This is a genomic window from Pseudophaeobacter sp. A-200-2, assembly GCF_041008815.1.
GTDB lineage: Bacteria > Pseudomonadota > Alphaproteobacteria > Rhodobacterales > Rhodobacteraceae > Phycobacter > Phycobacter gallaeciensis_A.
On sequence record NZ_JAXGFU010000006.1, the window covers coordinates 1 to 57,330 of the forward strand.

The 57,330-nt window shown below is 60.6% G+C and carries 47 protein-coding genes and 4 pseudogenes (1 of these 51 only partly in view); 27 read left to right on the forward strand and 24 right to left on the reverse strand.

Annotation, left to right across the window (positions count from 1 at the left end):
- The first annotated feature begins 222 nt into the window (after positions 1-222).
- Both SM766_RS10260 and SM766_RS10265 read left to right on the forward strand, forming a co-directional pair.
- Positions 223-855: pseudogene (locus SM766_RS10260) on the forward strand (tyrosine-type recombinase/integrase).
- A gap of 212 nt (positions 856-1,067) precedes the next feature.
- Positions 1,068-1,937, forward strand: a complete 870-nt coding sequence (locus SM766_RS10265; protein ID WP_368947714.1) for an NAD(P)-dependent oxidoreductase — start codon at positions 1,068-1,070, stop codon at positions 1,935-1,937.
- A 96-nt stretch (positions 1,938-2,033) separates the two neighbouring features.
- On the opposite strand, the gene SM766_RS10270 is transcribed toward SM766_RS10265, so the two are convergent.
- The gene (locus tag SM766_RS10270) at positions 2,034-2,831 is read right to left on the reverse strand and encodes a methyltransferase domain-containing protein (protein ID WP_368947715.1); all 798 of its coding nucleotides are present in this window, start codon (positions 2,829-2,831) and stop codon (positions 2,034-2,036) included.
- A gap of 538 nt (positions 2,832-3,369) precedes the next feature.
- Positions 3,370-5,829 carry a GcvT family protein gene (locus SM766_RS10275; protein WP_368947716.1) on the reverse strand — a complete coding sequence of 820 codons (2,460 nt, stop codon included), beginning with the start codon at positions 5,827-5,829 and terminating at the stop codon, positions 3,370-3,372.
- Between the two features lie 102 nt (positions 5,830-5,931).
- On the opposite strand from SM766_RS10275, the gene betI reads away from it, so the two are divergent.
- From betI to SM766_RS10295, 4 genes and pseudogenes are all read left to right on the forward strand, one after another.
- Positions 5,932-6,564 (forward strand): transcriptional regulator BetI, encoded by a 633-nt coding sequence (betI, locus tag SM766_RS10280; RefSeq protein WP_368947717.1) that lies wholly within the window; start codon positions 5,932-5,934, stop codon positions 6,562-6,564.
- An 868-nt stretch (positions 6,565-7,432) separates the two neighbouring features.
- Positions 7,433-7,591 (forward strand): annotated as a pseudogene (locus SM766_RS10285) (DUF6538 domain-containing protein); the annotation flags it as partial.
- A 129-nt stretch (positions 7,592-7,720) separates the two neighbouring features.
- A complete protein-coding gene (locus SM766_RS10290; RefSeq protein ID WP_368947871.1) occupies positions 7,721-8,092 on the forward strand; it encodes a hypothetical protein in 372 nt (123 codons plus the stop codon).
- Between the two features lie 192 nt (positions 8,093-8,284).
- A complete protein-coding gene (locus tag SM766_RS10295) occupies positions 8,285-9,262 on the forward strand; it encodes an NAD(P)-dependent oxidoreductase (protein ID WP_368947718.1) in 978 nt (325 codons plus the stop codon).
- 72 nt (positions 9,263-9,334) lie between these two features.
- Here the strand turns inward: SM766_RS10295 and SM766_RS10300 are convergent, their stop codons facing one another.
- Genes SM766_RS10300 through SM766_RS10310 form a run of 3 tightly spaced genes read right to left on the reverse strand, consistent with a single transcriptional unit; the run spans position 9,335 to position 13,635 of the window.
- Positions 9,335-10,777, reverse strand: coding sequence for an aldehyde dehydrogenase family protein (locus SM766_RS10300; RefSeq protein WP_368947719.1), 1,443 nt, complete (start codon positions 10,775-10,777; stop codon positions 9,335-9,337).
- 14 nt (positions 10,778-10,791) lie between these two features.
- Positions 10,792-12,000 carry a mandelate racemase/muconate lactonizing enzyme family protein gene (locus tag SM766_RS10305; protein ID WP_368947720.1) on the reverse strand — a complete coding sequence of 403 codons (1,209 nt, stop codon included), beginning with the start codon at positions 11,998-12,000 and terminating at the stop codon, positions 10,792-10,794.
- Positions 12,001-12,027: 27 nt separating this feature from the next.
- Positions 12,028-13,635, reverse strand: coding sequence for a GMC family oxidoreductase (locus SM766_RS10310; protein ID WP_368947721.1), 1,608 nt, complete (start codon positions 13,633-13,635; stop codon positions 12,028-12,030).
- 164 nt (positions 13,636-13,799) lie between these two features.
- Here SM766_RS10310 and SM766_RS10315 point away from each other — a divergent pair, with 164 nt between their 5' ends.
- Entirely contained in the window at positions 13,800-14,681 is an 882-nt protein-coding gene (locus tag SM766_RS10315; RefSeq protein ID WP_368947722.1) for a LysR substrate-binding domain-containing protein, read from the forward strand.
- Here the strand turns inward: SM766_RS10315 and SM766_RS10320 are convergent.
- Positions 14,678-15,568 carry a LysR family transcriptional regulator gene (locus SM766_RS10320; RefSeq protein WP_274836401.1) on the reverse strand — a complete coding sequence of 297 codons (891 nt, stop codon included), beginning with the start codon at positions 15,566-15,568 and terminating at the stop codon, positions 14,678-14,680. The two genes, SM766_RS10315 and SM766_RS10320, sit on opposite strands and share 4 nt — an antisense overlap.
- A gap of 113 nt (positions 15,569-15,681) precedes the next feature.
- On the opposite strand from SM766_RS10320, the gene SM766_RS10325 reads away from it, so the two are divergent.
- Both SM766_RS10325 and SM766_RS10330 read left to right on the forward strand, forming a co-directional pair.
- Entirely contained in the window at positions 15,682-16,830 is a 1,149-nt protein-coding gene (locus SM766_RS10325; protein ID WP_368947723.1) for a TauD/TfdA family dioxygenase, read from the forward strand.
- Complete coding sequence (locus SM766_RS10330) at positions 16,827-17,555, forward strand: class II aldolase/adducin family protein (protein ID WP_368947724.1); 729 nt, start codon at positions 16,827-16,829, stop codon at positions 17,553-17,555. Before SM766_RS10325 ends, SM766_RS10330 begins: the two co-directional genes overlap by 4 nt.
- Positions 17,556-17,998: 443 nt before the next feature.
- Here the strand turns inward: SM766_RS10330 and SM766_RS10335 are convergent, their stop codons facing one another.
- From SM766_RS10335 to SM766_RS10350, 4 genes and pseudogenes are all read right to left on the reverse strand, one after another.
- On the reverse strand, positions 17,999-19,576 hold the full coding sequence (locus SM766_RS10335; RefSeq protein WP_368947725.1) for an oleate hydratase: 1,578 nt from the start codon (positions 19,574-19,576) through the stop codon (positions 17,999-18,001).
- A 110-nt stretch (positions 19,577-19,686) separates the two neighbouring features.
- Positions 19,687-20,688, reverse strand: a pseudogene (locus SM766_RS10340) (IS5 family transposase).
- A 78-nt stretch (positions 20,689-20,766) separates the two neighbouring features.
- Positions 20,767-21,693: a carbohydrate kinase family protein gene (locus SM766_RS10345; RefSeq protein ID WP_368947726.1), complete on the reverse strand. Its 927-nt coding sequence runs from the start codon at positions 21,691-21,693 to the stop codon at positions 20,767-20,769.
- Positions 21,694-21,760: 67 nt separating this feature from the next.
- Positions 21,761-22,960: an ROK family transcriptional regulator gene (locus tag SM766_RS10350; protein ID WP_368947727.1), complete on the reverse strand. Its 1,200-nt coding sequence runs from the start codon at positions 22,958-22,960 to the stop codon at positions 21,761-21,763.
- A 193-nt stretch (positions 22,961-23,153) separates the two neighbouring features.
- Between SM766_RS10350 and SM766_RS10355 the strand changes: the two genes are divergently transcribed.
- The 4 genes from SM766_RS10355 (at position 23,154) to SM766_RS10370 (ending at position 26,753) form a co-directional block, all read left to right on the forward strand.
- Positions 23,154-24,164 (forward strand): sugar ABC transporter substrate-binding protein, encoded by a 1,011-nt coding sequence (locus SM766_RS10355; RefSeq protein ID WP_217593298.1) that lies wholly within the window; start codon positions 23,154-23,156, stop codon positions 24,162-24,164.
- 113 nt (positions 24,165-24,277) lie between these two features.
- Entirely contained in the window at positions 24,278-25,360 is a 1,083-nt protein-coding gene (locus SM766_RS10360) for an ABC transporter permease (protein WP_274867663.1), read from the forward strand.
- Entirely contained in the window at positions 25,336-26,130 is a 795-nt protein-coding gene (locus SM766_RS10365; protein ID WP_065272377.1) for an ATP-binding cassette domain-containing protein, read from the forward strand. The genes SM766_RS10360 and SM766_RS10365 overlap by 25 nt, the downstream gene beginning before the upstream one ends.
- Positions 26,127-26,753, forward strand: coding sequence for a nucleoside/nucleotide kinase family protein (locus SM766_RS10370; RefSeq protein ID WP_368947728.1), 627 nt, complete (start codon positions 26,127-26,129; stop codon positions 26,751-26,753). Before SM766_RS10365 ends, SM766_RS10370 begins: the two co-directional genes overlap by 4 nt.
- A gap of 47 nt (positions 26,754-26,800) precedes the next feature.
- On the opposite strand, the gene SM766_RS10375 is transcribed toward SM766_RS10370, so the two are convergent.
- Positions 26,801-27,586 carry a shikimate dehydrogenase family protein gene (locus tag SM766_RS10375; RefSeq protein WP_368947729.1) on the reverse strand — a complete coding sequence of 262 codons (786 nt, stop codon included), beginning with the start codon at positions 27,584-27,586 and terminating at the stop codon, positions 26,801-26,803.
- 84 nt (positions 27,587-27,670) lie between these two features.
- Here SM766_RS10375 and SM766_RS10380 point away from each other — a divergent pair, with 84 nt between their 5' ends.
- The 6 genes from SM766_RS10380 to SM766_RS10405 all read left to right on the forward strand — a co-directional run bounded on the left by SM766_RS10380 (position 27,671) and on the right by SM766_RS10405 (position 34,162).
- Positions 27,671-28,336 (forward strand): GntR family transcriptional regulator, encoded by a 666-nt coding sequence (locus SM766_RS10380; RefSeq protein ID WP_368947730.1) that lies wholly within the window; start codon positions 27,671-27,673, stop codon positions 28,334-28,336.
- A 25-nt stretch (positions 28,337-28,361) separates the two neighbouring features.
- Positions 28,362-29,375 carry an ABC transporter substrate-binding protein gene (locus SM766_RS10385; RefSeq protein ID WP_368947731.1) on the forward strand — a complete coding sequence of 338 codons (1,014 nt, stop codon included), beginning with the start codon at positions 28,362-28,364 and terminating at the stop codon, positions 29,373-29,375.
- Positions 29,376-29,453: 78 nt separating this feature from the next.
- A complete protein-coding gene (locus SM766_RS10390) occupies positions 29,454-30,221 on the forward strand; it encodes an ABC transporter ATP-binding protein (RefSeq protein ID WP_274830611.1) in 768 nt (255 codons plus the stop codon).
- Positions 30,214-31,014, forward strand: a complete 801-nt coding sequence (locus tag SM766_RS10395; RefSeq protein WP_274831510.1) for an ABC transporter permease — start codon at positions 30,214-30,216, stop codon at positions 31,012-31,014. The genes SM766_RS10390 and SM766_RS10395 overlap by 8 nt, the downstream gene beginning before the upstream one ends.
- Complete coding sequence (locus SM766_RS10400; protein WP_368947732.1) at positions 31,011-32,255, forward strand: FAD-dependent oxidoreductase; 1,245 nt, start codon at positions 31,011-31,013, stop codon at positions 32,253-32,255. Before SM766_RS10395 ends, SM766_RS10400 begins: the two co-directional genes overlap by 4 nt.
- A gap of 224 nt (positions 32,256-32,479) precedes the next feature.
- Positions 32,480-34,162 (forward strand): calcium-binding protein, encoded by a 1,683-nt coding sequence (locus SM766_RS10405; protein ID WP_368947733.1) that lies wholly within the window; start codon positions 32,480-32,482, stop codon positions 34,160-34,162.
- A 130-nt stretch (positions 34,163-34,292) separates the two neighbouring features.
- Here the strand turns inward: SM766_RS10405 and SM766_RS10410 are convergent, their stop codons facing one another.
- From SM766_RS10410 to SM766_RS10435, 6 genes are all read right to left on the reverse strand, one after another.
- On the reverse strand, positions 34,293-35,600 hold the full coding sequence (locus SM766_RS10410; RefSeq protein WP_274838020.1) for a TRAP transporter large permease: 1,308 nt from the start codon (positions 35,598-35,600) through the stop codon (positions 34,293-34,295).
- Positions 35,600-36,106, reverse strand: a complete 507-nt coding sequence (locus SM766_RS10415) for a TRAP transporter small permease (RefSeq protein ID WP_065272367.1) — start codon at positions 36,104-36,106, stop codon at positions 35,600-35,602. The genes SM766_RS10410 and SM766_RS10415 overlap by 1 nt, the downstream gene beginning before the upstream one ends.
- Positions 36,107-36,172: 66 nt before the next feature.
- Positions 36,173-37,171 (reverse strand): TRAP transporter substrate-binding protein DctP, encoded by a 999-nt coding sequence (gene dctP / locus SM766_RS10420; RefSeq protein WP_368947734.1) that lies wholly within the window; start codon positions 37,169-37,171, stop codon positions 36,173-36,175.
- 82 nt (positions 37,172-37,253) lie between these two features.
- The gene (gene leuD / locus SM766_RS10425) at positions 37,254-37,844 is read right to left on the reverse strand and encodes a 3-isopropylmalate dehydratase small subunit (RefSeq protein WP_368947735.1); all 591 of its coding nucleotides are present in this window, start codon (positions 37,842-37,844) and stop codon (positions 37,254-37,256) included.
- Complete coding sequence (gene leuC / locus SM766_RS10430) at positions 37,841-39,238, reverse strand: 3-isopropylmalate dehydratase large subunit (RefSeq protein ID WP_368947736.1); 1,398 nt, start codon at positions 39,236-39,238, stop codon at positions 37,841-37,843. The genes leuD and leuC overlap by 4 nt, the downstream gene beginning before the upstream one ends.
- Entirely contained in the window at positions 39,235-40,050 is an 816-nt protein-coding gene (locus SM766_RS10435) for a GntR family transcriptional regulator (RefSeq protein WP_065272363.1), read from the reverse strand. The genes leuC and SM766_RS10435 overlap by 4 nt, the downstream gene beginning before the upstream one ends.
- A 141-nt stretch (positions 40,051-40,191) precedes the next feature.
- Between SM766_RS10435 and SM766_RS10440 the strand changes: the two genes are divergently transcribed.
- Genes SM766_RS10440 through SM766_RS10465 form a run of 6 tightly spaced genes read left to right on the forward strand, consistent with a single transcriptional unit; the run spans position 40,192 to position 47,328 of the window.
- On the forward strand, positions 40,192-40,758 hold the full coding sequence (locus tag SM766_RS10440) for a nuclear transport factor 2 family protein (protein ID WP_065272362.1): 567 nt from the start codon (positions 40,192-40,194) through the stop codon (positions 40,756-40,758).
- Entirely contained in the window at positions 40,755-42,449 is a 1,695-nt protein-coding gene (locus SM766_RS10445; protein WP_274831516.1) for a hydantoinase B/oxoprolinase family protein, read from the forward strand. Before SM766_RS10440 ends, SM766_RS10445 begins: the two co-directional genes overlap by 4 nt.
- Positions 42,446-44,512, forward strand: a complete 2,067-nt coding sequence (locus SM766_RS10450; protein ID WP_368947737.1) for a hydantoinase/oxoprolinase family protein — start codon at positions 42,446-42,448, stop codon at positions 44,510-44,512. The genes SM766_RS10445 and SM766_RS10450 overlap by 4 nt, the downstream gene beginning before the upstream one ends.
- Positions 44,509-45,111, forward strand: coding sequence for a cysteine hydrolase family protein (locus tag SM766_RS10455; RefSeq protein ID WP_274835330.1), 603 nt, complete (start codon positions 44,509-44,511; stop codon positions 45,109-45,111). Before SM766_RS10450 ends, SM766_RS10455 begins: the two co-directional genes overlap by 4 nt.
- Positions 45,108-45,968: an isocitrate lyase/PEP mutase family protein gene (locus SM766_RS10460; RefSeq protein WP_274830598.1), complete on the forward strand. Its 861-nt coding sequence runs from the start codon at positions 45,108-45,110 to the stop codon at positions 45,966-45,968. The genes SM766_RS10455 and SM766_RS10460 overlap by 4 nt, the downstream gene beginning before the upstream one ends.
- Positions 45,955-47,328, forward strand: a complete 1,374-nt coding sequence (locus tag SM766_RS10465; protein WP_368947738.1) for an FAD-dependent oxidoreductase — start codon at positions 45,955-45,957, stop codon at positions 47,326-47,328. The genes SM766_RS10460 and SM766_RS10465 overlap by 14 nt, the downstream gene beginning before the upstream one ends.
- Before the next feature lie 35 nt (positions 47,329-47,363).
- Here SM766_RS10465 and SM766_RS10470 read toward each other — a convergent pair whose 3' ends face one another.
- From SM766_RS10470 to SM766_RS10480, 3 genes are all read right to left on the reverse strand, one after another.
- Positions 47,364-48,857: a 3-hydroxyacyl-CoA dehydrogenase gene (locus SM766_RS10470; RefSeq protein ID WP_368947739.1), complete on the reverse strand. Its 1,494-nt coding sequence runs from the start codon at positions 48,855-48,857 to the stop codon at positions 47,364-47,366.
- A gap of 3 nt (positions 48,858-48,860) precedes the next feature.
- On the reverse strand, positions 48,861-49,631 hold the full coding sequence (locus SM766_RS10475; protein WP_347510699.1) for an enoyl-CoA hydratase-related protein: 771 nt from the start codon (positions 49,629-49,631) through the stop codon (positions 48,861-48,863).
- 260 nt (positions 49,632-49,891) lie between these two features.
- The gene (locus tag SM766_RS10480) at positions 49,892-50,356 is read right to left on the reverse strand and encodes a MarR family winged helix-turn-helix transcriptional regulator (RefSeq protein WP_347510700.1); all 465 of its coding nucleotides are present in this window, start codon (positions 50,354-50,356) and stop codon (positions 49,892-49,894) included.
- A gap of 240 nt (positions 50,357-50,596) precedes the next feature.
- Here SM766_RS10480 and SM766_RS10485 point away from each other — a divergent pair, with 240 nt between their 5' ends.
- Entirely contained in the window at positions 50,597-51,970 is a 1,374-nt protein-coding gene (locus SM766_RS10485) for a hypothetical protein (RefSeq protein WP_368947740.1), read from the forward strand.
- A 197-nt stretch (positions 51,971-52,167) separates the two neighbouring features.
- Positions 52,168-53,259, forward strand: a complete 1,092-nt coding sequence (locus tag SM766_RS10490) for a Zn-dependent alcohol dehydrogenase (RefSeq protein ID WP_368947741.1) — start codon at positions 52,168-52,170, stop codon at positions 53,257-53,259.
- A 138-nt stretch (positions 53,260-53,397) separates the two neighbouring features.
- Here the strand turns inward: SM766_RS10490 and SM766_RS10495 are convergent, their stop codons facing one another.
- The 4 genes and pseudogenes from SM766_RS10495 to SM766_RS10510 all read right to left on the reverse strand — a co-directional run.
- Positions 53,398-54,609 carry an acetyl-CoA C-acetyltransferase gene (locus SM766_RS10495; protein WP_368947742.1) on the reverse strand — a complete coding sequence of 404 codons (1,212 nt, stop codon included), beginning with the start codon at positions 54,607-54,609 and terminating at the stop codon, positions 53,398-53,400.
- A 20-nt stretch (positions 54,610-54,629) separates the two neighbouring features.
- Positions 54,630-54,956 (reverse strand): annotated as a pseudogene (locus SM766_RS10500) (acyl-CoA dehydrogenase family protein); the annotation flags it as partial.
- Positions 54,957-55,511: 555 nt separating this feature from the next.
- Positions 55,512-56,045: an ATP-binding protein gene (locus SM766_RS10505; RefSeq protein WP_368947743.1), complete on the reverse strand. Its 534-nt coding sequence runs from the start codon at positions 56,043-56,045 to the stop codon at positions 55,512-55,514.
- On the reverse strand, positions 56,042-57,330 hold the 3' portion of the coding sequence (locus SM766_RS10510) for a GNAT family N-acetyltransferase (RefSeq protein ID WP_368947744.1). 250 nt of this gene lie beyond the right edge of the window; only the last 1,289 of its 1,539 coding nucleotides appear in the window; the start codon falls outside the window, past its right edge; it ends in the stop codon at positions 56,042-56,044. The genes SM766_RS10505 and SM766_RS10510 overlap by 4 nt, the downstream gene beginning before the upstream one ends.

Consider the following 57,330-nt stretch of genomic DNA (forward strand, 5'->3'; position numbering starts at 1 on the left):
TGTTCTTTGATCATTCCGATGATCTGTGCTTCTGTAAAACGGCTCTTTCGCATCTGTTTGCTCCATCAAGAGGTTGAGCAAACTCTACATTAAAGTGCGGGAGATTTCGGGGGGCAGGTCACTTTCCATACCTCGCAGGCGTTGCAGCCTGCGTATGATATGCTGCCCGCGTCAACGCCGAGTTGTCGTGGTGGGAGGGCATGGCGGATCGGAGGATCAGTCATGGAAACACCAAACTTACCAGCCATTCGCGCGCTGCGTCCTGCTTGGAACAAAGGTCGCATTGTCGGTCAGAAACGACCTCTAAAGCCAAAACATGTCTGGGCGATCAGAGTCCGGCTGGAACTGGCCGAGAATCATCGCGATCTAGCGCTCTTCAATCTGGCCATCGACAGCAAGCTGCGCGGTTGCGATCTGGTCAGAATGAAGGTCGTGGATGTTATGGCATCCGGCGAAATCAAGGAACGTGCGTCGGTTCTGCAAAGCAAGACGCAGAAACCTGTCCGCTTCGAAATCTCCGAAGGCACGCGGGCCTCTCTGGGCAGATGGATGCAAGACCCGCTTATGGTTGGCTCTGAATATCTTTGGCCAGGCCGATTTCACTAGCGCCTTCACATCTCGCCCCGCCAGTACGCTCGGATTGTCCGCGCTTGGATCACTTCGATAGGGTTGGAAGCAAGCGCCTACGGCACCCACTCGATGCGTCGCACCAAGGTGACACAGATCTACAAAAAGACCGGAAATCTGCGTGCCGTCCAGCTGCTGTTGGGGCACACCAAGATGGACAGCACCGTCAGGTATCTGGGCGTTGAACTTGAGGATGCGCTTGCGATCGCGGAGGCGATTGAGATCTAAAAAACTGGGCCGTCTTCACAGACGGCCCAAAGCCGCCTTCCACCCTACAAGCAGGTGCCGCGCCGCAGCTTCACCAAACCGGCCATTCGTCCGTAGTGCAGCATTTTCGGAGGATGAAGGTCGGCAGAGCGGACAAAGCCGACCTTTGTCATTTGGCGGTTAGCGGATACTGTCCCTCTACACGTCATGGATTTGGTTTGGGGAGCGCTACAATGAGTGAAGTGACGATCTTCGGTCTTGGCTTGATGGGATCGGCACTTGCCAAAGCCTGCCAGAAAGATGGGGTTCCTATAACCGTTTGGAACCGCACGATCGAAAAAGCGGAGGCGTTGAAACCTGTGAACGTCTCCATCGCCCAAACGATCTCGGAAGCGCTCGCTGCAAGTCCGGTTTCAATCATCTGTGTGGACGACCCCAGTTCGGTTCTCACCCTCTTTGGGAACAGCGAGATCTGGTCGCACCTGGAGGGTCGGACCGTTGTTCAACTCAGCACCAGCCTGCCGAAACAGGTGAGACAAGACCAAACATGGCTGACGGAAAGAAATGCGGACTTTCTTTATGGGGCCATTCACTGTGGCCCGCAAGACTTGGGAACGAAAGACGGTCATATCCTGTTTTCCGGCCCGTCGTCTGTCTACAAGCCGGTTGAAGGCCTCCTGAGCCATCAGGGCGGGAAGATCGAGTATCTCGGCGAGGACATTGCAGCCGTATCCGTGCTTGACCTGGCATGGTTATCGACCCGCTTCGGTGAATTCATTGGAATGCTGCACGCTGCCAACATATGCCAATCCGAGGGGATCGAACTGCAAAAATTCATTGAGATGTTTCCTGACAATGCACGCATTCAACATCATGTCGGAACGATACGGGATGGCACATACGATCAAAGGACGGCCACGTTATCCGTTTGGCGGGCATCGTTGGAACTGATGAAGCAGCAAGCCATTGACGCAGGCATGGATGCCGGATTTCCGAACCTCGTTGGTGGCCTTTTCGACAGGGCAGTCCAAGCCGACTATAGCGAAGAACATGTGATGGCGTTGTTCAAAGTTCTGAGAGGCGATGCGGGAACGGTGGATTGACAGTTCAGGTGCAGGGCAACCATGAGCCGCAGGTTGCACGAACGCCCGTCGGACGGACGAAAAAGCCTTTCGCGTGTTCCAGTTTTGCTCTTCGCCTCAGCATCTTGCCGAAATCACATGTGCCGCGTGCGGGACGTGCATTCCAGCGCCATCGAAATAGTCTCCGAGCCCCTCCAGAAAGGCCTCAACGGCACGTTCGACCCCATCTTTAGCTAATCCTGAAAGCTTGTCACCAGTATGCATCCCGCCCATTGCACCTGCGGCAAAGGTGCGGGCGTCGGGGTGATGCAGTGTTAGCGTCACCGCCTCTACATCGACATCTTCAAACCCCGCATCTTCAAAAAGCACGCGGAGTTCGACGCCATCCGGCAGGCTGCAAATCGCTCGCACGGCAGCAGCGGCCTCTTCTCCCACATGTGCGTTCAGCGCCGCCGCCTGCGCTTTCAGCATAGGGTTAACGTCCAGTTCCCTTTGGACACTGAAAAAAAGCCGCCCTCCGGGTTTCAGAACACGTCGCAATTCGCGCAACGCAGCGGGCCGGTCGGGAAAAAATTGCAACGCCTGCTGGCAAAAGGCGAGATCGAAACGGTGGTTTTCGAACGGCAATACGGCAGCATCAGCTTCGACCCATTCGGCTTCCAGCCCGGAACGTACCGCCAATGAGCGCGCAACATTCAACATCTCGGGGCTGTGATCGGCTCCTGTCAGGCCAACCGGCGCCGGAGCCAATTCAGCCACCAGTCTTATGACCACGCCGGTGCCGCATCCGAGGTCAAGAATGTGTTCCCCGGCGCGGGGGGCGGCACGTCGGATCACTTCCCGAGCCCAGGGCTCGAAAATCACCGGCACCAGAACGGATTGATAACGGTCTGCAAAACTGGACGAGTTTCCCATGGTAAACTCCTTTTTTTCCCGAGACGCTAAGTGCGGGCCGCCATCGTCCTTTCCCGCAAGCACGATGTATCGGTCGCTTTTGGCAGTATACTTGCGTTACCCCAGTTCTCAAAATGAGCCCGTTTTTTTGGGGGGTAGGTTTAGGACAAATCGTCAACTGTTGATTGGCCAGCAGTTGTGTCCGTGCCAAGAACCGAGTGAGACCGTCTTCGCTCCGGTCTGAACGACTGTCCCCGGTGAAGAACAACGTCGGCTCCGGGTTCAAAGCCGACTTGCGGCACCGCGGCACCAGGGTTGCAGCGACATCACACCTGTTCCCCGCCGCCAGATAACATCAGCCAGCCCAAAGCGGACTTGTACTGTTCTGCCGCAGTATCAGAACCTCCGGGCAATCGGAGCGGAAACCGGCCATTCGCTGCTTGTGCCGTTCAAGCTGGTAAACGAGGAAAAGCGGACATGGCTTGAGCGTTCTGAAAACTGTGCCACTCGCCATTTACAGACAGGACTGCGCGCCTCCCCACTTGGCCAGAATGCCCCTTCATGACTTAATCTTCTTCATGCCCGGATCATATAACGGTTTCAAAGAGGCGATGGCTTTGACACGTTCCCCAGCCACTTCGATTTCCCATTCGCCTTCCTCAACCCGGGCTCCGGTCAAGGGTTCGTTCAATTCGGCAAAACCAATCCCTACCGCGCCGCCCAGGCTGTGGCCATAGCCGCCGACCTGCAGATGGCCAACTTCGGCGCCGTCAAGATATATGCACTCATTCCCGTAAAGGAGCGGCTCGGGGTCCTGCAGCAGGAACTGCAGCATCCGGTTTCTGGGAACACCTTGCGCCTTGATCGCTGCAAGGGCGTCACGGCCGATGAAGCCGCCGGGTTTGTCCAGCTTGACCGCAAAGCCAAGCCCCGCCTCGATCGGGTTGTCGGTATTGTCCACATCAAGCCCGAAATCACGATAAGCCTTTTCCAGCCGCAGGGAGTTGAGGGTCTGCATCCCCGCATCGCGCAGGCCGAATTCCTGGCCTGCCTCCTTCAGCAGATCATAGATCTGCACCGCTGCGTAGGATGGCACCTGAAGTTCCCAGCCGAGTTCACCCACAAAGGTCACGCGGAGGGCTTTTACGATCCAATACCCGACGTCGATATCCTGCCAGGTCATGAAGGGGAAGGCCTCGTTCGACATGTCCGAGGTGGTCACTTTCTCCATCAGCAGGCGCGCCTTGGGACCATGAATGTTGATCTGCGTGATACCCGGAGTGAGGTCGGTGATGACGACGACCTCGCTTTCCTGAATGTGTCGCTGCATCCGCATCAGCGTATGGCCATGGCTGTTTTCCCCGACGACGACCATGAACCGGTCCTCGGCCAGGCGGGTCACGGTCAGATCGGCCTCGAACCCGCCTTTCTCGTTGACCCAAGCAGTGTAGACCAGCCGCCCCGGTTCCACATCAACCTCGTTGCAGGACAGGCGGCTCATCAGGGCAAGTGCATCAGGACCTTCCACCTGAAACTTGGACATGCTGGACATATCCATGATGATGACATCCTCGCGCGCCGCGCGGTGCTCTTCGGCGTGCCAGTCAAACCAGTTCTGGCGGAACCAGCTGTATCTTTCGACCTTCGCCTGATCGGGTGTCGGGGCGAACCAGTCGGGCATCTCCCAGCCGTGTCCTTCGGTGAAATATGCCCCATTGGCGGCCAATCGGTCATGCAGCACCGACCGTTTCAGGTCGCGCGCTGTCTGGTAGCTTTCGTTGTGATAGTGCTGACCGAACATCTTACCCAGCAGCTCTGGGCCGCGGTCCCGGCGGAAGGCAGGCGTGGCCTCGTGGCGGGTGAAACGATTCACGTTGATACCGGTGACGTCGATCGGCGGATGTCCATCCACGATCCAGTGCGCCAACACCTTGCCTGTGCCCGCCCCATTCAGGATGCCCAGAGAGTTCATGCCGCAAGCGACGAAACATTTGCGCAGCTCGGGCGTTTCCCCGACCAGCGGGGCAAGATCCGGCGTGAAGCTTTCCGGTCCGCAGAACAGTTTGCGCACGCCGACGTCGAGCGCATCCGGGACACGGGAATAGGCCTTTTCCAGATGCGGCCCAACACGGTCCCAGTCGGGTTCGATCTCACCAAACGAGAAATTCTCGGGAATACCCTCCAGTTTCCACGGAGCGGCGCCCGGCTCAAACAGGCCCAGCATCAGCCCTCCGACCTCTTCACGGTAATAGGTGTAGGTTGAAGGATCTTCCAGGACTGGCAGATCGCGGCTGAGCCCTTTGATGTTTTCGGTGATCAGATAATAATGCTCGGCGGCCTGCAGCGGCAGATTGATCCCAGCCCTGGCCCCCAGCTGGCGAGACCACATCCCACCACAGATCACGACGTTCTCCGCAGTGATGGTCTGGCCATCGGCGGTGCGTACCCCGGTGGCCGTGCCATTCTTGGCCAAAATTTCGGACACAGTGGTGCCTTCAAAAATCTGCGCACCGCCCATCCGGGCGCCTTTTGCCAGCGACATGGTCACGTCAACCGGATTGGCACGCCCATCTTCCGGGATATAGAAACCTGCCATCACATCGTTCAGATCCCCGATGGGGAACAAATCGGCTGTTTCCTTTGGCGAGATTTCGTGGATGTTGATCCCGTGCCGACGCATGAAGGGGGCCAGGCGGCGCATTTCATGCACACGCTCTTCGTTGTTGGCGATTTGCAGATAGCCGACGTCGCGAAACCCCGTTGGCACCCCGGTTTCCTTCTCCAGATTGGCATAGAGATCCCGCCCATGGGTGTAGATCTCACATTCGGCCTCCGAGGGAAGAAGCCCCGCCACGATCAACCCTGCAGCATGCCATGTAGTGCCTGACGTCAACTGGTCGCGCTCCAGAACGACAACGTCCGACATGCCAAGCTTGGTCAGGTGATAGGCGGTATTACAGCCGATCGACCCACCCCCGACAATCACCGTCTGCGCGTGCGAGGGGAGTTTCTGAGCCATCGGTTTTCCTTCCAGTGCGAATCTTGAATTTGATCAAATCCTACAATTGACCTGTAGCAGCAATCAACATACTGATTGAACAAACATTCAATAGAAAGCATTATGGTTTCGACATTCCCCCAGAAAAAGCCGCGCACCGCAGCGCCAGAGGTACGGCGCAAACAGCTGATCGAGGCAACCATCACCTGCATTGCACGCAAGGGCATATCCGGCACCACGCTCAACGCCATTGCCAAGGAGGCAGGTCTCTCGCTGGGGCTGGCCAATTTCCATTTCAAGAGCAAGGACGCGCTGCTGTCCGAAACGTTGAGACATCTGGCGGCCGAACATCGCGACATGTGGCTGCGCGATGTGCAACGCGGCGATCTGTCGGATGCAGAGAAGCTGCGCTCGATCGTATCATCACAGTTCCACCCGCGCATTTGCAGTCGAAAAAAGCTGTCGGTCTGGTTCGCCTTTTTCGGGGAGGCCAGCCATCGAAAGGCCTATCGGCTGAATTCTTCGCAGATCGACATGGAGAGACAAGACCTATGCGCGGAGCTGTGCGGAAATATCATTTCTAAAGGGGAATACGTCGACACCGACGCAGACCAGGTCGCCCAGACACTGGAAGGCCTTTTCGACGGCCTCTGGCTGAACATGTTGATGTATCCAGCCAAGTTCACGCGGGACACAGCTGAGCGGCAGGTGATGGACTATCTTCGGCTGGTTTTTCCAAAGCATTTTTATGATTGATCGAGGCTCCTCTTTCCAGCTTTTTCGCCAACGCCATCGGTCGCCTCAACTTTGGCGGACTGGACATATCCTGAACTCCAAGGCCGCAAAATTGCGCCCGCAGAGAATGTCTATTCCGGTGGATCGCACCGCAGCGTGCTCGGTGAAGCATCAACGGCCGCTTTTGGCTGGTCGGGCTACTGATCGCGCCATTCTGCGCCGACTTTGCAAAGTCCCCTTTCTGCGCTTCGCTGACCTTGAAGCCGGGCGCAGCATGATCAGCGGTGCAGTTTAGTCTCGGATGGCCGCTTTCTTCAGAACGGGGCGTTTCCTGTGCTGGTGCAGCTAACGGCAGCTGTCCGCCCTCTTTGATTGGCAACTCAGCTCAAGCAGCACCATCGACCGATGTAGCAGCAGATTCGTCCAAACGTTTTTCAGCGTCAGATTGCTCAGGAGCGTTCGTCGTCAAAACGCACCAGGTGCGATGTTCCAGTGTGATATGGTCTGCTGCATCTGCACCAAATGGCTTCGAACTAGCGGGCACAAGTGACGCGCCCAACAATGCCAGTGACTATTCCTCTGACAACGAAAACAAGGTTCGGAAAGTTGTCGCGGAACTCTTCTAAAGGGCGTAGGCTTGCTATATCTCGGCGTGAAGAGTGCTTTGTTGGCATCGCACCAGAGGCAACAACTCGAATTGGGGTATCAATGGGGGTACTCGAGAAAATCGAAATGATTTTCATGATTACTTTCAACAATATAACTATAAGATTAGAAGCCGCCCCCGGCACCATCTCCTTCGTTCAGGACATTGTTTTGCATCAGTTTTTGGACTGACCAAGACGAGGCGTAGAACAAATTGGAGAACAATTCACGCAGCCGTGTCTTCGTGAAGGAAGGCATCTACTACTTCACCCGCCGTATCCCAGTAGACCTGCGACAGCACCACTCGTCGGGCAAATTTTCCTACTCCCTAAGGACCAGATCCCGTTCCATCGCTCTTTCGCGGGCGAACAGGGCTGTAGGTAAGCTGGACGAGTCCTGGTACCATCTTCGCACACAGGATGCGGAACTCCCTGACAAAAACCTTCTCCGGCATGGTCTGACCCGGCAGGCTCATCTCTCTGGAGAGGATACTACTGTCACATCTGATGTTTTGACGCTGTCGGAGGCTGTATTGACGTATCTGCGTCTCAAAGGTCAGGGACGCCCTGAGACCTTCCACCGCGCGGCCCACCGTTCTTGCCGCTACGTGATCGACGTCTGCGGAGACAAACCACTGACAGACTGCACCAAGGCAGACGCGAACAAGTTCCGTGATGACCTGATCAAGCGTGGGCTGGCTGGCAGCAGCATTACCCGGATCTTCGGCACCGTCCATGCGGTCTTCAACTTCGCCGTTGCAGAGGTAGGGCTGTCCACCGCAGCGCCGTTTGCCAACGTCTACTATGATCGCAACGCCGGGGTTTCCGGCCTTAGCTCCATCCCTGTGCAGGACATTCGCACCGTTCAAGGTAAATGCGAGAGCGCTGGAGAGAGCAAGAGATGAGCCTTGAAACACCAAACCTACCCACCAGCCCAGCGCTTTGTCCCGCCTGAAACCAGGGGTCGCCGCCCAGCGATCCGCGAAACTATGTGCTGCAATCCGAACCACCCCTTTGGGCCAAGAGCGGTTGCTTTACCGCTGTGCAATCGCCGGTCAGGATTGTCACGATAGCACTCGGATAAAGGAACACCCGCTATGAAGATCGGCTTTATTGGCCTCGGCAATGTAGGAGGCAAGCTCGCGGGCAGCCTGCTGCGCAATGGTTTCGATGTCACGGTGCATGATCTCAACCCCGACCTTGTGGCCGAATTCATCGCGCGCGGTGCCAAGCCCACCAGTGGCCCCCTGGCGCTGATGCAGGACTGTGACGCTGTCATCACCTGCCTGCCCTCCCCGGCCGCCTCTGCGGCAGTCGTCGAGGAAATGCTGCCAGCCGTCGACAGCTCCAAGATCTGGATGGAAATGTCGACCACCGATGCAGGCGAGGTGAAACGCCTGGCGGCCCTGGTCGCCGAGCGCGGCGGCGCCACCATGGAATGCCCGGTCTCCGGCGGTTGTCACCGGGCTGACACCGGCAATATCTCGATCTTCGCCGGCTGCGACCGGGACACCTTTGAGCGGATGTTGCCAACACTGACCACCCTGGGCCGACGGGTCCTGCACACCGGCGATATCGGCAGTGCCTCGATCCTCAAGGTGATGACCAACTACCTTGCGACGGCCAATCTGCTGACCTGCTGCGAGGCGCTGGTAACGATGAAGGCCGCCGGTATGGACATGAACACCACCTACGAGGCGATGAAGATCTCCTCCGGCACCTCCTTCGTGCATGAGACCGAAAGCCAGGTCATCCTGAACGGATCGCGCGACATTTCCTTCACAATGGATCTGGTGAAGAAGGACATCGGTCTGTTCCAGAGCATCGCGGAGGCCCATGACGTTCCACTGGAGATCAGCCCCCTGATGGTTGGAATTCTGAACGACGGGATCGCGCGGTTCGGTGAACGAGAACTCTCGCCCAACATCATCCGCAGGCTGGAAGAGGCCACCGGCCTGTCGATCACCGCGCCCGGCTTCCCCGCCGAGATGACCGACGACGAGCCGGAAGAACCGGGGTACGAAGTCATTCCCACCGGCCTTTCGGCGCCGCTGGCAAAGCTATTGGACCAGTAAGGCCGGACCGTATGAAAAACGAGGCGCGATATCCTTTCGCGTCCCGTGTCTTTGGTGTCATTGACGCGCTGCTCAGGCAGAAAAGGGCGGCCTGACCTTCACTTCCAGAAAGTCCTCAAGTCCAAACCGCCCGCCCTCGCGGCCATTGCCCGATTGTTTGAACCCGCCAAACGGCGAACCGTAATCCGTGGCCCGCCCGTTGATGTGAATACCGCCTGCACGCAGGGCCCGCGCCATCCGCAGGGCCCGCGCCTCGTCCCCGGTGGAAATATAGGCGTCCAGCCCATAATCGGTATCATTGGCCAGCGCGATGGCCTCTGCTTCGGTGTCAAAGGGCGTCATCACCAGAACCGGGCCAAAGATCTCCTCGCGCCAGAGTGTCATCTCCGGGGTGACATCGAAAAAGATCGTTGGCCGGGCGAACCAGCCCTGTGCCAGTTCCGCAGGCAGATCTTCGGGGCGTCCCAGCCCGCCAATCAGCAAGGGTGTGCCTTCGTCCATGCCGATCTGGATCATCCGTTGCACGCGATCATATTGCAGTTGATCAAACAGCGGGCCGATGTGATCGCCTTCTTGATGCGGATCGCCGACCGCCTGGGCCGCGGCGGCGCTGCGGGCGATGTCGAGGGCGCGATCATAAACGCTGCGCTCAACCAGCATCCGAGTGGGTGCGTTGCAGGACTGACCGGTGTTGTCGAAACACTCCCGCACACCTTCGGTCACGCGCGCCTCCAGATCGGCATCGGCGAAGATCACATTGGGAGATTTGCCCCCCAGTTCCAGTGCCACTCGCTTGATCGTCTCCGCCGCATCACGCGAAACCGCACTGCCTGCGCGGGTGGAGCCGGTAAAGGACATCATCGCCACGTCCTTGTGCCGGGACAGGGCAGCGCCAACCGACGGACCGTCACCGAACACGAGGTTGAAGACCCCCGGCGGGAAGCCCGCCTCGTGGATCATCTCAGCAAAGAGTCGCGCCGATAGAGGCGTATGCTCCGAAGGTTTCAGAACGCAGGTACAGCCCGCCGCCAGCGCCGGGATGACCTTCAGCGCGATCTGGTTGATCGGCCAGTTCCACGGCGTGATCAATCCGCAAACGCCAATTGGTTCGTGGCTGACGATATCACCGTTGGTCAGGACCTCTTCTTCCTGATGCGCCTCAAGCGTGGCGATGAACGCCTCAAGATGGCCAAGCCCCGAAGCGGCCTGCACCTCACGCGACATGGTGATCGGCGCGCCCATTTCAGTGGTGATCGCCTGTGCAAGGTCTTCCATGCGCGTCTGCATCACCTCTGCCAGCCGGTGCAAAAGGGCCAGCCGCGTATCCTTCGTCGTCATGGAATAACTGACAAAGGCGGCCTGCGCCGCCGCTACCGCGCGATCCACGTCCTGCGCATTGCCAAGGGTCACCTGCCCCACCTGCGCACCCGTCGACGGGGTCAGGATGGGCATGGTCTGGCTGCTGTCAGGCGCCTGCCAGTCGCCGCCGATATAGAATTCGTTCAGAACAATCATGGTCTCTCTGCCTTTCAGGGTGTCACATGTGCGGTGTCGAGTGTCAGGTGAAGTTCGCGCCCCTCGTAGGGCAACGCAGCGATTGCGGCATCGTCAAGCTCCAGCCCCAGTCCGGGCGCCCGCGAAGGGAGGACATAGCCATCCTCCCATTCGATACCGCCCTTTACGCAGGACATGTAGGGGCCATCGAAACGGCCAATGCTTTCCAGGATCAGGAAATTGGGCGAAGCCGCCGCGATCTGAATATTGGCCGCCGCCACGATCGGTCCGCAATAAAGATGGGGTGCGATTTGCGCCTGTTTGACCTCAGCCATGGCAGCGATTTTCTTGGCTTCAAGCAGCCCCCCGACACGACCAAGGTTCATCTGCAGGATCGAGGCCGCACCTGTCTCAAGTACCCGGGCGAACTCATACTTGGTGCAAAGACGCTCCCCCGCGGCGACGGGGATGGAGGTAAACCGGGCGACCTCGGCCATGGCCTCCGGGCTTTCGGGGGGCACCGGTTCCTCGAACCACAAGGGATCAAAGGGTTCCAGCGCCCGCGCCATCCGCCGCGCGCCCGAAACGGTGAATTGCCCATGCGTCCCAAAGAGAAGATCGACACGGTCCCCCACCGCCGCGCGGATTTCGCGGCAAAAGGCGACCGAGAGGCTGATGTCCTCAAGCCGAGGCTGGTGGCCGTCAAAGATGGTGTAAGGTCCGGCCGGATCGAATTTCAACGCCGTGAAGCCCTGATCTGCCATCTGCACCGCGATCTCGGCCGCGATGCCCGGATCATTGTAGGCATTGGGCTGATCGGGGTCCGGATAAACGTCGCCGCCAGTGGGGTAGATGTAGGAATAGCTGCGCAGGCGCTCATGAACGCGCCCGCCCAGAAGGTCCGCAACCGGCTTATCCGCGGCCTTGCCCAGAATATCCCAGCAGGCCATTTCCAAGCCCGAGAACACGCCCATGACGCTGACGTCCGGGCGCTGGGTGAAGCCCGCGCCATAGGCCTTGCGGAACAACAGCTCGACCTGCTGTGGATCAGCGCCTTCGAACTGGCGCTCGAACATGTCACGCGCCATGGCGCAGCATACTTCCGGACCAAAGGTGGCGTTGTAGATTTCACCGACACCGGTGATGCCGCAGGCCGTCGTCACCCGGACGAAAATGAAATAGCGCCCGCCGTGGCGGGGCGGCGGGTTGCCGACGACAAAGGTTTCAAGTGTCTCAAGGCGCATATGCTGCTCCGTATTGATTGGGGGCGATCAACTGCTGTCTTGCAGGATCAGATCTGCTGCGCGCGCGGCGAGCATCATTGTGGGCGCGTTGGTGTTGCCCGAGGTGATGTTGGGAAAAGCCGAGGCATCGACCACACGCAGCCCGGCCAGGCCATGCACGCGCAGCCGCCCATCGACGACGGAGTCCTGTGGCCCCTCTCCCATGCGGCAGGTGCAGGTCGGGTGGTAGACCGTTGAGGCCCGCGCCCGAAAGGCCTCGAGCAGAGCCTCATCCTCCATATCGGCAAAGCCCTTGGTCTTGCAGCCGGATGTCACCGCCCTGAGCGCAGGCGTTTCTGCCAACCGCTGCAACACCCGGCTGGCACGTACAGCCATCCCGCGATCCTCGGGCGTGGCCAGTGAATTCGCCTCGATCAGCGGCCTTTCGCGCGGATCGGCAGAGCGGATCCGGATGCGGCCGCGACTGGTCGGGCGACAGGGTTGCGCCGAGAGCAAGTAGCCTTGCTGCCGGTCCATCACCACCTTGCCTTTCGGGGTGATCTCATAGGACGCCGGATTGCAGAACAGTTGCAGGTTCGGGGCCTGGGCATCCGCACCAGAGCGCACAAAGCCTCCGATCTGGTTCACCGGTACAGACAACGGGCCACGCCGCGTCAGGGCATATGCCGCCCCTGCCCGTAGTCGCCCGGACAGGGTGCCGAGAACCGCGTTGAGTGTCTGCTCCCGCGCATGAAACTGCCACGAAATAGCAAGATGATCCTGAAGCCCTTCGCCGACCTGCGGCAGGTTGTGGCGTACCTCAATCCCATGCTCCCGCAGCAGATCAGCAGGGCCGATGCCCGACAGCTGCAACAGTTGGGGGGAATTGATGGCGCCTGCACTGAGGATCACTTCCCCAGCGCGGGCAGTGCATCGCTGGCCACCGTGGGTATATTGCAGACCGACGACGCGGGCGCCTTCCAGGTCAAGCCCTTGCACCTCGGCGCGGGTCAGCAGCGTCAGGTTCGGGCGACGCAGGGCTGGCCTTAGAAAGGCATCGGCGGAGGACCAGCGCATCCCGCCGCGAACGGTACTGCGATAATGGCTAAGCCCTCCTGCGCCCTCCGCGTTCATGTCTTTTGCCGTGCCAAGACCAGCTTCCTGCGCAGCCTGCAGGAAACGATCCGAGAATGGATGCATCTGATCGGACAGATCCTGCACCCAGACGGGACCATCGCCCGTGCCATCCGAGTGGGTCTCCAGCGCTTGATAGGTGTCGCGGACCTTCGTCCAGTTCCAGCCCTCGGCCCCCGCGCGCGCCCAGTCGTCAAAGTCATGCGGCAGCCCCCGGACATAGGCCATCGCATTAATCGAACTCGACCCGCCGACCACCCGTCCCCGCGGCCAGTAGATGGACCGCCCGTTCAATGCCACATCCGGCGCCGCGTGATCGCCCCAGTTCAATGCCGCCATTGCAAATGTAACGGCATAGCCCACCGGCAGCTTGATCCAGAACTTCCGGTCGCTGCCTCCGGCCTCCAGCAGCAACACGCGATGGCGACCGGACCGGGTCAGACGTTCGGCCAGAACGCATCCGGCCGAGCCTGCACCGACGATGATAAAGTCGTAATTTTGCTCTGATGGGGCTTCGGTCATCGGCGTAGGTCCGGCTGCTGGAAACGTGTCTCCAGATGCGCGCGGGCGCCCCCGAACTGCAAACAATGTCTATGACTGCTTTGACCCAAATCAGGTTGTGGCAGGAGGGCTTGCCACCCATTTGGCGGCACCCCATGATGGGCCGGTTAAAGAACGGAGCTCCCATGCGCAGGCTGCCTCATGTCAATTGGCTGCGATCCTTCGAGGCAGCGGCACGTCACAGTTCCTTCAGCGCGGCCGCGGAGGAGCTGCACCTGACGCCTGCCGCCGTCAGCCAACAGATCCGCCAGTTGGAGCATCATCTTGGCATTCAACTGTTCAAGCGCCTGCCAAAAGGCGTGCAACTGACGGATATCGGGCTGGCCTATGCGATCCCGGTCCGCAAATCCTTTGTCGAAATGCAGGCGGCCACCGATGGGCTGTTTCGGGTGCAAAGCAAATCGGTCGTCCGCGTGCGCTGCTCTATCAGTTTTGCAGCCCTTATCCTGGCACCGCTGCTGCGCGATTTTGCGCTGGAGTTTCCAGAGATCGACGTCGAACTCTCCACCGCAGTCTGGTCAGACCGGATTGATGGCGCCGGGGTCGATCTGGACATCCGCTATGGCGAAGGGGAATGGCCAGAGCAGACGGTTCACCCGCTCCCCGTGGAAGGAGCCACGCTGGTGTGTCACCCGGATTATGCCGCCCATTTTGGCCCGGAGCCCGATCAGGAAACCCTAGCCCGCGCGGATATCGTTCAGGTCGTGGGATCGGAAACGGATTGGGATCGCCTGTTTCATCACTGCGGCATTGATGCCCCGCGCCCGCCTCACTGGATGAAGGCCGATTCCTCCTTGGTCGCCATGCAGATCCTGTCGGCGGGGCACGGCTGCGCGCTCATCTCGCGCAGTTTTGCCCGCCGCGCGCTGGACGAGGGACGCTTGGTTGCGCCTTTTGATCTGGACCTGCCCATGCAGACAAATTTCGTTCTGGTGGAGCGGGACGATCTGCGCAGGCACCAAGACGTGCGCAAGCTGATCGACTGGCTGCTGGTGCAAAGGATCTAGAATACAGCGGCTTCCCCGCGCACCCATTCGAGGAAAAAACCCGTGTCCTGCGATGGTGCGCTGGCCGTCGTAACGAAATATCCTGTGCCCAGATCCAATGCCCCCTCAGGCCAGGCCTTCAGTGCTCCGTCCCGTTCTGCCTGCCCCGTGATCGACCGCCACCCTAGCATAAGCCCACGCCCGTCGTAGACCGCCTGCGCCGCCTGCACGTAATTATTGAACACCTGACCTCCACCGCGCGGACGCAGGATGCCGCGCGCCTGAAAATAGTCCTCCCAGCCCGCCCAGTTGCCATTGCTTGGATTGCGGACATGGATCAGCGGCGCCTGGGCAAGCGCGCATCCCTCGGCCAACAGCCGATCTACCAAAGCAGGCGCACCGACTGGGCAAATCGCTTCAGAAAACAGCTTTTCCGTGCGCCCTTCGCGCCAGCCACCACTGCCATAGCGCAAAGCCACATCAATACCGGGCGTCATCACTGGCAAATCGCTCGCCGGAGCCTGCACGTTTACGGTAATATCCGGGTAATCCGCGTAAAACATTGGCAATCTTGGCATCAACCAGTAGGTCGCCATTCCGACGGTGCAAGAGACAGTCACCTGCCGTTCCCCGATGGCATGCAACGCCCGGATATCCTCCAGCGTGGCCGCAATCCGCCCCAACCCTTCACGCACTGCCCGCGACAGCATCTCGCCGGCATCTGTCAGGCGCGCGGGCCGCACCCGCCGGTCAAACAACGCGACTCCCACGTGTTCCTCCAGCGCCTTGACCGCCTGACTGACTGCGGGTTGGGTCACGTTCAGGCGCGCCGCCGCATCCCGCATCGAACCATGCCGCGACAGGGCTTCGAAGGTCACAAGAAGGCGCAGTGGGGGGAGATGTTCCATCGAATAACTTAATCCATTGCTTAAGTTATCTTCATCCGAAACAGGCTGTCGTCAAGGCCCTTTCCCGTGAAATGCTGCATGGCAGAAAGCAAATCAACAAACGCGGCTCCTCCATGAACGATCTCAGCTCCTCCCTCGCTATCCCTGCCGTAACCGGTCTTGGCGAAAAAGGCCTCGACATTACGCTGCCCGACGGCAAGACACACTACTTCAACTACTACTGGCTGCGCGACAATTGCCCCAGTTCCTTCAGCCCGGTCACGCGCGAACGCAGTTTCGATATCTTCCACCTCGACGTGCCCCCACGCGCCAAAACTGCCGAGCTCGATGGCGACATGCTGGTGATCCGCTGGCAGGACGAAGACCACATCACCCGCCTGCCCCTGTCCTGGCTGGAAACCTATGCGGGCGGCAAGACTCGCCACGATCCCGCCGACCTGTCGCGCGTCGCCTGGTTCGGTGACCATTACCCCTCGGTTCCGCGGTTTTCCCAGCCAGAGCTGGTGGCCGATGACGCTATCCGCGCCAAGTGGATCGAGGCAATGCTGGTACACGGTTTCACCATCCTGACCGACATGCCGGACACGGATGAAGGGCTAACCGAAACGGCTGAGCTGATGGGCTGCGTGCGCCCGACCTTCTTTGGCACCTATTTTGATGTGAAGACCCACATCAACCCGACCAACACCGCCTATACCGCTGGCGCGCTGGAGCTGCACACAGACACCCCGGCCGAGGAGTTCGCCCCCGGCATCCAGTTCCTGCATTGCCGCGTCAACACGGTTGAAGGCGGTGACAGCCTTTATGCCGATGGCGTTGCGGTGGCCAATGACTTCCGCCAGCGCGACCCCGAGGGTTTCAAGCTGCTCACCGAGGTACCGATCCCGTTTTACTGCGAACATGACACCTATGATGCGCGCTCGCGCCAGTATGTGATTGAGCTGGATCAGCACGGCGAGGTCGAGGGCCTCACCATCAGCCAGCATATGGCCGATATCTTCGACCTCGATCAAAAGCTGCTGGACGATTACTACCCCGCCTTCTGCCGCTTTGGTCGGATGCTGCAGGAAGAGAAATACATGATGCGCTTCCTGATGAAGGGCGGCGAATGCATGGTCTTTGACAACCACCGCATCGTGCATGGCCGCGCCGCCTATACGGCAACCAGCGGCGACCGTTATCTGCGCGGCTGCTACGTGGACCGCTCCGAGATGCGCTCCACCTATCGCGCGCTGGTCAGCGAAGGGCGGTTCAAGGCATGACCTACGCAGCAACACTCCCCGATACCGAGACGGTCCTGCGGGCGGATCTGGCAAATGCCTTCCGTATCTGCCACATGCTGGGGTGGTCGGAAAGCGTCGGCAATCACTTCAGCGCAGCGGTCTCAGCCGATGGGCAGCAGTTTCTGCTAAACGCCAAATGGCAGCATTTCGACACCATCGCGCCAGAGGACTTGCTGTTGCTGGACAGCCAGTCCAGGGAAACACCCGCAACGGCGGATGCCTCGGCTTGGTGTGTACACGGCACCCTGCACCGCCGCCTGCCCGAGGCACGGGTCGTGCTGCATGCCCATTCGCCCTATGCGACTGCGCTGGCCTGCCTCAAGGACCCGACGATGGTGCCGATCGACAATAATACGGCCCGGTTCTATGGGCGCACGGCCTATGACCTTTCCTTTGGTGGCATTGCTGATGCCACCGAGGAAGGCGAGCGGCTGGCCGATGCGATTGGCGACAAATCGGTACTGGTCATGGGCAACCACGGTGTCACCATTGTCGGCGATACGGTGGCGGAGGCCTTCGAGGATCTCTATTTCTTCGAAAAGGCCGCTCAGACCCTGATCCTGGCCCGCTCGGATGGCAGCCCCCTTGCCGTTTTGTCAGATGCAGTTGCGCAGAACACGGCAGACGGGTGGCGCGCCTATCGCGGCATGGCCCAGAAGCATTTTGAATACCTTTGTAGCGTCCTCACGCAGAGGCAACTTTGAGCACTCCCCCGAACCCTGAGGTCACAGAAACAACAGGTTACCGGGAAATAAGGGCTCCACGGCGACTAGACGGCACAGTTTAAGCATTGCCCGCTTGAAGGGGGGCCGCCAGCACCTTCAATGGTGTCCGCTAGGCGCACGAAGTGGCCTTTGCAAAGCCGAGGCTCCTTGAGGAGAGAACTGGCATGACTGGCCCTAGAGCGGACATTTGACAGGATGGCCAAACTTACTGCGCACCTCCCCAAAGCAGCCCTTCATGGCACCGCGCAACATGGTCCAAAGGGGAGGCGACTTCCTCAGTGCGCGCACTGACGTTTGCAGTCAAATTTCGGCTGTCGTTCCTCCTCGAACGGATCAGTTCAACGAAAGTCAATGCGGCCTGAAAAGCGCGAGGCAGAGATCCTTTTGCCTCGGAGGCAAGATACGGCGCAATCCTTATTGCGTCATATTCCAAGAAGAACACGGGATGCGCGGATAAGCACTCTTGGGTCGAGATCGGTACGCGCCACGGGAGGAGGCGGGGTTACACGACCTGTTAAACTCGCGACCGCAGTTCGTGCAGAGCGAACTGAGTATTCCACCGTGAACACACAGTCCCGAGGGAGTTCGCAATACTGTCCTATCACGGCGAAGTTGCGAGCCCCATGCGGGCGCACATCCGGGCGGTCCCCCGCTTGACGCGGCATGAACTGGCTTGTGATGTAGGGCATCCGGCATGGTATGATTTTCGCACTCTCGAACCATTTTCGCTGATCACCCACCAAGCGCAGATGCCCGCAAAGCTCTTCTATGATTTCCAGCCCGGTCGCTTCCCACATTGGCTTCTTCACGAAATCTCCTTTGCGGTCACCTCGTAATCCATAGCCCCAGAAGGTGTAGGTGCCGTGTTTTTGCCCCCTGAAATGCGGCTGATGGAACAGCACAATAGATAGCGTCCAACCGGAATCGGCAAATGTCACTAAGCCGCCTGTACCAGTTCGGTTGTTGGTAAAATCCTCCATGAATTCGAAGAAATCGGGGTCGTCCATCGTCACCGTAAATGAGTTCCAGCCGGTCTTGCCTGTGTCGCCGCAGAACACTTCGGGCTTGCCAAAGCCTTCGTGCCGCGACGCCAGCTTCCGCCAGAGGCTCCAGCCACCTGCGACTTGTTCGTTGAGCAGCGGTGCGCGGTCCGCGGATCCGAGCACCGATCCATCGGTCATGGCCCCCAATGTAAGGTAGACGCCGTCGTCCAAGCCGACCTCAACCGTGTTGTGATCGTCCAGGGTCAGAGAGGTGACACGACGGTCCTGCCGCGTGCCTTCGATCGTCACGTCGGTCACGCATTTGTCAGTCTCGATGCGTACTCCACGGGCCTGCAGCCAAGTCAGGATCGGGGCAATCATCGAGTCGTACTGATTGTATCGTGTCCGCAGAATGCCGGTGATGCGGGTGAAGCCAGGGAATAGGTGGATGAAGCGACGCAGGTATCGCCGCATCTCGACCAAGGAATGCCAAGGCTGGAACGAAAACACTGTGGACCACATCAACCAGAAATTACTGTCGAAGAAGGTGGGCTGGAACCAGTCGTCTATCCTTTGAGCGCCCAATCCGGTTTCCGGGTGCAAGAGCAGTCGGTTGAGATCGACGATATCTTGCGCGCCGAGTGTGAGATCATAGCGATCTTCTGCCGGCTTTCCGCCCCGAATGAGGCGGCAATTGGATGAGCCTGGCACCATTCGGTTGAACTCGAAGATATCATCCTTGGCAGACTTCGCCGGATCGCTCGTCAATGGAATACTTTCGAGCAGATCAAAGGTGCAGGCAAAGTGTTCCTCGAACATTCGACCGCCCCGGACCAGGTAGCCGGTCTCTGCGTCACCCGCCCCGTCAAGCGACCCGCCGACGATACCGAGTTGTTCGTAGATGCATATGTCCTCGCCATGCACACCTGCGTCCCTGCAAAGAAACACCGCCGCCGACAAACCAGCGATGCCTCCACCTACGATATGGTGCTGTGACTTCGTTGCGTCTTCGGGCATGACCCGCCTCTCCTGTGATAGAACTTTTCACAGTTTGGACAGGTTTCATGTCCACGCCTTAATCCCGATCAAATCCGGGAGAGATCTGCCTGTTCGGCCCTGAACTGACCTCAACGGCGGCCTTTTTGCAAATCGGTTGAAGGTGGGTCTTCCCCTTTCCCCGGACGGATTTCGCCTATAGCCACTGTGACAGGTATGCCAAGCGCAGTGCAGCCGTTCAGCACGGCGATGCGGACCTGCAGCTCCGCGACTTGGCGCTCGAAGTCGCGCACCATCAGGGATTGGTCGAACAGCTTGATGCAGTTCATCTTTGACTTGACCCGGCTCCGGCGGTGATATCCACTCCATCGTCGCCAAACAGCGCCGCCGAGGTATCGAGATGCATTGACGGTCTCGTTGCCGACTATGGCCCCGGCGCTGGTGGGTTTCCAAGGTTTGGCGTTCTTGCGCGGCAGGATGACAGCGGCAGCATCTCGAGCGGTAATGGCCTCGTGGCACTTACGGGAGTCGTAGGCCCCATAGGTGGTGACTTCGCGATGGCCTGATCCGCTCAGATCTGATCCAACAGGTCCGGTAGTATGGCCGCGTCACCGATATTGCCGCCGGTGATCTCGACGGCTCTGACCTTCAGCGTTTACTCATGAATTCCGATGTGTATTTTGCGCCGGATCCGCCGCTTGGAGCCACCATGCTTTCGGGCATTCCACTCACCTTCGCCCTCAGACTTGATACCGGTGCTGCCCGGCAAGGTATTGCGCAGCAATGCCTGAGAGGGGATCAGAAGGTTCAGCGGGCGATAGGAGATGCTCACGTTCAGCGTTCGCTGGCGGCGGCACAAGGTGCTGAAGTCAGGCACGGTCCAGTCCAGCCTGACCATATGAAGAAGGCTCTGCATGAACCCGGTTGTCTGCCGCAGTGGCATGCCGAACATCACGGCAGGTGTGGATCGCCGCATCGCTGAAACTCAGCTGCCTCCCACGTTTCCCGGTCGGCGGGGGCTCTCACGCCATGTCGGGATCGAACCAGATCGTTAGCGATCCGCGTTGCTTCAACGCTTCATTGTAAGACGACCAGTTCGTGGTCTTGTACTTCGTAGAAACCCAACTGCTCATGCCTCAAGCTACCAGGCTGGTTTCATGCCGTGAACCCCACGACCCATTTGCGCAACAAGGCCAATAGCTGCGATATTGTCAGAGTTCGCGCGCCCAGGGCGGGTTCGCACCCGCGCGGGAGACGGTCACGGCGGCAACACCTGCGCCGAAAGACAGCGCATTTGCAAGCATGTCTGCGGGCAAGTTGCGCAGGGCCGCTTTTTGTAAGACGCCCAGTTCGCTGAGCCGGGCCAGCAGGCCGGCGTTGAAGGTGTCCCCGGCTCCGACCGTGTCTACAATCTGAACGGGACGGGCCCGGGTGTGCACGCTTTCTCCGCTGGCGAGAAACCCCGTCGCCCCCTTACTGCCCTGGGTCATGACCACCACAGAAGGACCCTTAGCTTGCACGACCGCAACCTTTTCCGGCAGCGGCATCGGCCCCGGAACAATCCAGTTCAGGTCTTCATCCGACACTTTCACGATGTCCGCCAGCGCCATCATCTTGTCCAGGCGGGCGCGGAAACGGTTGATATCTTCGATAAAACCCGGCCGGATGTTCGGATCCAGCATCACCGCGCGGGATGCGCCTTCGCGCGCCAGAAGATCCTCATAGGCGGTGGCGCAGGGTTCGCAGGCCAGGCTGATGCCGCCGAAATAGAGCGCCGTGATATCCTCCGGCAGCAGCGGCATATCAGCAGGCAGCAGCATCCGGCCAGCCGAGTTTTCATCGAAGAAGCTGTAGGACGCGTGGCCATCCGTCAGTTTGACAAAGGCCAAGGTCGTCGGGCGATCCGAGGTGATGACATGGGTGGTATCCACGTGACTGGCCTTCATGTCCTCGACAAGCTGCTGACCGAACATGTCGCGGGACAGGCCGGTCAACATACCGGTCTGCAGGCCAAGCCGCCCAAGTGCGATGGCGGTGTTGAATACGGCGCCACCGGAATGGGGCACAAACCCGTCGCGCCCGCCATCGGTCGGGGTCGGGATCATGTCGATCAGGGCCTCACCACAGCATAGGATCATGACATTCGCTCCGCGCAGTGCTGCGCCGCTGCCGCACCTGCGCGCGGGATTTTGCATTGAAACCGGGTCAAAGCGCGGCCAGCCCGGCGTTGGTATCGAGTAGGAACTGCGTGAAGATCGGACCGCCGGCAGCGCCAATGCTGCGGGCGTTTTCGCCAACAACTCCCGCCTCGATCTGCGGCGAGATCAAACCGCGCTTGTCTTGATTGGCCAGATAGCGGCGCACGCGCTCGACCAGTTCCTCACGTACGGCAACCGGGAAGGCGCCATCGATGATGATGGCTTCAAAATCGATGACGGAGCATATCGACAGGGACGCCTTTGCCAACTCCTGTGCCGTTGTACCGATCCAGGCCTCCACATAGCGTTCCAGACCGCTCCAGTCCTGCGGTTTGCGCCAGAGGATTTCGGGACCGATCCCGGCCTCTACCAGGCGCGCTTCAAGCAGGTGCAGCGACGCGGTATCGATCAGTTGCAGGCTTTCGCCCAGGGGGCCGGTGGTGCGCATCGATCCCAGCGCCCCGGCATTGCCCCGATTGCCTTCGAAAACGGTGCCATTCATCGCCACCCCGCCACCGATGAAGGACCCAATGAAGAAATAGGCGTAATCGCGGAACTCCTTGCCGCGCCCGAACATATGCTCGGCCTGACAGGCCGCCGTGGCATCGTTCACGACAAAAACCGGCAGATCACTGAAACAGGCGACTTCGGTGGCAAAATCGACATCTTGCCAGGATTGAAATTCTTCCGCGGCGGGGCCGGTCAGATCATGCCACTTCCACAGCTCAAAAGGCCGCCCGATACCGATGCCGCAGACCCGACCCTGCTGCTTAGCAGTCAGGCCGGATAGTAGGGTTTCAAGCCCGTCTTTAAGGAATTCGAAGATCGCGTCCGGCATGGGATAATCATAGGTCGTACGCAGCTGCTGGCGCACGTTGCCGGCAAAATCCAGCAGCAGCAGATCCGCGCTCTTGCGGCCCAGGTTCATGCCCACGGACAGTGCCCCTTCAGAGCCGAGTTCGATGGGAATCGAAGGCTTGCCGACCTTGCCCTTGACCGGCTCCCCCCGCTGGACGAAGCCGTCGTCCTCCAGCCTACGCAGGATGGTGGAGACCGTAGGGCGGGACAGGCCGGTCCGGCGGGCGATCTCGGCGGCGGACACGGCGCGGTGGCGAAACAGAATGGAAAGAATGAGGCGTTCGTTGTGATCGCGAACACCCCGCTGATTCACCCCGGCACTTCGTTCCTTGATACTGACATGGTCCATTCGGACGAACATAGTTTGCCGCCTTTCTTCAGGAAAGATACTCCGTGGGGATTAGTTAGTAAAGTTAACAAACAAATTGACACCCTATGAGGAATCAGGCTTTTTAGGGCTCACGACCTGCCCAGATCGCTCTAGGCGGGTCCGGTTGGAGAGGAGCCAGCCGGATTGAGAACAATAATTTCGGGAGGACCACGTGAAAAAACTCATGACCATTTCCGCGCTCGCCCTGGCCTCGGTGGCTGGCGCGGCGCATGCAGAGATCAACGCCTGTCTGATCACCAAGACCGACACCAACCCCTTCTTCGTGAAGATGAAGGAAGGCGCGACCGCCGCAGCCGAAGCAAACGGCATCAATCTGTCCACCTATGCGGGCAAGATTGACGGCGACGTGGAAAGCCAGGTCGCAGCGGTTGAGACCTGCATTGCATCGGGGGCCAAAGGCATCCTGATCACCCCGACGGACAGCCGCGCCCTGACGCCCGTCATCACCCAGGCCCGTGACGCTGGTGCGCTGGTGATCGCACTGGACACGCCGTTCGAACCTGCCAATGTGGCCGATGCGACCTTTGCCACCGACAACTTCAAGGCCGGGGTGCTGATTGGCCAGTGGGCCGCGGCAAAGCTGGGTGACGAGGCTGCAAACGCCAAGATCGCCCTCCTGGACCTGAACGCCTCGGAAATCTCGGTGGACTACTTGCGCGACGGCGGGTTCCTGCAGGGCTTTGGCATCGACATCAAGGACCCCACCGATATCGGCGATGAGGATGACCCGCGCATCGTTGGCCACGACGTAACCAACGGCAACGAAGAAGGTGGCCGCACGGCGATGGAGAACCTTCTGCAGATCGACCCGGGCATCAACGTGGTCTACACGATCAACGAACCTGCCGCTGCCGGCGCGTATGAGGCGCTCAGATCGGTGGGCCGTGAAGATGACGTGCTGGTCGTCTCCGTTGATGGCGGCTGCCCCGGCGTGCAGAATGTCGGCGAGGGCGTGATCGGCGCAACCTCCATGCAGTTCCCACTGCGAATGGCCTCGCTCGGTATCGACGCGATCAAGGCCTGGGCCGAGAACGGCACCAAACCGGCGAACACCGAAGGGCTGGATTTCTTCAACACCGGCGTTGAACTGATCACAGATGCGCCGGTCGACGGTATCCCGTCGCTCAGCTCGGCCGACGGCCTGAAGAAGTGCTGGGGCTAAATCCAGCAAACACCACAGGACCGGGGCAGCAAATGCCCCGGCCAAATGCCATCAAACGAAACCTTTGACCGTATCAGAGGCCGTAGCATAGGCTTCAGGCCGGGGAGGTCGTCATGTCAGAGACATCCGGAATGGGCTCAAAAGGCCAACACTACGAACAGGTTCTGGAGGGAAGTGATACACGCGTCGCCCAGTTCGAAGTTCGCAACACAACGCTGCTGAGCCGGGTGCAGCACATCCTGCACAACAACCCAACCTTCGTGCCGGTCATCGTGCTGGTCATCAGCCTGCTGGCCTTCGGGCTGATCGCCGGAGGGCGGTTCTTTTCCGCCTTCAACCTCAGCCTGATCCTGCAGCAGGTGTCGATCATCGGCATGCTCGCAGCAGCGCAGTCACTGATCATCCTGACCGCGGGCATCGATCTGTCGGTCGCGGCGATCATGGTGCTGATGTCGGTCATCATGGGCAATCTAGCGGTCAACTTGGGCGTGCCCAGCCCCTTTGCGATCCTGCTGGGGTTCGCTGGGGGTATGGCGGCGGGAGCCATGAACGGGCTGCTGATCACCAAGGTCAAACTGCCCCCCTTCATCACCACGCTCGGCACCTGGTCGATCTTCTTTGCGCTCAATCTCTGGCTCTCCGGAGCTCAGTCGATCCGCAGCCAGGACATCGACGATCAAGCGCCTTTCCTGAAGTTCTTCGGCAATGCCTTCAATATTGGCGGCGCCCGCATCACCTTTGGCGTGATCCTGATGGTCGTGATCTTTGTTGCGCTCTGGTACATGCTGAACAAGACCGCCTGGGGGCGCCACGTCTATGCCATAGGCGACGATATGGAGGCAGCGGAAATGTCCGGCATCCGCACCGAGCGCACGCTGGTCTCGGTCTACATGCTCGCCGGTCTGGTCTGCGCCATTGCGGGCTGGGCTTCGATCGGACGGGTCGGCTCGATCTCGCCGCAATCCTTTTACGAAGGCAACCTGCAGTCCATCACCGCCGTGGTAATCGGTGGCATCTCGCTGTTTGGCGGGCGCGGATCGATCCTTGGGGCGCTCTTCGGGGCGCTGATCGTCGGCGTTTTCCAGTCGGGGCTGCGCATGGCCGGGGTCGATGTGCTCTGGCAGGTCTTCGCCATCGGCTGGCTTATCATCATCGCGGTCGCCATCGACCAATGGATCAGGAGGGTTTCGGCATGACACCAGTCGTTCAGGCTAAAGGTATCGTGAAACGCTACGGGCACGTCACCGCCATCAACCATTCGGATTTCGAACTGCGCCCCGGGGAAATCTTGGCCGTGATCGGCGACAATGGTGCGGGCAAATCCTCAATCGTCAAGGCGATCTGCGGCGCCACCATCCCGGATGAGGGGGAAATCCTGATCGAAGGCAAACCGGTCAGCTTCTCTTCCCCCATCGAGGCCCGCGACATGGGCATCGAAATCGTCTATCAAACCCTCGCTCTTTCCCCCGCCCTGTCGATTGCCGACAACATGTTCACCGGACGCGAAATCCGCAAACCCGGATTTCTGGGCAAATACCTACGGATGCTGGACAAACCGGCGATGGAGAAATTCGCGCGGGAAAAACTGACCGAACTTGGCCTGATGACGGTGCAGTCGATCAAGCAGCCGGTCGAAACGCTGTCAGGTGGTCAGCGACAGGGTGTCGCCGTCGCCCGAGCGGCCGCCTTTGCCACCAAGTTCATCATCATGGATGAGCCGACGGCGGCCCTGGGGGTCAAGGAAAGCCGCAAGGTGCTGGAACTCATTCAGGACGTAAAGGCGCGCGGCATCCCGATCATCCTGATCAGCCACAACATGCCGCATGTGTTCGAAGTCGCCGACCGGATCCATATCCACCGGCTGGGCAAACGGCTCTGCACCATCGATCCCAAGGACTATACCATGTCCGATGCCGTGGCCTTCATGACCGGCGCCAAGGAGCCACCTGCCCAGGACGCGGCATGAACGAGCCTGAAGCGATCGCCGAAAGGCTGCTGGATCCCATTCTGACAGCGCCGCGCTCCGGACAACGCAAACTTGTCGCTCTGGCCGGACCGCCAGCCTCTGGCAAATCCACGCTGGCGGCAGTCCTTGCGGACAAGCTGAACGACGCCGGGTGCCAGACCCAGGTCGTGCCAATGGATGGCTTCCATCTCGACAACGCCATTCTAACCCAGCACGGTCTTCTGGACAGAAAGGGCGCGCCGGAGACCTTCGACGTGGAAGGATTGCTGCGCCTTATCGGCGCCCTGCCCGATGCACCGTCGGTGATCTTCCCGGTTTTCGATCGGGACCGCGACATCGCCATTGCAGGCGCGGGCCTACTTCCCGAGACATGCGACACCGTCATCGTCGAGGGCAATTACCTGCTGTTTGATGCCCCCGGATGGCGGGAGCTGCGCCGCTTCTGGGACTTCTCGATTTCTCTGAACGTCGACCTTTCCACTTTGCGCCAACGTCTGATCGATAGATGGATCCACCACGGTCTCCCGCATAGCGAAGCCGTGGCCCGCGCCGAAGGTAACGACCTTGAAAACGCCCGCCTGGTCGCCGCGGCCTCGCTCAAGGCAGACAAGACGATCACCTAGTCTTCGGTGTCGACCTAGATCAAAAACGGGAGAAGGGCAGCGTCGGCTCAGGCATCCTTGAAAACAAAAGACGTCTGAACTGAAATTTGCCCCCGCCCCAAGGCTGCGGCGTCCACAATCTGCTTGCCCAGCTCAGCGGCCAGTCGCAGAAATTTGCTTTCGCCCTGTAGCCCGGCGATATCGCACACGGCCATGCACTCCCTGATCCGCTCAGCCGGGAACAGCGGCCCAGCAGTCTGGTCTTTCCCGGTCGGAGTTGCGTCAATCAGAATGTCTGCGGCGCGATCTTCCTCCCAAATGCGGACCTTGGGCCAATGCGCGCGCAGGATGGCTGCCGTTTCCGCCAGCCGCCCCTCATCCGTGTCGCTGAGAACAACGTCGCTAACGCCCGTTTCGCACAGCGCATCGGCAATGGCCCGACCGGCGCCGCCGCCTGCCCCCATGATATGCGCCGACCGACCAGCAACCGGCACCCCAGGAACCCGCAGCGCCTCCATAAGGGCCAGCCCATCCGTCATGTCGCCAACAAGCGCATCGCCCTCACGGCGCAGGGTATTCACGGCCCTGATGCGCCCGGCCCGGTCCGTCACCCGGTCCGCTTCCTGAAAGGCCGCCTGTTTGTGCGGATAGGTGATCGAGCAGCCCAGAAACGTCTCGGAGGCGCGCAGCAGCGTCCAGAACTCTGTCAGCACGGGGGCCGGAACGTCCAGGGGCAGCATCCGGCAGTCGATACCGCGGGTGCGAAACCAGTCGTTCATACCCGGCGGCGACACCACGCCCGCGACGGGGGCACCGATAATCGGCAGCAGCTTGGTCGTCCCTGAGATGTCCATAATGCGGCGCTCCGAAAGTTGACGGTTGACAGTAATGTGAGGCACTTTTAAAAATATCCAACATTTTTGCGTATATGGAATGAAATGATCTTCTCTGGCAAGAAAAATGAAGACAGCACCATCGTCGAACTGCTGGCGTCCTCGCTACGGAAGGACATCGCGTTCGGCACCCTGCTGCCGGATCAGAAGCTGAAGCTGAATGAGCTGCGCAGCCGCTACGGTGGCTCCAATCATTCCATGCGGGAAACCCTGCGCATCCTGTCCTCTGAAGGTCTGGTCGAAGGCGCCGCGCAGCGCGGGTTTCGCGTCACCTCGGCGACCGAGGACGACCTGCGCGACATTCAACTTGTCCGGCAGGAAATCGAAAGCATCGCCCTGTCGCGCGCGATCGCACTGGGAGATGTCGCCTGGGAGGGGCAGGTCGTTGCCGCCCATCATGCCCTGCAAAAGGCCGAGGCCGCCGTAGCCACGACCCCGGACGATCTGACGGCGCTGGAATGGGATGATGCCTGCCGCGCATTTGCCTCGGCATTGATCGCGGCCTGCGACAGCCCACGCCTGATCGATTTGCAGCGCAAGTTCTTCGACCAGAGCCGCCGCTTTAGGCTGGCGCTGCTGCGCGAAGGCAAGCTGAACTGGGCCGCTCGCAAGGCCCGGCAAAAAGCGCTGCTTGATGCGGTTCTGGACAGAGACGAAACCACGGCTTTGGCCCTGCTGAAGGAAGAGATCGGAGCAGATCTGAAGGCGTAACACTGATCTATAAGGGAGGAAGATCATGATAAAACTCAATCGCCGTAAGGCATTGGCCCTGATGGGCGGAACCGTGGCCGCGACGGGGCTTGCCGCCCCTGCGCTGGCCCAGAACAAGAAAATCAAGGTGGGCGCGCTGCGCTTCACCTCGCATTCTGCCAGCTTTATCGCGCAGGAGCGCGGCTATTTCGCGGATGCCGGGCTGGATGTGGAACTGGAGTTCTTCCAGGCCGCGCAGCCGATGGCCGTGGCCATCGCATCGGGCGATGTGGATTATGCCGTAACCGCCATTTCCGGCGGGCTGATCAGCCTCGCGGACAAGAGAGCGATCAAGGTGATCGGCGGCGCCCTGACCGAAGAGGACGGCATCGACGGACAGAAGTACCTGATCTCGGATGCCTCTTATCAGGCCGGTATCAAGACGCTGAAGGACCTGGACGGCAAGAAATACGCCGTCACGCAGGCGGGTTCGTCCTTCCACTACATGGGCGCCAAAATGGCCGCTGCCGAAGGCATCAATCTCAGCTTTACGCCGCTGCAAAAGGTCGGCGCGATCATCGGCGCGATGAAATCGGGCCAGGTCGATGGCTGGTCCATCGTGCCCCATATCGCCAAACCGCTGGCGGCCGCCGGTGCCTGGCACATGGTGGGCAACGTGTCGGACTACATTCCCGACTATCAGGTGACCACCGTCTTCACTTCGGCCAATAATGCGGCCAACGAACGCGGACTGACAGAAAGCTTCCTTCAGGGCTTCTCGCGCGGGGTCGATGATTATGCCGCAGCCATGATCGATGGCACCGCAGATCAGGACGAGATGGTCGATCTGATCCACAAATACGTCTACACGGACCGTCCCCGCGAAAAGGCGGCCCCCTCGATCATCAATGGCACCATGCGGCTGAGCCAGGGTGCGGCGCTGAATATCGCCAGCGTTCAAGACCAGCTGAGCTGGTTCCAGTCCGAGGGTCTTGTCGATGGCGATATCACGCTCGACACGCTGGTTGACGATTCCTACGTCAAAACGCTGGGCGCCTAAACCACGCCTTGTACGTTCTTCCGGGCGCCTTGCTTTTTGCGGGGCGCCCGTCCTTCTCCTGTAGTCAAAGGACAGCGCATGGACATCCGTCTGGACGGCATCAGCCATTCCTATAACGATTTCGAAGTGATGCGGGATATCTCTCTCGACATCGCGGACGGGCAGATCGTTTGCATCGTGGGACCGTCGGGATGCGGTAAATCCACCCTCTTGCGCTTTATCGGCGGGCTTGAGCGCCCCAGTAAGGGCCAGGTTCTGCAACTGGGCACACCGCCCGAGGGGTGCCTAAACCCGCTCACCTATATCTTTCAGGATTTCGCCCTGCTGCCGTGGCGCAGCGTCTCGGGGAATATCTCGCTGGTGCTGGAGGACCACGGCATCAAGGGCGCCGAGGCAAAGCGGATTATCGACGATGTGCTGGCCCGCACCAAGCTAAGCGATTTCGCCCAGGCCCTGCCCAAGCAACTGTCGGGCGGCATGAAGCAACGCGTCGCAATCGCACGTGCCCTTGCGGTGAAGCCCGCCGTGATGCTGATGGATGAACCTCTTTCTGCGCTCGACAGCCAGACCCGTGAATTGCTGATGGACGATCTGGTTGATCTCTGGATGCGCCAGCCGTTCACCGCCGTCTACGTGACGCACAACCTGGCCGAAGCGGTCCGCCTTGGCCACAAGGTCGTGGTCTTGTCGCGTCGCCCCGGCCAGATCCGGGAGATCGTCGAGATCGATAAACCCCTGTCCGAGCGCGCCTTTGGCGATGCCGATCTTGATGCCCACCAGAAACACCTGTGGCAGCTGATGCGCGAAGAGGCGCGGGCTGCAGATGCGGAGCTGATCCATGTCTGACATGACACAAGAAAAACCCGTCGCATTCCGGGGCGGTGGTTTTGCGCCGCACTCACGTCGCTGGGTCGGCGTGGCCGTTTTTGTCGCCCTGATCCTGCTGGCGGAATGGGGCACCCGCACGGGTTGGATTTCCGCCCTGACCCTGCCGCGCCCCTCGGACGTGCTGGATACCTTCCGGGAGCTGTATGACAGCGGCATGCTGTTCAAACACCTCGGCCCGTCGCTGACCCGTCTGGCGGTCGGCGCTGCCATCGGTGCGCTTCTTGGTATCTGTATCGGGGTGCTTATCGGCCTGTTTTCCTACATCCGCTCCGGGCTGGTGCCGCTGGTTGCGGCCATATTCCCCATTCCGAAAATCGCGCTGTTGCCGCTTTTCGTGATCTGGTTCGGGATTGGCGAAGGATCGAAATATGCGCTGATCGCCTTTGGTACCTTCACCCCTACGGTGGTCGCTACCTACAGCGCGGTCGACAACGTCGACCGCACGCTGATCCGCATGGGGCAAAGCTTTGGCCTGTCGTGGTGGTCCATCGTGCGCAAGATCGTTCTGCCGGGCGCCATGCCGGGGATCCTGTCCGGTCTTCGCATCAGCCTTGCCATCGCCATCATCCTTCTGGTCGCTGCAGAAATGCTGGGCGCGGAATATGGTATCGGGGCCTATATCCTTGAAGCGGGCTCGCTTTATGATCTGGAACGGCTGTTCGCTGGCGTGGTGATCCTGTCGCTTCTGGGCGTCATCACCAGCGCAGTGATCGGGTTTATCGAACGGCGCCTGCTGGGGTGGCGGACATGATGGCAAAACCCGAAAGCGACTATGATGTCGTCGTCGCAGGGGGCGGCGCAGGGGGGGTTGGTGCCGCACTTGGCGCGGCCCAGTCCGGGGCGCGGGTCCTACTGGTCGAAAAATACGGTTTCCTTGGCGGCGCCGCGACCAACGCACAGGTGCTGGCCTACTGCGGTTTTTATCAGCAGGGGCCTGAGCCCATCAAAGTCGTAGGAGGGGTAGCCGATCTGGTCCTGGATGAGCTGCGCAACCTCGGGCTGGATTGCGCACCGTTTCAATCGCCGACGACGCTCAACTGGATCATCCTTCTGGAACCAGAAGCGGTCAAACTGGCACTGGACCGGGTGCTGGCGGCGCAGGGCGTTGACGTGTTGCTCCATACCCGCGTGGCTGCTGTGACACGCACGTCGGATCGTATCGAAGCGGTGACATTGGCCGGTATGGACGGGCGCACCCGGGTGGTGGCCGAGGCATTTGTGGATGCCACCGGAGATGCCAACCTGTCATTGGTCGCCGGTATTCCCTGCCGCACCGGGGATACCAACGGCAACCTGCAGGCAATCTCAGCGCCCATTCGGATCGCAGGGCGTGACCGGTCACAGCCAATAGACCGCGAGGCCATCAAGGCAGCCTTTGCCCGCTACAGGCGCAATGGACGCTGGCCCTCTGCCCGCGATGACGGCGGCATCTACACCGAAGTACCCAACACCGGTGAGATGTGGTGGATGATGTTCGACCACCCGATGCCAGATCTGAGTTCCGCCAGTTTCAGCACGGCCGAACGCGCCGCGCGCGAAGCGGCACACGACTATGTCGCGCTGCTGCGTTCTGATGTGCCTGGGTTTGAAAACGCCTATCTGGTGCAGACCGGCCCGCAGATCGGCATCCGGGAAAGCCGCCACCCAGCAGCCCGTTATGAACTGACCGGAGAAGATATTGCCACCGGGCGCCAGCGCGACGACGAGGTGGCCAAGGCGGCTTGGCCAATGGAGGATCACACGGTCCCCGGGCAACCGATTTATACCCCCGTAGGCGGAACCGGGTGTGCCTCCATCCCGCTGGACGCCTTGCGCGCCAAGGGCGTGGATAACCTCTATTTCGCCGGGCGCACCATCGGCGCCGATCCGATGGCCTATGCCTCTATTCGGGTGATGGGCACCGCCTTTGCGACCGGAGAGGCCGCTGGACGGGCCGCCGCTGCCCCGGGGGAAGGCATGGACGCGCAACAGGAATGGCGTAAACTGGGTTGACCTCCAGCCCAATCGCACCAGCCCAGCAATTGCCAGCCGCTGCCATCGGCGCAGCGCTGGTAAGAAAAGCTGGTGCAAATGCCGTCAGCGAATCAGGCTATGGACTGTGCCGACAGAATTTCCACTCAAAGATGATATCGATCAAAGTGTAGCGACTGCGCTTGCATACACTGGCCAACGTTAAATGCGACAGCACCAGGGCGTGCTTAACGATGGAGACGGTTATGGCAGATTCAGTTTCAACCTCCGGCGGCGCCGCTCAAGGCGACCTATATGGTGATCTTTGGGTGCTGACCCGGGATCTTGACCCAAATGATGGCGGCGGCAACGGTGAACCGGTGCTGGATGAGAACGGCCAGATCGTGCCGATCGGCTATAATCCTGAAACCGACGAGACCTTTCCGATCCACCTCGTCGAAGGCGGAGAAGGCGAATACGAAGTCCCAGCTGACCAGCTGGATTACATCCAGGAAATCGAGATGGAGCGGGCAAACATTATGCGTTCGCCCGATCAGGTAGTCGAATCCGCTCTGGAAGAGGCGCTTGGCAAGATCAACGCCGGAACCGAGATCACGACTGATGCGTCGGGCCGCATCATGGTGGACGGTGTCCTGATCGATTCCCCACGCGAGAACCTCGCGCTTTACAAGCTGATCATGACCGCAGGCGGCGCAACAAGCTGGACCGAGGTTCAGGCGAATGTCGCCGGGAACATTCCGCAATCGCTGATCGACCTGATGAACGCGGGCTGGAACCCCACCGGGCTGCTGGCCGGCGTCTTCTCCAAGTTCCACCCGGTCAGCATGGACGCGACGCTCACCGCGCATACCTTCATGGGGGTGAACGAAGTCACCGGTTCCGGCGACACCCAGACAATCGACTATTTCGGCTTTACCGATGGCAGCGCGGAAACCTTCGATTATGACCGCATCGCAACCTATGGAGATGCCTGGGTCCAGTGGTACCAGGACATGGACGGAGATCCCTCCGACCTTGAGGCAGTGCAGCGTACCCTGCTGGACGTGATCTGGGGCAAGGACCGCAACGGCGACGGCGTCAATGACGTTGGCACCGGCAAGGACTGGGTGGACGAGTACATGACACTCTCTGCCGATGGCGAGAGCTATGAAATGGCCGAAGGCTCGGCCGCCGGCATCAACGACTGGGCGCAGTCGGTGGAAGACGCCCGCGAAGCCATCTACGTGCTGCACGAATACGTCGGCACCACGGAAATCGCTGCGCCAGAGGCAACTGACGACGTCATCGAGGGTAGTTCCTACGCCGACTACATCGCCTCCTGGGGCGGTGATGATCTGATCCTTGGCCACGAAGGCGACGATCTGATTGACGGCGGCGAAGGCAACGACACGCTGAAAGGCAACCTTGGCGATGACAGCCTCGAAGGTGGCGCGGGCAATGACGTTGTGCGGGGTGGGTTTGGCGACGATGTGCTGGTCCGCGGTGGCGGCAACGACAAGCTGTTTGGTGGTCGCGGGTCCGACAAACTGAACGGCGGCGCTGGTGACGATACCATGGACGGTGGCGCGGGCGATGACATCCTGCGGGGCGGCCGAGGCGCCGACCTTTTGACCGGTGGCGACGGAGCCGACGATTTCTTTTTCCGGCTTTCGGGTCCGAGAGGGACCGACACTATCGCCGATTTCGCGAGCAACGATCTCGATATCATCCGACTGGACCGGATCGACGCTGACAGCTCCACTGAAGAGGACGACGCCTTTACCTTTATCGGCAGTGCTCACTTCAGCGGCACCGCAGGGGAACTTCGCGCGGCGGATCGTGGCGATTTCCAGCGCATCGTCGGCGATGTGGACGGTGATGGAAATGCAGACTTTGTGATCAAGGTCCTTGGCACCGATGCGGCAGAGGCCGACTGGTTCGCGCTCTGACCTCACCGCTCCGGGCGTAGCAATGAAAACGAAGAACGCTGCCAGCAACACATGCTGGCAGCGTTTTCATTTCCACGATGCGATGCTCACAGCAATTTGCCCCATGGCTTGCCGCGCTTTGGCAAAGCAGTCACAACCCCGGCAGCCACAGCGCCAGCTGGGGAAACAGGATCAACAAGGCGACCAGCAGCATCGAACAGGCCATATATGGAAAGGCCGACATGTAGATATCGCGCATCGTGGTATCCTTGGGCGCCACCCCTTTCATCACGAAGAGCAACAGCCCGAAGGGCGGCGTGGTGAAGCTGATCTCCAGCGCCAGCAGGATGATCAAACCGAACCATATCGGATCGAACCCCAGCGAGGCCGCCAACGGAAAGAAGATCGGCACAGTCAGCAGCATCATCGAGATCTGCTCCATGAACATGCCCAGCAGCAGCAGCACACAGAACATCACCAACAGCATCGCAACCGGCGCCAGATCAAAGGAGGTCGCCCAGCGGATCAGCCCGCTGGAGGCACCGGAAAAGGCCAGCAGCTGGCTGAAAGTGGCTGAGCCGAACACGATCAGATAGGCCATCAGCGTCACTCGCAGCGCGCCGACGACGGACTTCTTCATCGCCTCCCAGCTGAGACAGCGAAACAGAATGGCAAGGATCAGGACCCCAAGCGCGCCAAAGGCGGCGGCCTCGGACGGGGTGATCAGCCCACCAACCATGCCGATGACGATCAGAACCATGACCGACAGCATGGGCAAGACGTCTCCGAACAGCAGCCGCGCCTTTTCGCCAAAGGTGAGCGTCTCAACCTCATAGGCAGGGGCAGCTGTCGGGTCGATGCGGGTCTGCAGGTAGATGACACCGATATAAAGGCTGGCCAGCACCAGCCCCGGCAGGATTCCCGCGATCAGCAGCGCGCCGACGTCAATGCGGGCGAGCGTCGCCAGCAGCACCGCCAAAGCAGAGGGCGGAATGATGATCGCCAGACCACCGGTGCCCAGGATTGGCCCGATCGACATGTGCTTCTTGTATCCGCGGCTGGTCATCTCGGGCACCATTAGGCTGCCCAGCAGCGCGGTCGAGCCCATGGAGGATCCGGACAGCGTTGAAAACGCTGTCCCGCCCAGCACAGTCACATAAGACAACCGCCCGGGCAGCTTACCCAGAAGCCGGTCGATGGCATTGAACATCCGTGCCCCAAGGCCAGTGTGAAAGAAGACCTCTCCCATCAGCAGGAACAGCGGGATCGGCACCAGCGCATAGTTCGTCAGCCCGCCAAACCCGTTGTTGAGCAGCAGCGTGATCCCCTTGGCCCCGCCCATGAAAAACCAGGCCCCGACGATATTGGCCGCCAGAAAGGCAAGAGCGACCGGCATGCCGATGGCCATCAGAACCAGGATCGAGCCCAGCAGCAGGGCCAGTGATTCAAACCATTCCATTATTCGTGTATCCCCGCTTCGCCCGAATGCATCAGGTCGCTGCCAAATACGAAACGGGAAAATTCAATCGCCATCAGTCCAAAGCTGACCGGAAAGGCGATCGTCAGGATCCATTTCGGAAAGTAGTAGGCGCGCACGTCCAGATCATTGCGCGCGATATTGCCCAGAAACAGCTCTGCGCCCTTCCAGGCCAGGATCACCGACACCAGAACACAAAGCGCGGCCACCAGACGGCTGACCACCCGGCGCACCTCAGCGGGCAATGCAGCGGTGATCAATTCGATATGCACATGACCCTTTTCACGCACCAACCAGGGGGCGCCCATCATGGTCATGTACAAAATGGCGTATTCGGATGAGGTGAAAAGCCAGGCAAAGGGCTGAAGCCCAGCATTGCGCATCACCACGGACAGGGTGACCGAAATCATCAGCCAGACCAGCATGAACCCCGCGATGCCCGCCATCGCATATAGGAAGCCTTGATAGAGCTTTCCGACCATTGCCATTTCTCATCCTTTCCAAAGGCAGACGGCACGCCGGACCCGCGATCCGGCGTGCCGCCCCGTGGCTGTTTACTTGTCGTAGAACAGCTCGATCAGCTTGTCGTAGTTGCCGTCTCCCTGGGGGCTGTCGGCCATCAGGCCCTTCATGCGGTCCCAGGTTTTCTGCGTGGCGGCCGCCAGATAGGCGTCGGCGGCGTCACCTTCCAAGGTCACGACTTTCATGCCGGCCTCTTCAAGGGCCGCGAAATCCGCGTCGCGCAGGGCACCCAGTTTGGCGGCGCTTTCCGCCTCGTGGGCGATTGCGACATCCTGCAGGATCTTGCGCGATTCCTCGGACAGGCTGTTCCACTTGTCGAGATTCACGATGGTGCCAAGGTCGGTCGAGAAGAAGCAGGGTTCGATCCGGTAGTTCAGGAATTCGTTCCACTTCAGGTCGATCAAGCCGATCTGGGTCCAACCGGTCGCATCCACTACGCCGCGCTCCAGCGCCGAATAGACTTCGGTGGTGGGCAGGTCCATCACCTGCGCGCCCAGATATTCGGTGAAGAATGCGTTGTAGACCGCGTTGCCGCGCAGTTTCAGACCGGACACATCAAGGTTGCCGTCCGCGTCCAGCTTCGGCTCATTGCGGGTCCACAGGTTGTAGCAGACTCCCGAGTCAAACCAGCCGAGGTATTTGACGCCCATCTTTTCCTGGTGGATCTGGTCAATCAGTTCCAGACCGCCATTGGCGCGGGTTTCCACCGCCGTCAGGTTTGAGGTCACAAGCGCGTCTTTTTCCGGCAGGGCGCCGGCGTAGAAGCTGCCCGGTGTGTAGACCATGTCCACAACGCCCGAACGCACGGCGTCCGGCTGCTGGAACATGCCGATGGCCTCGGGGCCGCCACGGACCTCGATATTGACGACACCTTCACCCGCCGCGTTCACCTTGTCGACGAACTCAAGGAAGGATTTGGTGTAGATCAGCGATTCCGGAAAGGCGTGTACGGCGGTCAGCGTGTCTTCGGCAAAGGCAGCCGAGGTCATCGCCGTGGTGACAAGGACTGCACCAATCATACTGTGCTTCATTTTGTCTTTCTCCCTGGTGATGGGGTGCCTTGTGACGCCCCTTTGGTTGTGGCCTCGGCCCCCAGCAGGGCCCGTTGCCGTCTTACGTCGCGGGCCAGGCCCATGGGTGCTGAGAAGCACGGGCCGCCCGAAACGTTGAAATCCGTTCTTGGTGCTGAGCGGTCAGGTCGATGTCGTCCCAACCGTTGACCAGTTTTTGCTGCCAGACGGGGTCAATCTCGAAAGAGACCTCCTGCCCGGCGATGCTGGCACGGCCAGCAGCCAGATCGACGGTGGCCGCCACATCATTGCTGCCGATGGCGCTGATCAGCGCCTCGATCTGTTCTTCTGGCAGGCGGGCGGGCAGCAGGCCGTTGTTGACGGCGTTGCCAGCAAAGATGTCGCCAAAACTGGGGGCGAAGACCGCCTTGATCCCGAAATCCACCAGCGCATAAACGGCAGCCTCGCGGCTGGAGCCGCTGCCGAAATTGCGCCGCGTCACGAGCACCGAGGCGCCGGGATGCAGGTTCAGCACATGCACGTTGTCATCCTGACGCGCATCGTGCAGCAGAAATTGGCCATACCCCTCGCTGCGCGGCGCCGACATGAACCGCGCCGGGATCAGCTGATCCGTGTCCACATTCTCCTGCGCCAGCGCCACCGCCCGGCCTTCGATCTTGCTCCATCCGCTCATGACCGGCCCTCCAGCAGCGGGCGCACATCGGCAAGATGTCCGGTAACGGCGGCGGCGGCGACCATGGCGGGACTCATCAGATGGGTCCGCGCGCCGCGTCCTTGCCGCCCGCGGAAATTCCGGTTGGTGGAGGAGGCGCAGCGTTTGCCGGCCTCGACCAGATCGCCATTCATGCCCACACACATGGAACAGCCAGCATCGGCCCATTCCAGGCCCGCATCGGTAAAGATCTGCGCCAGCCCTTCAGCCTCGGCCTGTTTCTTGACAACGGCGGACCCCGGCGACACCAGACCGGGCACCTTGGCCTGGCGTCCCGCCAGAACCTTGGCCGCGAGGCGCAGATCCTCGATCCGGCCATTGGTGCAGGAGCCGATGAACACCTGATCAACCGCGATGTCCTCAAGCGGCATCCCTGCTTCAAGGCCCATGTAATCGAGCGTTGCACGCGCCTGATTCTGCTTTCCTCCGGGCAGGTCTGCCGGGCGCGGCACACGGCCAGTGATCGGCAGCGCCTCTTCCGGAGAGGTGCCCCAGGTCACCGTCGGGGCGATCTCTGCGGCTTCGATTGCAACCTCCTGATCGAAGATGGCCTCCGCATCGCTGTAGAGCTTTTGCCAATCCGCCAGAGCAGCCTCCCAGGCGGCAGCCTTCGGGGCGAAATTGCGCCCTTTCAGATAGTCGAAAGTGATCTGATCCGGCGCGATCAGACCCAGCCGGGCGCCACCCTCGATGCTGAGATTGCACAGGGTCAGGCGACCTTCGATGCTCAACGCCTCAACCGCGCTGCCCGCGTATTCGATTGCGTGACCCCTGGCGCCATCCGCGCCCAGTTCGGCGATCCAGTGCAGCGCAAGATCCTTGGCCGTGACACCAGCGCCAAGGGCGCCATTGACCGAAATCCGCATGGTCTTGGGCCGACGCTGCCAGATCGTTTGGGTTGCCAGAATATGGGCGACCTCGGTCGCCCCGACGCCAAAGGCCAAAGCCCCAAGCGCCCCGTGAGTGGAGGTATGGCTATCCCCGCAGTTGATCAGTAGTCCAGGCAGCGTCAGCCCCTGCTCGGGGCCAAGCACATGCACAATGCCCTGCCCCGGATCGTGCAGATCGAACAGCCGGATGCCCTGTGCCCGTGCATTCTGGCCCAGAGTGTCGATCATCCGGCGGATATCGGGCGCGACAGCACCCGGTCGTGTTGGCGCATAGTGATCGACCACCGCAAAGGTCAGATCGGGTTCGGCCACTTTCAGGCCCCGCTGCGCCAGCTTGGCAAAGGCGTGGTGCGAGCCTTCGTGCACCAGATGCCGGTCCACCCACAGGAGGGACATGCCATCGTCGCGTCGCATGATCTCATGCGCAGCCCAGAGCTTATCGAACAGGGTCTGCGGGGTAGTCATTCGGCTGCCTCTTTGCGGGCCGGATTGATCACCGGCTCCCAGTGGCGGGTTTCGCCCACGCCGACGTGGTTCAGCGACATCTCAAGCCGGAACATGTCAGGCCGGTAGAGCGCGGCAAGGTATTCGACCCCGCGGCCTTCCTCGTCGCGCACAACCCGATCGAGGGACAAGAGCGGCGCACCAATCCGAACACCTAGCGTTTCGGCAACTTCCGGAGAGGCCAGCGTCGCGCTGACCGTCTGATGGGCGGAATCGACTTTGACGCCCGAGCGCTCCAGAAGGCGGAACAGTGGCGTCGTGGCCAGTTCAGCCTCTGTGTAATTCTGCGCGATTTCTTCCGGCACCCATGTGGTCAGATGGGAGAAAGGTTCATTTTCAACCAGACGCAGGCGTACCGCTGTCTGAACCCGCACCTGCGCCCCAAGGCCCAACGCCTCGGCAACGCCGCCGGGCGCGGCGCCATAGCTGAAGGAGAGCAGCCGTGCGGTGGTGTTCTGCCCCATTTCGACCAACTGCGGCATCAGGGTACTGAAGTCCGCCGCCATCGAAGGACTGGACTTCTGCGCGCAGACCGTTGTGCCGGATCCGACACGGCGTTCAACCAGCCCGTCCTTCTCCAGCACATCTAGCGCCCGACGCACAGTGACACGGGACACGCCCAGAGTCGCGGCCAGCTTCTGCTCACCCGGCAGCACGCTCCCCGGCGCGTAAACACCACGGGTAATCTCTTGATGCAGATGCAGAAAGACACGCTGCGCCTTGCCCCCTTCAGGCAGACCTTTGCTTGCGGAAGATGCCAGATTCTGTCCCATATTTCTCCTTTCACTGCCTCTCAAGCCTAGCGATGGTTTTTTCAAAAGCAACAAATCTATTCACAAATGTTCAAAATATTTGACCTATGCGTAGCAAATAATTTGTATTACAAAAGATACCAATTTAGAAAAGGAGACTTCATGCCCGTCATCGAACTCCACGTGATGCAGGGATATAGCGCAGACGAGAAAACGCGACTGTGCGCGGCGCTGACCAACGCGGTGCGAATCGTCGTGCCCGCCCCGCCCGAGGCCGTCACCGTTATGATTCATGAGCTGGATCCTGCGGGTTACATGCGCGGCGGCGCGCATCGCAGCCCCGCCCCCGCCCTGCCCGATCCGGTATCTCTGGTGCGCAACTACCTGACCGCGATGGAAGCGCGCGAGATAGACACGGCCCGGGCGCTGCTGGCTCCCGGCTTCTCCATGACGTTCCCCGGCACCGCCCCGATGACGACGCTGGAAGAGCTGATCGAATGGGCAAAGCCCCGATACAATTTCGTCACCAAGACATACGAGGGCTTCGAAGCGCTGCAATCGCCGCAGGACGCCGCCGTTGTCTATTGCCGCGGCACCCTGTCGGGCGAATGGCCGGATGGCACCCCCTTCAGCGGCATCCGGTTCATCGACCGCTTCGAAGTGGTGGACGGGCGTCTCACCCGGCAGGACGTCTGGAACGATATCGCTGAAACAAAGGCAAACCCATGACCAAAGAGATAGACCCGATCACGCTGGCCGTTCTGGCCGGACGGATGGAGCAAATCGCGGATGAAATGGACGCCACTCTGTTTCGCGCCGCCTTCAACCCAATCATCGCCGAGGCCCATGACGCATCGCACGGCCTCTATCACGCGGTGTCGGGCGACACTCTGGTACAGGGCAAATCCGGCCTGCCAATCTTTGTCGGGGTGATGTCCTTTGCGGTGAAGGCCGTCATCGAAAAGGCCGCCGAAAACGGCGACCTAGAAGACGGCGACATCTATATTTTCAACGATGCGCATCTGGGCGGCACCCACCTCAGCGACATGCGGCTGGTGCGGCCCTATTTCCACGATGGCAAACTGTTCTGCTATCTCGCCTCGGTCGGACATTGGCACGATGTGGGCGGCGCTGTGCCGGGCAACTACAACCCCGCTGCCACCGATGCCTTTCAGGAGGCCTTTGTCCTGCCGCCGGTCCGGCTGGCCAAGGCAGGCAAGATCCAAACCGACATCACCGACATCCTGATGCGCAACACCCGTCTGCCGCAGTCGGCGCAGGGCGATCTGAACGGTCAGCTGGGAGCGCTGGATCTGGGCGTGAAACGTCTTGATGAATTGCTGGCCGAATATGGCGCCGAAACCGTGCGCGCGGCCCTTGATGCCTTGCAGGACCGTGCCGAAGCGCTGATGCGTTCGGAGCTGACGGAACTGCCCGACGGCCGCTGGGAGGCCGAGGATTTCCTCGACAATGATGGCATCACCGATACGCCGCTGGCAATCAAAGTCGCGCTGGAGATCAATGATGACCGGATGACGCTGGATTTCACAGGAACGGCAGACCGCTGCGCAGGCCCGGTGAACATTGCACTGCCGACGGCGGTCGCAACCGCCTATGTGGCGATCAAGCATATCTTCCCGTCCCTGCCTGCGAACTCTGGCGTAATGCGCCCGATCGATGTGAAGATCCCCGATGGATCGCTGCTGTCTGCGCCCTTCCCGGCGCCGGTCGGCGGCTACACCGAAACGATCCTGCGCATGGTTGACGTGATCTTTGCCGCGGCCTCACAGGCGGCGCCGGATCGCGTCGTCGCCAATGCCTATGGCACCATCAACGCCCTGTCGATTTCCGGCAAACGCGCCAATGGTCAGCCCTGGGTCATGTTCAGCTTTTACGGCGGCGGCCATGGCGGGTCCATCGAAGGCGACGGGCTGAACCACGGCAATGCGCCAATTTCGACCGCGACAATCCCGCCGATGGAAATCCTTGAGGCCGCCTATCCGGTGATGTTCAAGCAATGGGCCCTGCGCCCAGACAGCGCAGGCCCCGGCATGCATCGGGGCGGCATGGGCGCGACCTATGAAATTGAAGTACTGGAGGAAAGCGCCACCGCCTTCCTGTTCGGCGAACGTGGCCGCTTTGCGCCCAAGGGCGCGGCTGGCGGCGGCGATGCTGCGCTCAATGTCTTTTCCTACGAGCAGGCAGATGGCTGGCACCACCCGCCGATGGCCTCGAAAATGGTTGGGATCAAGCTGGAGCGTGGCCAGTCGGTACGGCTCGACACGCCCGGTGGCGGCGGCTACGGCCCGGCGTCACAGCGTCCGGCAGCCGATGTCGCCCGCGATGTGGCAGGCGGGTTGATGAGCCCTGACGCAGCGACCGAAACCTATGGCCCGGCCTGGAAAGAGGTGACCCAATGACCAGCAGCAACCGCATGATCGGCGTCGATGTCGGCGGCACCTTCACCGATATCTTCGTTCTGGACGAAGCCACCGGCACCGCCGAAGTCGCCAAGGTGCCCACCACGCGCCCGGACCAATCCGGCGGCTTCCTGTCCGGGATCAATTCCCGCGTCTATGATCTTTCGACCGTCTCGGTGGTGGTGCACGGAACCACCGCAGGCACCAATGCGCTGCTGGAGCGAAAGGGCGCCCGGATCGGGGTGATCACCACAATGGGCCTACGTGACGTTCTGGAGATGCGCCGCCGCGATCGCCCGCGCACCTGGGGTCTGCGGGGGAACTTCACTCCGGTGGTGGACCGCGCCCTGCGGCTGGAGGTGCCGGAGCGCACACTGGCCGATGGCACCGTGCGCACGCCGGTGGATCTGGACGCGGTGCGCGCCGCCGCCCAGCAACTGATCGACGAAGGGTGCCTTGCCTGCGCGATCCTCTTTGCCAACAGCTATGCCAATGGCGAAAACGAACGCGCCGCCGTTTCTGCCGTGCGCGAGATGTGGCCCAATGCGCATGTCTCGGCATCTTCGGAGATCCTGCCGGAAATCCGGGAATTCGAACGTTTCTCCACGACCGCGCTCAATGCCTATCTGCAACCCGAAGTCTCGGGTTATCTGGCGCGGCTCGAAACCGCGCTGAAGGACGGCGGGTTCGCCGGGGAGTTCATGATCGTCCAGTCCAATGGCGGCGTGATGGATGTGGACACGGCGGCAAAACTGCCTGTCCGCACTGCTCTGTCGGGCCCGGCGGCTGGTGTCATCGCAGCCGGATACATTGCAGAAGCGGCCGGATTTCCAGATGTCATCACCGGCGACATGGGCGGCACCTCCTTTGATGTCAGCCTGATCGCCAAGGGCGCATCCATGCTGTCGCCGCAAACCTCAATCGATTTCGGCATGGTGGTCCGCTCCCCGATGATCGAAATCACCACTATCGGCGCGGGCGGCGGCTCGATTGCCTGGGTCGACAAGGGTGGCCTGCTGAACATCGGACCGGAAAGCGCCGGCTCCACTCCCGGCCCAGTGGCCTATGGTCAGGGCAACACCCGCCCCACCGTGACCGATGCCAATGTCGTTCTGGGCCGCATCGATCCCGACAACCCCATCGGCGGTAAGCTGGACCGGCTGGATGTCGAGGCCGCCAAGGCCGCGATCCTGGAACACGTCGGGCGTCCGCTGGGCATGGACGCGCTGCAAGCCGCCGAGGCGATCCTGCGCGTTGCCAATAGCCGTATGGCCGGAGCGCTCAGGCTGGTCTCTATCGAGCGCGGCTTTGATCCCGAACGTTTTGCATTCATGCCTTTTGGTGGTGGCGGCGCGCTGCATTCTGGCGCCATGCTGGCCGAGGTCGGCCTCGCCCGCGCCATCGTGCCGCGCTATCCCGGCGTGACCTCGGCGATGGGCTGCGTGATCGCCGATATGCGGCAGGATTTCGTGCAGACCATCAATTCGGTCCTGGCCGGTATCGACCTGCAAAGCCTGACCGGGTTCATGCAAAGCCACGTCGACAGCGGGCTGGCCACACTGGACGCGGCGCGCACCCATTTCGAGCGGCGCGACACCGAATTCACCCTTGATATGGCCTATCTCGGGCAAACCCACACGGTGCCCGTCACCCTGCCGGTCACCGTTGAAAATGGCGTCGTGACACCGCCGACCGAGGCGCAGATCGCCGATGCCTTTGATGCGGCTTATCGCGCCACCTACGGTCGACTTCTGGAAAACGGCACCCGACGGGTGATCAACCTGCGCTCGGCCATCACCGGCCGCCGTCCGCGGTTCGATCTGGCAACGCTGGCCCCCAAGGCCGGCAGTACCGAGCAGGCCTTCCGGGGCACGCGGCAGGTGCATTTCGACGGCACCTGGCACAAAACCAGCCTCTATGACCGGCTGGCCCTGCCCGTAGGCGCCGAAATCGCGGGTCCGGCCATTCTGGAGCAACCCGACACCACCGTCTTGATCGAACCCGGGCTCGTCGGCAAAGTCGACGCCTACGGCAATACACTGATCGAAAGGGCCAGCGCATGACCCCCTCCTCCACTGCCCTGCTGACAATTGACCTGCAAAACGACTTTTTGCACCCCGAGGGTGCCTATGGCCGTGCGGGTCAGGGCGCCGACAGCATCAAGGCCCTTCCGGACCGGATCGCGCCGGTGAAAACCGCCCTGACCAAGGCCGGGGGTAGTTATATCTCCGCCCAGTTCACGCTGGTGCCGGGTCGTGGTGGGGAGCCGCTGATCTCGCCACACCTGAAAAAGCTGCGCCCCTTTCTGACCAAGGGCGATTTTGAACCGGGCAGCTTTGGGCACAGCCTTGTCGATACTCTGGCTCCGGCCGATTTCACGGTGGAAAAGGTGGCCTATTCGGCGCTGTATCAGACCCGTCTTGAATATATCCTGCGGGCGATGAAGATCGACACGCTGATCATCGGCGGTATCGTCACCAATGGCGGCGTTGCCAGCACCGTCCGCGATGCCCACCTGCGCGACATTCACACCATCCTGCTGTCGGATGGCTGCGCGGCCTTCAAGGACGACGTGCACGAGGCCACTCTGAAATCTCTCGGCTCGGTGACGGAGATCATGACCTGCGCCGAGGCAGTGACACTGCTGGGAGGCACGTCATGAGCCTGCGCAAGCGCCTGACCTCGCCCGAAATCCTGCTGGCCCCCGGTGTCTACGATGGCCTGACGGCCGCGCTGGCCACCGATGCCGGGTTCGAGGCCCTATACCTGTCGGGGGCCGCGGTGGCCTACACCCGCCTTGGCCGCCCCGATATCGGTCTCACCACCGCCTCGGAGATGGCAGATACCATGGCGTTGATCGCGGATCGCACCGACCTGCCGGTGATCATGGATGCCGACACCGGCTTTGGCAACGCGCTCAATGCACGGCGCACCATGCAAAGCTATGAACGTGCAGGTGCTGCCGCCCTTCAGGTCGAAGACCAGAGCTATCCCAAAAGATGCGGCCACCTGTCCGACAAATCGCTGATCTCCAAGACCGAGATGTCGGGCAAGATCGCCGCCATGGCCGATGCCCGCCGTCAGGACACGCTGATCATTGCCCGCACCGATGCCATCGCCGTCGAAGGATTTGATGCCGCCATCGACCGGGCCGGTAGCTACATCGAGGCAGGCGCCGACGTGCTGTTTATCGAGGCCCCGCGCGACAGTGACGAGCTGGCAAAAATCGCGGCGACCTTCAAAGGCAAGGTGCCGCTGCTCGCGAATATGGTCGAAGGCGGAGCCACGCCGATTTCCTCGGCCACGACCCTTCAGGACATGGGCTTCGACATCGTGATCTTCCCCGGTGGTATCGTCCGCGCCCTGGCGATGACCGCGCAAAATTACTATGCCAGCCTGAAAGAATCAGGCTCTAATAAGCCATTTTCCGACCGGATGCACGATTTCGATGGGCTGAACGCGGCCATTGGAACACCTGAAATGCTGGCCCTTGGAAAGCGGTTCGATGGCAAGTCCTGATGTCGCTGAACCGCCCGCATCCTTTGACCTGACGGTCGAAACCCTGATCGTCGGGGCGGGCGCTGCGGGGATGGTGGCCGCCCTGGCCGCCCATGAGGCAGGACAGGAAGTTCTGCTGGTCGAGGCCGACGCCGTACCATCGGGGTCCACCGCGCTCAGCGCCGGTCTGATCCCCGCTGCGGGCACGCAGTTTCAGACCGAGGCAGGCATCCAGGATAGCGCAGAGCGGTTTGCGCAGGACATTCAGGCCAAGGCCCATGATGAAAACGATCCCGATCTGGTCGCCAGCATGGCCAGCACGGCGGCGCCGGTAATCGAGTGGCTGGCCCACGATCACGGGTTGCCGTTTTCACTGGTCACCGACTTTGACTACCCCGGCCACAGCCGCCGCCGCATGCACGGGCTGCCGACCCGTTCCGGGCAGGAACTGATCGACGCCCTGCGCGCCCGGATCGAAGCGCTGGATGTGCCGCTGATCTGCAATCGCCGCGCAATCAGACTCTATTCGAAAGAAAACCGCATCTTTGGCGCCCAGTTGCAGCTGCCCGATGACAGTAGAGAAACCATCGGCTGCGCGCGGCTGATCCTCGCCTGCAACGGCTTTGGTGGCAATCGCACCATGGTCTCCACCCATATGGCCGAAATCGACAATGCGGTCTGGTTCGGCCATGACGGCAACCGCGGCGAGGCCGTGACCTGGGGGCAGGCTCTGGGCGCAGCGACCGCCCATCTGGGCGCCTATCAGGGGCACGGTAATGTCGCGCATCCGCATGGCATCCTGATCACCTGGGCCACCATCACCGAAGGCGGCGTGCAGGTGAATTGCCAGGGCAAACGGTTCTGGAACGAGGCGCAGGGCTATTCCGAGGCAGCCCGCGCCGTACTGGCACAGCCGGGCGGCACCGCCTGGGTGGTGTTCGACAGTCGCATCGCCGCCGTGGCGCGGCAGTTCGAGGATTTCAAGAACGCAGAAAAGCAAGGCGCGATGCTAGCCGGTGAAAGCATTGCAGAGCTTGCCAAGGCGGCTGACCTGCCCGCAGATGCGCTGGCCAATACCCTTGGCGATATACCCAACGAGGGCACGGACGCCTTTGGCAGACGCTGGAGCGGGCAGACCCCGCCACTGCGCCCACCCTATCACGCTGTGAAGGTCACCGGCGCGCTGTTCCATACCCAAGGCGGGCTAGAGGTCGATCCCGCAACGGCCCGGGTGCGCCGCGCGGCGGGTGGAAGTTTTGACAACCTTCATGCCGTGGGCGGCGCGGCCTGCGGCGTTTCAGGTACCGGCGACAGCGGTTATCTATCGGGCAACGGGCTGCTGGCGGCGGTGACTTTGGGGTATCTTGCCGGGCGCGCCTGATCCAGCGCGCCCGTCGTTCGCAGTATTCGCGCCTGTCAGTCCGCAGTGCTGAGCGACAGACCCAAAAGCGCGCGGCGTTTCAGCCAGAGGCTGGGGCGATAGCGTTCCGACCCGGTCGTGGATTGCAGCCCCTCCATGATCGACAGTACCCGATCTGCGCCGACCTTGTCGCCATACTCCAGTGGGTTGAACGGGTAGTTGAGACCCATGGTCATCGCCTTGCCCAAATCCTCGGGGCTGCCGACGCCGATCTGCGCCATCTCGCAGCACAGGTTCACGATCATCGAAATGATACGCGGTGCAACAAAGCCGGGGCTGTCCTTGATGACCTCGACATGCAGGCCCGCGCCCGCCAGCCAGGTGGTCACCGCCTCCAGCACGTCCGAGCCACCGGGAGCGGTCATGACGGTAACGATCCCGCGTTCGACCGCGCTCAGATCCACCGCAACGGTGCGTTTGGGGTCAAGGCCAAGGCGGGCAACGGTGCTGGTGCAATCCTCGCCAAGCGGGCTGACCAGGATCGGCGCCTTGCCGTCATCCTCGGCAGCGCTGAGGCCCTTTTCCACCAGCGGAGCAAAGGCATCGGAGCGTTCCGGCAGAACTGCGGTCAGCGAGGTCCTCGGTCCGGCTTCGGGCGGGGTCGGCAGCTTGGGCAGGTCCTGCGCGTAGTCGTAGAAGCCGCGCCCCACCTTGCGCCCCAGCAGCCCCGCTTCGACCATATAGCCATGGCGCGGCGTGGTGCGCAGGCGCGCATCGCTATGGTAGCCGTTGAAGATGAAGGTCGAAACCGGGAAGTTGGTGTCGATGCCGGTGAGATCCATCAACTCGAACGGGCCCATCCGGAAGCCGCCTGCCATCTTCATGATGCGGTCGATCTGCTCCGGCGGGGCGACGCCTTCGGCCTCGATATGCAGACCTTCGGTGTAATAGGCCCGCCCACCCAGGTTCACGATGAAGCCGGGTCCATCCTTGGCGATCACCGGCACCTTGCCCATCGCCTTGCCCATTTCATAGGTCGCATCGACAACGCCCGCATCGGTGGCCGCGCCGCCGATCACCTCGACCAGCTTCATCGGCGGCACCGGGTTGAAGAAGTGCATGCCCACCACGCGGGCGCGGTTTTCGCAGTTCTTCGCAATCGATGCGATGGAGAGCGAGGAGGTGTTCGACGCAAGAATGCAGTCCGCGCTGACGATGCCTTCAAGTTCGGCAAACAGGCTCTGTTTGATGTCGAGCCGCTCGATGATGGCTTCGATCACCATCTGCGTATCCGCAAGGGAGGTGAGGTCGCCTGATGTGGTCAGCCGCCCCTTGGCCGCAGCGGCGGCGTCCGCCTCCAGCTTGCCCTTTTCGACCATACGGTCGATACGCCCTTCGATATCGGTCTTCGCCTTGGCCAGCGCCTCGGCGTTCATGTCGTTCAGCACCACGTCATAGCCCACGGTCGCCAGCACCTGCGCGATGCCCGCCCCCATGAGCCCGGCGCCGATCACGCCAACCTTTTTGATGTCGTCGAATGCATAAGCCATCACTTATTGTCCTTTGAACTCGGGGGCGCGTTTTTCAAGAAAGGCGCGCATTCCCTCTTTTTGATCGTCAGTGGAAAACAGCATCTGGAACAGGCGGTTCTCCAGCATGAGCGCGGTATCCAGTGGCGTATTCGCCCCCTCGCGCACCGCGTCACGGATCGCCTGCACCGCCTTGGCAGGCTGGGCGGCGATCCTCTTGGCCATGGCAAGGGACGTGTCCATCACCTCGGCATCCGGTACCACTTCTGAGACGATGCCCAAATCCAGCGCCACATCTGCCGGGAACAGATCGCCAGTCAGAAGGTAACGCAGCGCCTTGGCTTTGCCCGCCGTGCGCAGGATCTTCTGGGTGCCACCGGCGCCGGGCATGATGCCCACCTTGATTTCCGGCTGGCCGAATTTGGCGGTGTCGCCTGCAATGATGATGTCGCACATCATCGCCATCTCACAGCCGCCGCCCAGCGCCATGCCACGCACCGCTGCGATGACGGGGGTATTCGACGCTTCGAGCGCGCGTTTGACAGCACCCAGACGGTCGAAGACCTCCTGCATCGGCCGCACCTCGGCCAGCTCGGCCAGATCCGCCCCGGCGGCAAAGGCCTTTTCATCGCCTGTCATCACGATGCACCGGATCCCGGGGTCGGCGTCCAGTTCAGTCACCGCCTTGGCGATTTCCGCCCGAAATTCGGTCGACAGCGCGTTGCGCCGTTCGGGGCGGTTGAGCCGGATCACACCAACCCGGTCACCGGGGCGTTCGATGAGCACCAAAGACATGTTCTCTCCTGTCCTACTGCAAAGGATGCCAGGCCGGTTTCTACCAGGCCGGGCGCGTTGTAGCCCCTTATAAGGTGGATTAGATACTTGGCAAACAATTAGCTTGATAATTAATTGCGAATTCGTCCCGTCCCAAGAAGGTGCCGAGGCGAAGGCACGCGTCACAGGCGGTCGGGGCAATCGACTTGTACAGTGGAAGGAGCTCCGGCCAGCACATTGCCCGGGTTGAGCCCAGCCTTAAGACGAGATCCTGACCCGCCTCAATCCCGCGCCATCGACGCCTTGAGGTTCTGCCGCATCTTCGCCAGCACCTTCATGGTGGTGGCCAGCTCTTCCGGTTCGATCCCTGTATTGGCTATGGTATCCACCTGGCGCTGCGTCTCGGTCATGATATCCATCAGCTGGTGCGCCTTGTCTGTTGCAAAGATCCGTTTCGACCGCCGGTCGCCGGGATCGGCGCGCCGTTCAACAAAGCCGCGTGCCTCCAACCGGTCGATCAGTTTGGAAGTGGTCACTGGCCCGATGTCCAGCTTCGCTGCAAGATCCGCCTGCCGCTGACCAGCCTCTCGCATGAGGCTGAGCACCGCCCAACCCTGCGCCATGGTGATGTCGTGCGGCCGCAATAGCCCGTCAAACAGAATGCCACGAAACCGCGCGATATCCTGAAACACCGGGCCCGAGACCCCTTCATTGCGAGCCGTGGTTGCCTTATCGCTTTTGGTCATACTGCCGCCCCATACTTCGCCAATCTCCCCCGGCCCCCCCGCGCGACCGCTTGGCAAAAAATGTAATTAGCTTGATTATTATTTGCAAGATAAATACCCTAAGCAAAAGGCTTTGGCTCTGCTTCCGCAACCGCCGGAGGCAGCTCTCGCACGGAGCTGCACCACTCTAACCCGCACAGCTCTGAGGAGTTCTGACAAGATGGCCAAGCAAAACTCGCCGTCACGATACAGCGCCCAATAATGCTGTCATCCGCTTTTCTTCTTCTTGTCAGCCTCGGGGCCATCGGTGAAATCTTTACCGATGCGCCCGCTCTGCGGCTGATGGAGCTCGGGGGGATCCTGGGCTTTCTGGCGCTGGAGCTGCGCGGCCTGTCCAAAGTCGCTTTAATCCTCCTTTCACTGTGCATCGCGCTGCCGCTTTATGAGGTCAGCCAAGGCACCTTTGATCTTGCCCGCGCCTCCACTGCCATCGACAGGGCGGCGTTCTTCGCCTTCTTCCTCACCTCGCTCAGCTTCCTTCAGTTCGCCGCGAACAGCTCGCCGCTGATCCTGCGCTCGGGCGAGATCCTGGTGAACCAGCGCCCGGGCCGCCGCTATCTGGTCCTGACCTTCGGCGCGGCGGTATTTGGCATCCTCTTGAATTTCTCAACCATCGGCCTCTTGGGGACAATGATCGCCAAGGGTGTATCTCCCGGCGAGACCGACGAGGAAAAGCGCATCGCGGGCATCCGCCGCCGCCGCATGACGCTGGCCATGATGCGCGGTTTTTCCTCGCTTCCGATGTGGTCGCCGATGACCGTCACCATGGCACTGATCACTGCGGCCATTCCCAGCGTCGCCTATGGGCAGATCGTCATCTATTCACTGCCGCTGGCGGTGGTGATGCTGCTTTTGGGCTGGGGGATCGACCGGATGAGCTATCCGCGCCGGGTGCTTCCGGGCCTGCCCGAGGCGCCCTCCCTTGCCGGATTTCTGCCCCTGATGGGGATGGTGATCTTCGTGCCGTCGTTTTCCTGGGGTGTGGCCGTGCTTTTGGGCGTGACGCTCATTCAGGCACTGCTTTTGTGCCTGCCGCTGGTCTCCCTTGGCTGGATGGCGATCCAGCGCTGGCATGAGGGCGCGCTTCCGGCGATCACCGGCACCGCCCGAGCCACCGTGACCGGGCTGCTCCCCGGGTTGCCCAGCATGCGCTCCGAAATCGGCCTGTTCACAACCTCGGCCTTTCTGGGTGTTCTGGTGCTACCGCTGATCGACACCGATGCCCTTGGTCAGACCATCGTCGCCCTCGGACTTGGCAGCGGTGCGGTTCTGGCGCTGGCGGGCTGGATCGCCTATCTGCTGTCGATGGTGGGCGTCAGCCCGATCATCTCGGTCACCATCCTGGCGGGCACGCTGCCGAACCTGACGCCATTGGCCATCAGCCCGCTCGCGGTTGCGGTTACCATGGTGTCGATCTGGTCCATCGTGGTGAACGTAACGCCGTTTTCGGCCTCAGTCCGCTTGTCGGCGCGCATGATCGATGAAGATCCCGCCCGCGTCGGCCTGCGCTGGAACCTTGCCTATGGTACGCTCGCCATGTCGATCCTGACCGTTGCGTTGCTGGTTTTCGCATAGTCCGTTGCGTCACGAAGTTTAATTAGATTGCTAACAATCACCATGGCACCCTAAAATTTGCGAAAGAGGAGAAGCTTTGCATGTTCCGGTTCGCGGATATCCAGACCAAGACCGCGCGCCACTGCAATCGGCAGCTTCATGTACATACGGAAATCCGCGCTGCCCGCGCATGACACGACAGACCGAAAGGACCTCCCATGACCAAAGTCAAAGCCGCCGTTTGCCACAAGCACGGAGAGCCCCTTGTGATCGAGGAGGTGGTACTGCGCGCACCCGAACTGGGTGAAGTCGAGGTGAAGATTGATGCCGTGGCTGTCTGCCATTCGGACATCTCGCTGTGGCAGGGTGGGTTTGGCGGCGCCGTTCCCGCGGTCTTCGGTCACGAGGCTGCTGGCATCGTCACCGCTGTCGGCGTGGGCGTCAAAGGCTTTGCCGTGGGCGACAGTGTTGCCGTCACGCTGATCCGTTCCTGCGGCACCTGCCCGTCCTGCGGCCAGGGCCACCCCACGGTCTGCGAAGAACCGGGTGATCCGTCCAAGGGGCCGCTCAGCACGACCCAAGGTGACCCGGTCTGGCAAGCGCTTTTCGCCGGTGCCTTTGCCGAAAAGGTGGTCGTGGATCAAAGCCAGATCGTGAAGATCCCTGCAGATATACCAAAAGACGCCGCATCGCTGATCTCCTGCGGCGTGATCACCGGCGTCGGCGCTGCGATCAATACCGCCGATATCCGCCCCGGCGACGACGTTGTGGTGATCGGCGCGGGCGGCGTGGGCCTCAATGCTATTCAGGGCGCCCGCATCGCCGGGGCCCGCCGCATCGTCGCGGTCGACATGAACCCCGCCAAACTGGAAGACGCCAAGACCTTTGGCGCCTCCCATGGCGTGCTGGCCAAAGGCAAACCCTTCAAGGAAGTAAAGGCGCTGCTGGACGGGCGCGGCGCGGATGCGGTGCTGGTGACGGTCGGTGTCGCCGCGGTCTATGATCAGGCGCCCCGTTACCTTGCTCACAACGGCAAGATCGTGATGGTCGGCATGCCGCATTTCGGCTCTAACGCGAGCTATTCGCCGCTTGTGATGGCCGACGCGGGGCAGAAAATCCTCGGTTCTAAAATGGGCGACGTGGTGATCAAGCGCGACATTCCCTGGATCGTGGACCTCTATCAGCAGGGCCGCCTGAAGCTGGACGAGTTGATCACCGGGCGCTGGACGCTGGATCAGGTGAACGAGGCCTTTGCCGACACCATGGCCGGCAACGCGCGGCGCAACGTGATCATGCTGAACAACGACTGATCAACGGGGTGACAGAACCTGCGGCTGTCCCAGCACATCGGGGCGGCCGTTTCTGTTTCCTGCTCCACACACGAAAAAGGGCCGTTCCGATCGGAACGGCCCTGTCTATTTTCAGATCAGGCACAAAGCGCGGCCCGATCAGACCTTTTCAAAGATAGCCGCCAGACCCTGGCCACCGCCGATGCACATGGTTTCAACCCCATACAGCGCATCGCGGCGTTGCATCTCGCGCAGCAGCCCAGCCATGATCCGCCCGCCGGTCGCACCCACCGGGTGCCCCAGCGAAATGCCCGAACCGTTGACGTTCATCCGCTCGAAATCGCTGTCGGCGAATTGCCATTCACGGGTGCAGGCCAGAACCTGCGCCGCGAAGGCTTCGTTGAGTTCGATCAGGTCGATGTCCTTCAGCGCCATACTCGCACGGTCCAGCGCCTTGGCCACCGACGGCACCGGGCCGATGCCCATCACCTCGGGACCGACACCGGCCACGGCCCAGGACTTGATCCGGGCATAGGCCTTGAGCCCCAGTTCCTCCGCGATGGCGCGGGTGGTGATGATCGCCGCCGAGGCGCCGTCGTTCTGACCAGAGGCATTGCCCGCCGTGACCGTCGCCTGACTGTCGATACTGCCACGGATGGGGCGCAGTTTGGCCATGCTCTCCATCGTGGCCTCGGGGCGCGGATGCTCATCCTTCGAGAAAGTCTCTTCGCCCTTGCGGCTTTTGACGGTCACCGGGATGATCTCATCATCGAACAGCCCGCCGTCCTGCGCCGCCACCGCGCGGCGATGGCTTTCCACCGCAAAGGCATCCTGTTCCTCGCGTCCGATATTGTATTCTTGGCGCAGGTTCTCGGCGGTTTCCAGCATGCCCCCCGGCACCGGGTGGTTGATCCCGCCTGCCGTCACACGTCCCTTCGCCAGCGCATCATCGAACACCATCGCGGTGCCCTTGATACCCCAGCGACCCTTGGTCGAATAGAAGGGCGCATTCGACATCGACTCGGCGCCGCCTGCGATCACCAGCGAAGACCCTCCGGTCCCGACCTGCATCACCGCATTGATCACCGCCTGCAGGCCAGAGCCGCAGCGGCGATCGATCTGATAGCCGCCAATGCTGATCGGCAGTCCCGCATCCAGCCCTACCACGCGGCCCAGCGCCGGTGCATCCATCGACGGGTAGCATTGGGCGAAGATCACCTCGTCCACGCGATCACCCGGCAGGTCGGTGCGCGCCAAAAGGCCTTCGATCACCATGCGGCCCAGCTCATGGGCGTGCAGGTCGCGGAACTGGCCTCCGAAACGGCCAACCGGCGTGCGGACCGGTTCGCAAATTACGACGTCTTCAAGCATATTCTTTCCTTCCCTGCCGCTTACATGCGGTCTTTTGCGGCCTTCACGATGTTGCGGGCAATGATGATCTGCTGGATCTGGCTGGTGCCTTCGTAAATGCGCAGCAGCCGCGCGTCACGGTACAGTCTTTCGATGGCGTATTCGGCCATATAGCCGACCCCGCCATGCACCTGCACCGCGCGGTCTGCAACCCGGCCCGCCATTTCGGTGCAGAAATATTTGGCACAAGAGGCTTCCAGCGCCGCAGCCCCGGTTGCGTCATACGTGCGCGCCGCATCCCGGACCAGCGCGCGGGCGGCGGCCAGCTCGGCCTGACTTTCGGCCAACAGCCCCTGCACCAGCTGATGTTCGCAAGTCTGAAGACCTTCTCGGCGCCAAACCTTTCATCAAAAATACAATATGTCTCCCTTTAGGGATCCGAAGATGCGGAGACACGATGGCTTCCTTCAGATTGAACCTCTGCGGGCAGACAGGGTTAGATCAATCTGGCGAGACCTGCCCGAACAGCTATATAAAGCAGCTAAAGACCAACTTCCGAAAGAATAGTAGCAAAACGACCGGTCCAGATTCCCCACGATTTCGCACATGCCGAAGCCGTTGCTTCACGTCGTGTCCAAGCGTGAACCTGTTAGCGGTATGCTGGCGGGTAGGCTTCCCTAATCGCCGTTTCCCATGATTTCTTGGGTAATGGCGGAGACGAAGGGAGTCTAACCGACTAAGCAATAGGCGTTATTTTTATGAAAAAATCCACCTTATCACTGGACGAAAATGGCTTCGGTATGCCAATCAGTATACCATCTTGCGGAAAAAGGGTGATGCAAGGCAGCTACACTCCCTGCGGGTCGACAAGAACAGATTACGTCAATTATTACTGGATATACGAGTCATTAGTCTGGAAGCTACTACTTCAGATATTCAAGCAGTGCATTCATGTCCTCATGAGTCACGCCAACAAATTTGATGCCTAGTTCAGTCGCTATCGTTTTTGCCCGCATGCGTGATCGCTCTTGATGCTCAAACACAACATCTGCCGAGTACACAGGCCGCTTCCGCTCTTTGTCGCCAGCGCGATTTTTCACGATGGTGGCTGGATCGGCATCTAGGTGCACCATCAGATTAACACCCAAACACTCGAACACTTCGGTTGGGATATCGCAGATGCCTTCAGCGGTATCAATGATGACGTGACCGTCCATGATAACAAGCTTCTCGGCTGGGTCTCGTTCTTGCTTAAAGCCTTGGACCAAAAGGCGCTGGTTTTCATCCAAGTTCGATATCCGTATACTATCCCTGTCAGCTTGAGGAGTTTCACGTGCTTTTGAAATAAGGCTACCCCCCGTCAAATGCTGAAACGGGATGCGCCCCCTTAGTCTGCGCAGAAAAGTGGTCTTACCCACACCGGAAATACCAGTGAAAGCGATGATTTCTTGCGTCATATTGCAAACTCCAGATTTGCCCTGTCCACCAGTGCGGTCAGAAGGTCACGCCGCAACTCGTAAATCGATTGCTGAGGATGTCCATTAACAACACCCATCGTTCTTAGCTCTGCGAGAGAGACAGATGGATCGATATATGACACCAATAGATAGTTGATGACCTTTACCGGTCGCGCATTTGATGCGGACCAGGCGTCCAGCTCTTCTTCACTGTACACCGACCTGCCACCAGTCAACTGCATCAAGTCCTTTGTCGACCGTGCCAGCGTCACGCTTTCCAAGACACCAAGTGTGGTCAAAGCTTGCGAAGGCGGCTCTTTCGATACTCCTTTATAAAAGAATAGCAAGGAGCCCGGCGGACCAAGATTAGATGCCGCGCGGCAGAGGTAGACCTTGCGTATTGTATTTCCTGGCCGTGTCGGAACGTTCGCCCGCGATGCGTCGGCAAACAAATCAGGCTGTCTAGGATTCCATAGATCAGGATATAGGGTGTCGTGGTATCCCTCGATTATGGGAATACCAAATCCGCGTGTATCATCGGCGAGCAGAAAACGAGGGTAGTTCCTTCGGGCAAGGTCAAAATCTGGCACACCGTCGACTCGCGCGAGTGAGTTCGGTGAGAATGACCGCTCATAGATAAACTCTCCCTTATTGTTTTCCCCTGCGTTTACAAAGCCATAATACTCCAAGAGTTCCATCAGGGACGCTTGGTCTTCGTACGTTGTTAGATATGCCAAATCATACCCGTTCGTCTGCGCATACCACAGCACTTGCTTTAGCAAGAGTTCTCCGAGCTTCACACCACGACTCTCTGGTGCGACCTTGAACGTACAGACCTTCAGGATTTTTTGAGCAGGCGAAACAGCATCCGTATCACCCGCCGTTTCGTTTTTCCGAACGATCAAGCCCGCAAGGTTGCCGTCGTCATATACCACCCAGCAGGACCGATGTTGTTTTACGCACTTCTCCCGCCACCAATCGTCAAACTCTGGGTAACCATCCCGCAGACTGTCAAAAAAGCCATCTCGGTGATCAATTTCATGCGCTTCGACCTCGGCGACATGCCGGATCGGCACGGCCTTCGGCTCATAAGTTTGAACGAGAAGCTCGGTTGCGTCTCCAACGAAGAGCACCCGGCGACCAAGCTCCGCCGAGCGTTTTTGAGCGCGCTGGTGCAGGCCTTTGTCCTGCGTGACAAGAAAGTCGGTCGCCCCACTTTCTAAAGAATGCAACAACGTAGCATCGACAACATCGTTGGGCTTCTTGAGCGGACCGAAGGAGGTGT

Excerpts from the sequence above, each read along its gene's own strand:
- SM766_RS10265 (WP_368947714.1), top strand. The coding sequence starts at position 1,068 with ATGAGTGAAGTGACGATCTTCGGTCTTGGCTTGATGGGATCGGCACTT.
- SM766_RS10455 (WP_274835330.1), top strand. The coding sequence starts at position 44,509 with ATGACCCCCTCCTCCACTGCCCTGCTGACAATTGACCTGCAAAACGAC.
- SM766_RS10315 (WP_368947722.1), top strand. The coding sequence starts at position 13,800 with ATGCGCAGGCTGCCTCATGTCAATTGGCTGCGATCCTTCGAGGCAGCG.
- SM766_RS10480 (WP_347510700.1), bottom strand. The coding sequence starts at position 50,356 with ATGACCAAAAGCGATAAGGCAACCACGGCTCGCAATGAAGGGGTCTCG.
- SM766_RS10320 (WP_274836401.1), bottom strand. The coding sequence starts at position 15,568 with ATGGAACATCTCCCCCCACTGCGCCTTCTTGTGACCTTCGAAGCCCTG.
- SM766_RS10410 (WP_274838020.1), bottom strand. The coding sequence starts at position 35,600 with ATGGAATGGTTTGAATCACTGGCCCTGCTGCTGGGCTCGATCCTGGTT.
- SM766_RS10400 (WP_368947732.1), top strand. The coding sequence starts at position 31,011 with ATGATGGCAAAACCCGAAAGCGACTATGATGTCGTCGTCGCAGGGGGC.
- SM766_RS10335 (WP_368947725.1), bottom strand. The coding sequence starts at position 19,576 with ATGCCCGAAGACGCAACGAAGTCACAGCACCATATCGTAGGTGGAGGC.
- SM766_RS10485 (WP_368947740.1), top strand. The coding sequence starts at position 50,597 with ATGCTGTCATCCGCTTTTCTTCTTCTTGTCAGCCTCGGGGCCATCGGT.
- SM766_RS10325 (WP_368947723.1), top strand. The coding sequence starts at position 15,682 with ATGAACGATCTCAGCTCCTCCCTCGCTATCCCTGCCGTAACCGGTCTT.
- SM766_RS10505 (WP_368947743.1), bottom strand. The coding sequence starts at position 56,045 with ATGACGCAAGAAATCATCGCTTTCACTGGTATTTCCGGTGTGGGTAAG.
- SM766_RS10385 (WP_368947731.1), top strand. The coding sequence starts at position 28,362 with ATGATAAAACTCAATCGCCGTAAGGCATTGGCCCTGATGGGCGGAACC.
- SM766_RS10415 (WP_065272367.1), bottom strand. The coding sequence starts at position 36,106 with ATGGCAATGGTCGGAAAGCTCTATCAAGGCTTCCTATATGCGATGGCG.
- SM766_RS10370 (WP_368947728.1), top strand. The coding sequence starts at position 26,127 with ATGAACGAGCCTGAAGCGATCGCCGAAAGGCTGCTGGATCCCATTCTG.
- SM766_RS10360 (WP_274867663.1), top strand. The coding sequence starts at position 24,278 with ATGTCAGAGACATCCGGAATGGGCTCAAAAGGCCAACACTACGAACAG.
- SM766_RS10435 (WP_065272363.1), bottom strand. The coding sequence starts at position 40,050 with ATGGGACAGAATCTGGCATCTTCCGCAAGCAAAGGTCTGCCTGAAGGG.
- SM766_RS10490 (WP_368947741.1), top strand. The coding sequence starts at position 52,168 with ATGACCAAAGTCAAAGCCGCCGTTTGCCACAAGCACGGAGAGCCCCTT.
- SM766_RS10395 (WP_274831510.1), top strand. The coding sequence starts at position 30,214 with ATGTCTGACATGACACAAGAAAAACCCGTCGCATTCCGGGGCGGTGGT.
- SM766_RS10330 (WP_368947724.1), top strand. The coding sequence starts at position 16,827 with ATGACCTACGCAGCAACACTCCCCGATACCGAGACGGTCCTGCGGGCG.
- SM766_RS10495 (WP_368947742.1), bottom strand. The coding sequence starts at position 54,609 with ATGCTTGAAGACGTCGTAATTTGCGAACCGGTCCGCACGCCGGTTGGC.
- SM766_RS10345 (WP_368947726.1), bottom strand. The coding sequence starts at position 21,693 with ATGATCCTATGCTGTGGTGAGGCCCTGATCGACATGATCCCGACCCCG.
- SM766_RS10305 (WP_368947720.1), bottom strand. The coding sequence starts at position 12,000 with ATGCGCCTTGAGACACTTGAAACCTTTGTCGTCGGCAACCCGCCGCCC.
- SM766_RS10465 (WP_368947738.1), top strand. The coding sequence starts at position 45,955 with ATGGCAAGTCCTGATGTCGCTGAACCGCCCGCATCCTTTGACCTGACG.
- SM766_RS10450 (WP_368947737.1), top strand. The coding sequence starts at position 42,446 with ATGACCAGCAGCAACCGCATGATCGGCGTCGATGTCGGCGGCACCTTC.
- SM766_RS10445 (WP_274831516.1), top strand. The coding sequence starts at position 40,755 with ATGACCAAAGAGATAGACCCGATCACGCTGGCCGTTCTGGCCGGACGG.
- SM766_RS10275 (WP_368947716.1), bottom strand. The coding sequence starts at position 5,829 with ATGGCTCAGAAACTCCCCTCGCACGCGCAGACGGTGATTGTCGGGGGT.
- SM766_RS10365 (WP_065272377.1), top strand. The coding sequence starts at position 25,336 with ATGGATCAGGAGGGTTTCGGCATGACACCAGTCGTTCAGGCTAAAGGT.
- SM766_RS10270 (WP_368947715.1), bottom strand. The coding sequence starts at position 2,831 with ATGGGAAACTCGTCCAGTTTTGCAGACCGTTATCAATCCGTTCTGGTG.
- SM766_RS10295 (WP_368947718.1), top strand. The coding sequence starts at position 8,285 with ATGAAGATCGGCTTTATTGGCCTCGGCAATGTAGGAGGCAAGCTCGCG.
- SM766_RS10470 (WP_368947739.1), bottom strand. The coding sequence starts at position 48,857 with ATGGCTTATGCATTCGACGACATCAAAAAGGTTGGCGTGATCGGCGCC.
- SM766_RS10390 (WP_274830611.1), top strand. The coding sequence starts at position 29,454 with ATGGACATCCGTCTGGACGGCATCAGCCATTCCTATAACGATTTCGAA.
- dctP (WP_368947734.1), bottom strand. The coding sequence starts at position 37,171 with ATGAAGCACAGTATGATTGGTGCAGTCCTTGTCACCACGGCGATGACC.
- SM766_RS10460 (WP_274830598.1), top strand. The coding sequence starts at position 45,108 with ATGAGCCTGCGCAAGCGCCTGACCTCGCCCGAAATCCTGCTGGCCCCC.
- leuD (WP_368947735.1), bottom strand. The coding sequence starts at position 37,844 with ATGAGCGGATGGAGCAAGATCGAAGGCCGGGCGGTGGCGCTGGCGCAG.
- SM766_RS10440 (WP_065272362.1), top strand. The coding sequence starts at position 40,192 with ATGCCCGTCATCGAACTCCACGTGATGCAGGGATATAGCGCAGACGAG.
- SM766_RS10475 (WP_347510699.1), bottom strand. The coding sequence starts at position 49,631 with ATGTCTTTGGTGCTCATCGAACGCCCCGGTGACCGGGTTGGTGTGATC.
- SM766_RS10350 (WP_368947727.1), bottom strand. The coding sequence starts at position 22,960 with ATGGACCATGTCAGTATCAAGGAACGAAGTGCCGGGGTGAATCAGCGG.
- SM766_RS10380 (WP_368947730.1), top strand. The coding sequence starts at position 27,671 with ATGATCTTCTCTGGCAAGAAAAATGAAGACAGCACCATCGTCGAACTG.
- betI (WP_368947717.1), top strand. The coding sequence starts at position 5,932 with ATGGTTTCGACATTCCCCCAGAAAAAGCCGCGCACCGCAGCGCCAGAG.
- leuC (WP_368947736.1), bottom strand. The coding sequence starts at position 39,238 with ATGACTACCCCGCAGACCCTGTTCGATAAGCTCTGGGCTGCGCATGAG.
- SM766_RS10375 (WP_368947729.1), bottom strand. The coding sequence starts at position 27,586 with ATGGACATCTCAGGGACGACCAAGCTGCTGCCGATTATCGGTGCCCCC.
- SM766_RS10405 (WP_368947733.1), top strand. The coding sequence starts at position 32,480 with ATGGCAGATTCAGTTTCAACCTCCGGCGGCGCCGCTCAAGGCGACCTA.
- SM766_RS10310 (WP_368947721.1), bottom strand. The coding sequence starts at position 13,635 with ATGACCGAAGCCCCATCAGAGCAAAATTACGACTTTATCATCGTCGGT.
- SM766_RS10300 (WP_368947719.1), bottom strand. The coding sequence starts at position 10,777 with ATGATTGTTCTGAACGAATTCTATATCGGCGGCGACTGGCAGGCGCCT.